Source organism: Paenibacillus sp. JT31N7, assembly GCF_059692095.1.
In genome coordinates this window covers 803,382-861,052 of sequence record NZ_JCAUAT010000002.1, presented here as the reverse complement: position 1 = coordinate 861,052, position 57,671 = coordinate 803,382, and the positions used below count along the sequence as shown (strand labels likewise).

Sequence of the window (57,671 nt, the reverse complement as noted above, 5' to 3'; positions counted from 1 at the left end):
TTCCGTCCGGTATGTGCTGGATGTCGGGCTGGCCGAAGGCAAAGAAGGGCGGACCCCGGAAGGCTTCGGCAAAGACGACACGCTTAGCCGGGCCGAGGCCGTTACTTTCGTGCAGCGGCTGAAGGGGAGCCAGAGCCGTCTGCGGCCCAGCCCCGGCAGTTTGGAGGTGTATGATTTGAGCAAGCTAAATACGGTGGCTTATGCCAACAAGACGTACGGATTTTCGCTCCATCTTCCGGCGGAGTGGGAAGGCAAAATCGACATCGAAGAGGACGGGGAATCCGTCCGGTTCATTCATCGCGCGAGCAGAGACGCCGGCGGTCTTCTTTTTTCGGTGAGCGTAGGTTCCAAGGAAGATTACGAACAAACTAGTGAACTGATCCGCACTGTATATCTGGGCGTCAAAGGGGACCGTCATGTATACATCTGCTATCCTTCCGATGTGCAGTACAGCCTGGGAGACGCCAAGTCGGGTGCGGAATTTCATGATCTGTCCGACGGGATCAAGAGCCTGAAGCCGACCTTCCAATGGAAGTAGGGCGGGGGCAGGGCTCTGATGCAGTCATACAACGGCAGGTGTGAGTAAGATGGAATAGAAACCGTACGGAGCTGTCCGGCTAGGCCATGCCTTTCGGCCGGAAAGTGATAGGTCTGTACGGAATTCCGTACTTTGGGCCGCCGGCGAAGTCTGGCTGGCTTTAGGCGGACAGCTTTCAGCTCGATAAACAAACAAAAGGACATTTCCCCGTCTTTAGACGGGGGAATGTCCTTTGCCGTTGTTTTAACATGGATAAAGAAGTTCAAATGATATAAATCCGGCCGGTTCCGAGCCATCATGGTTCAGCATAAACCCGGAATCACTGTTCGATATGGCTCACATTGATTTTGTAAGCCGGCACGGAGCGGTCTCCCTGGAGAATTTTCGTCTCCCCGGCATAGGTGCCCGTAACGACCGCATTGCCGGGCTTCCAGGAGAACTTGCCGGTCAGCAGGACATACAGGCCGTCCATCTCCGACACGGCCATTCCGCTGCCGGTCCGGGTAATCGCGAGAGGCAGGCGGACAACCGTTTCCGCCTGCTGCTGCGGGAGCTCGGACAGCTGGATGTCCTTCGCTTCGAGGGAAGGGTCCGGCACCTGCTGCGGAACTTCGGCCAGTGCGTACTGCCTTCCCTGAAGCTTGTAGACCGCTTCCTGTCCGCTGCCCGCTCCGGCGGGATTGCTCACGAGGAGCGCGCCCGCACTCTGCAGCTTATAGCCGTCGGCCTCCACGTCGAGCAGCACGTTCAGGCTGGAGGCGTCCACTTCGTAAGCGGTGTACCGGGCCTTGCGGGTGCGGGACTGGCTCTCCAGCATCACGACCGGGAGCTTGCCCGCGCTCAGACCCTCCGCGAAGGAGACCGCCTTGACGGCCAGCCCGCCGCCGATCTCGCCTTCCGTCGAGACGACCGAGCCGTCGGCCTGCAGGCGCGCGGTCACCAGCGTCCCGCGGTCGGTTACGCCGGCGGCGATCGCCTCGGCCCCCCAGAGCCCCTTGGCTCCGGCGGTCTGCACGAACCGGACGTTCTCCTTCGCCTTCGCCAGAAGGACGCCGGGCTCGGCCGCCATCCACCGGATCTCGGTCTGGCGGATTTCTTTGCCCGTATCCTTGTAGTCCCCGAGCGCTTTGTACAGCGCGATCGCGTCCGCAAACTTGCCTGCGGAAGCAAGCTGCTCCGCATTGGCCGTTTGCTTCCGCACGGACGATTGAATAAAGGCATTTACTTTGGAGGAAGAACCGGAGAGCTCCTTCCGATTCTGGAACGCTTTCGCATGAGTCAGAAAGCCGGGTACGTCATTCGCGTCCAGCAGCCGGGTCAGCGTGCTCTGCACATAGGTTTCCGCTTTAGGAAGCACCCAGGCGGCCTCGACTTTGCGTTCCGAGTAAAATTGGCGGATCCGGACGATTTCCCCGAGCGCTTCTTCGAAAGATTTCTGATTTAAAATCGTCTGGAGCCGGGCCGTATCATATTTTTGGAAAAGGGCGTTCAAATCTTTTCGTTTGGTTTTCTCGTCTTTATAGACGGAAGCCGGGAGCTGAAGCAGCAGAGACATGGCGGATTCGCCGTCCTGCGCCGAGGCGCCGGTTCCCTGCTGAAGCCCGGCCGTAAGCGACTTCCTCGCTCCCGCCAAGGCGGCGGCAAACTGCTCGTCCAACTTGTAAGCGTCCGTCAGCTCGCTGAAGCGTTTTTTGGCGGATTCGTCGGCGGTGCCTGCTTCCGTTTTCTTGGCCTGATAGGTTTCGTAAGCCTGCAGCAGCCGGGCATGCTCCTGCGTGCCCCCGCTTGTAACGCCGATTTCGGAAGCCAGCGTTGCGAACAGCCGCTTCAGCTCGGTAACGGGACGCAGGGCATGCAGGGCGGCTCCGATTTCGTCGTTTTTATAATCGAAAGAAGAGATTCCCAAGGCTTTCATGTAGAGGTCCTCCGCCTCGATATCGCGGCCTGCCGCTTGTTCGGCGGCGGCTCTGGCGTACAGGTCGGTCTTGTGCCAGACGCTGTACCCTTTGTATCCCGCGAGGCCAAGCATGAGGGTCAGCAGAAGAATGGCTCCGTTTCTGTAACGGATGGACCGGTGGTACGTAGAACCTAGCATGACGTGCAGTCCTTTCATATGCAGCCCTCAAACTCGGGATCGGCCCCGTATTTGCGGGCGGCCGTTTCCAGTGCTTTCTGCCGCAGCTCGGGAGCCCGGTCCGGGTTCTCCTTCATCAGGCGGCACAGCCGCAGCAGCCGCTCGCGGGGCAGCTCGTCCACGAAGTCGTAAAGGAGGGAAGCGTACTCGAATGCGTATTCCTTCACGCGCAGCGCGGCGGCGGCAACCAGGGCGAGCGTCGCCCGCCCTTCCAGCATCCCGCCGATCTGGACGCGGTGTTTCTGCACATAATCGAGGGTGTCGCGCTGCACCAGGCCCGGATTGACCTTGGCCGCTTCGTACAGATAAGTAATGAAGCCGGGCTCGAACTCATCGGGAATGAGCGTGCCCAGTTCCAGCTCCATATCGCTGCGCAGAATAAACCGGTTCAGGCAGTACACCTTGAGGTTGCGGATATGGCTGCCGGTAATGAGGGCTCCGATTTCCCTCAGCTTCTCGTAAGCGGACTTGAAATCCCCGTCCTCCATATCGGAAGCGGCGTCATCGACGTCCAGCAGGATGCCTTTGCGGATCGCCCGGTTTTCGCCGAGCAGCAGCTTGCGCAGAGTGGCGTTCATAAGCGCCTCGGCGTATCTTCTGCGCAGGAGCGCGTAGACCGCGATGAGCAGAACTCCCGCTCCGGCCGCCAAGGCCATCTCCTCGAAAGAGCGGGCGAAATAGAAGGCGGCGCAGGCGATCGCGGCCAGAATGAGGGCATCCCGCTGGATATTGCGTCTGAGCACGGAGGAGACGATGTCCCCGATGGACAGGAATTTCCGCCCGGCTCCGCATGAAAGGCAGTTATCGTGCCAGAGCACGGAATAAGTGCCGCAACGCGTGCACTGTTTTAATCGTTCATAAGTATGTACGGTTTGACGGGCTTTGCGGAGCTCTACCGGAATTTTGCCGCTCATGAGGGATCACCTTCGTTCAGTTCGGTCATAAATTCCCGGTCGGTGCTCTCTGTAGTCAAGGCCGCGCGGTTCGCGGAGATCCACGTCAGCCAGCGGATTAGGACGAAGAGGACCAGGAGGGCAAGAACAATCATCGTCAGCATAACATTCTCCTATCGGACAATTTCATAAATTTGCCGGATTTTTAGGATCCGGACCCCCGTAAAAGTGGAATTAGCTTCTTGAAAAAGTTAAGATGTGAATGAGATGTTCAAACATTCTACCACCTTTTACATTTTACTACAAAAGAAGCGCGGCCGGCGCTGAACCCCTGCCGCCGTGCGTAAACTTAAAGCTTTGGAGGAAACCATCCCGTGATGAAATTACAACGATACGCTCATATGGCTCTGGCATTGCTGCTGCTTGTCATGGCGGTGCCGGGCGGAGTCTTCGCGGCGGATGCCGCTACCGATACGAAGATCGACGCCGTTCTCGCTGCGGACGTCAGCACTTCTATGAACGAAAGCGACGTCAATAAAGTCAGCTACGAAGCGATGAAAATGTTTGTGGACATGGCTTCCGTACAGGGAGACAAGATCGGCGTGGTCGCTTATACGGACCAGATTTTGAGAGAGAAGGCGCTGCTCAAGATCAACAATGCCGACGACAAGAAAGATTTGAAGACCTTTATCGACCAGCTGTCGCGCGGGCCGTATACGGACATCGCGGTGGGGCTGAGCGAAGCGGTGAAGGTGTTGGAATCCGGCGCGGAACAGGGCCATGTGCCCCTGATTGTGCTGCTGACGGACGGCAACAATTCCCTGAATCCCGGCAAAACGCAGGCGGATTCGGACAAAGTGCTCGGCGCGGCCGTGCAGAAAGCCAAAGACAAGGGCATCCCGGTTTACACCATCGGGCTGAACGCCGACGGCAAGCTGAACAAGGACAAGCTGGAGTCGGTTTCCAAGGAAACGGGCGGCAAGCTGTTCGTCACCAGCTCGGCGGAAGATCTGCCGAAAATTTTGAGCGAAATTTACGCCAGCCATTTGAAGCTGAAAGTCGTTCCGCTCAAGGGCTTTACGGCAAACGGCCAGTTTCAGGACGTGAAAGTGACGATCCCCAACGGAAGCGTCCTCGAAGCGAACATCTCTATTATGTCCGGCAAGCCGGTGGAGGCCAAGCTGCTCGATCCCAAAGGCAAGGAGCAAAACATTCCGTCCGACAAAATCGTCTATACTTCGTCAAACGCCTATTCGCTGATCAAAATATTGAATCCCGCGCAGGGCGACTGGACGCTTAAGATAAAAGGGGTTCCGCAGGAAAAAATCGACATCAACCTCGTGTACAACTACGATGTGCAGGTCGTGCTGGACGCGCAGCTCCCCAAAACGGCCAAAGCCGGCGACAGTATCGCCATCAAGGCTCACCTGGAATCGGGAGGCCAGAAGGCGGCCGACGCCGAGCTGTACAAGAATGCCAAGGCTTCGCTGGTCGTCACCGACCTGGACACGAAGCAGATGTCCGAAGCGCCTTTGACGCTTACGGACAAAGGCATCGAAGGCAGCTGGAAGGTCGCCGACTCCCACGCTTACGAGGTGAAGGTGAAGGTGGAAAGCGCCAACTTCACGCGCGAATCCGCACCTGCCTCCGTTTCCGCCAAGAGCGGCGGCGCCTCCTCTTCGGGAGAGGCATCCGGCGATAAAGGCGTCAATTGGGTGAAAACCGGCTCGTGGATCGCCGGACTGGTTGTTCTGCTGGCGGCCGCCCTGTTCGGACTCGCTTTCTGGAAGAAAGCGAACAAGGGCTTTTTCGGTCAGCTGGTCGTGGAGATCAAGGACGAAGAGACAGGCGAGCGGACAAGTCCGCAGTACAAGAAGCTCAGCGGCTTCAAAGGCAAGGTTCAGCTGCATCAGCTGCTCTCCCTTGCGCCGGAATTTGCGGAAACCAAAGGCATCGTCTTCAAGCCGGGTCCGAACGACACGCTTCTTCTGTTTAACGAGTCCGCTTGCACCATCGAGAAAGGCGGCCGGGTCTTCGATGCCTCGAAAGGCAAAGAGGTTAAGAAAAACGACCGCATCCGCGTGACGGTTCCGAACATCCAGAAGTCCGTATCGCTGGAATATCTGAAATAAAAATCCCGCAATCAACCATGCTTAAAACCAATAAAAACATGCACTCATGGGGGGCCTTTTGATATGAAAGCAACAGTCAGGGAACATATCCAGCAGCTCGACGTCTCTCTCGGCGGCGGAATTATCAGCGATAAAATCCGCGTCGATACGATCGACAACCCGATGCTCGTCATCGGTCTTGGCGGTACGGGCATCGATGCGCTGCTGCGCCTGAAATACCAGATCAACCGGCGATTCAAGCTGCCGGAAGATCCTTTTACGAAGAAAAAGAAAGAAAAGCCGAACAACGTCGAATTTCTCGCGATTGAAACGAACGAGCACGACCGCAACAAGAAATACAAGGGTATCGGACTCGATCCGCTGACGGAATTCGTGCTCCTGTCCAATGCCGAGATCGGCAGCGTGCTGCAGAACCGCAGCATCCTGGAGCCGTACATCAAGGAATGGCTGTCGCCGGAGCTGACGATCACCGACGGCATCAACGGCGCTTCGGGCGTCCGCCAGGCGGGACGTCTGCTTCTGTTCACGAAGATCGTGCAGGTTGTGCAGACGCTGGAGCGCAAGATCAAAACTTTGTCCATCGGCACGAACAAGAAGCTGATGGTGTTCGTTCTGACCGGGCTGTCCGGCGGTACGGGAAGCGGCTGCTTCCTCGACATTTCGTACATTGTCCGTGGCATTCTGGAGCGCGATTACGGCTCAGCGGGTGTGGACAAGATCAGTCTGCTCGGGTATCTGTTCACGCCGGACGTGAACTTGGCGAACAAGAGCCTGACCGAGCATTCGCGCGAGTATATCAAGAAGAACGGCTACGCGGCGCTCAAGGAGCTCGACTACTGGATGAACGTCGACGAGCGTACGGAACGCTTCAAGCAGCAGTACGCGAATATCCTGACGGTCAATTCGCCGATGCCCCCTTTCAACCTGGCGCACCTCATTTCGGCGACCAATCTGGAAGGCAAGCTGCTGGAAAACGCGTATGACTACTGCATGAACGTAACGGCGGAGAATATCACCAACTTTATGGCAAGCGAGGACAAGCAGTCCGGCGAAGAATTTGCCATTCACGATTATATCAGCAACATCCGCACGAACATCAACCAGATGCCGAAGGCATATGCCGCCAACTACCAGTACAACATTCTGGGAGCTTCTTCGGCGGTGCTGCCGATCGAGGAAATGACCACTTACTTGGCGTACGAAGTATTCAAGCGGATGGAAAAAATGTTCGACGCCGGCCCGTCGCAGGAAGAAGTCGAGAAGCTCGCGCACAAGCTGGGCCTCGATCCCGATTCGCTGCACCGCGAGTTCGACAAACGGGTGCCGGAGCCGATCCCGGGCTACCAGAACAGCGAGCGGCTCAGCTATTCGAACGTGATCAAGCAGCAGGTCGTCAACATCGATACCGAGCTGGAGCAGAGCTTCTTGTCCCGGGCGCGAGAGGAATACATTAAATCCCGCAAGCAGCTGCCGGGACAGGTGAAGGAAGCCTTCTCCGAGCAGGTGACGAAAATATTCCGTAATCCGGAGCAGGGGCCGTTCTACGTGTCCCGGATTATTTTGCAGGACAAAGGCTTCTGCCTGCTGAAGCTCATTTCTTCCTATATCGAGTCGCTGAAGGAAAGCCTGTACCGCATTCCGCGGGATATCCAGGCGGCCGAGGAAAATTCCGAGCAGAAAATGACCGAAGCGCGGAGCGCATTCATTTCCAAGGACCGGAAGAAAGACGCTTATATCGAAGCGAAAATTCAGGAATACCTCCTGCACGCCGACCGCGAGCGGATGGAACAGATGATCGAGTTTTACGAAGATCTGTACAACCTGATCAACCAGGAAAACTCCCGCATTTATCTCGTGTTTACCGAGCTTCTTTCCGAACTTAACAAAATTTTCGAGAAAAACGGCGATATCCTCACAAGAGGCGACGAGGAAATCGACCACAAGGGCAACCGCACGTACTACTGGAACGTAGTCAGCGTTCCCGATATTGCGAAGCTGATCGGTCAGGTGACGGAAGACCGCAACGCGGACGAACTGATCCGCGATTTCACGAACGAGCTGCTTGAGAAATCCAATCAGTGGATCAAGGAGCAGGAAGTCGATGTCATCGGCTCCGTTTCCGAGTTCCTGACGGATCACTTCGGAGAGCTGATTACGAAATCGATGGAAGAGTATCTCGTCATCAAGTACGGCCACGAAGATTCCATCGAAAAGCTGGTGGAAGGCCGCATCGCAAGCCGTTTGTACGAGGAAGCGAAGCCGGTGTTCCATCTGACGAACAGCTCGGGCCATTTCAACTTCCCGTCCTGGGGATTCGTCTCGGTTCCGGTCCAGGCCCCGAACATTTTCAAGGGCATCCGCAACTTCCAGGATAACGCGATTGCGAACTCGCGCTTTACGATTAAGGAGAGCGAAGTGAAGAACCGGATTTTCTGGCTCAATACCCAGAACGGAATTCCGCTTTTCCTGTATACGCCGCTTAAAGTATATGAAGAAAGCTACGAGAGAACCATTCTCGAGCCGGAAGGCATCGGCCGCCACCTCGTGCAGACGGACCGCGTGAACTGGACGTATCTGCCGTCTCCGATTCCCGAGAAATCCTGGGGCGAGACATATGAGAACGGACGCGTCAAGTCCTACAACGCGAGCGTCCGCAGCTTGTTCGACCGTGCCGTGGAGTACCGCTCCGTCCGCCTGAAAGGCGAAGACAGCGGAACGATCAACCGCTACGAATGCGTGCTGACGAAGCCGTTCGATGCCGAAGCGTTCATCTCGGCTTACAATCTCCAGCTGAATTCGCAGCGTCCGAACTTCGGCGAACTTCAGCGCTGCGTCAACGATCTGAAGGCCCTTCTTCAGACCGGTTTGGAGGCGGACCGAAGCAAAGATATCTTCGGCAGTGTCAACGAAGAGCTTGCGAAGGAAAATCTCATCCGCTCTCCTGAACTGCTCAAGCAGGTAAGGGAAGAGGTGCGCAAGTACGACAGCATTGTCCGCAAAATCGGTGAGCTGGAGCAGGCCCTCAGCGCCTACCAGGACGAGGAAAAATTCGTCGCGCAGTATATCGAAGCGATGTACACGTCCACGATCGCCAAGAAGGGCGCCCTGTACGTCTACGACCACGATGCGGATGAAGATCCTTGGGAGCCGTTCGTGAATCTCATGCAGACGAACAAGTTCGTCGAATACGAGATCTACAGCAAGATGCGCGGCCTCGACGCCAAGCGGCTCGGCCTGCTGCAGCGCAAATCGTCCAGACGCAGCCAGGAGATGATCGCTTCCGAAGATATCTCGGGACTGGTGGAAACGCTGCGCGGCATGGCGGCCTCTTACCAGGAAGCCAAGTCGGCGCTTGACTACGACCGTGCCGAATATGCGGCCGGGGAAGACATGTACCAGTTCTATAAGCTGGTGGCCGGCAAAGTAAACGACATGGTGAAGAGTTTGAAGTAACGCAGTGAAGCTTAGAATCAAGCAGAGACAAAGCTGCGGAAATTCAACCGAAATCATCACGTAAAAAGCAGCAGACAACTTAGCGGGAAATACGCGGTTATTCCGTGGAAAAAAGGATGCAGACGGGACGGCGTGTTCACACGGACCGTCCTTCTCTGCCATAACGCCTAAGGATAGGAGTGAGGAAACCATGCGGGAGAAATTGGTGGCGTTCGCAAACGAATATGCCGCGGAAACGGACAGCACGGGTTTGGACGGAGATGAGCAGCGCAGCATTCACCATCCGCTCGTTTTTCTGTTCCTGGGCGATACATCGGCGGAAGCCCTGCAAACCATGGCGGAAATCAACAACCGCAGGTGGAACAACAGCACGGGGGTCGTTTATCTCCATGTCGGAACGGAACGATCCGGTGAAGAATCCGGCAAGCAGCATGCCGAGCATGAGAGCGGGGCGCCGCAGGATTGGCGGCAGGCTGATGCGGCGGGTGCGGCGGAGCGTTCCGGACATGCCGTCTCTGACTATAGGGAGCGTTCCGGGCATGCCGCCCCTGACTACAGGGAGCAGTCCGGCAGCGAGAGAAGCCGTCCGGAGCGGAGTGATCCCGGCGGCCCCGAAGCCGGCAATATCTACACCTGGACACTGCCTGTCCCAGGAAATAACCCGCGCAAGGCAAGGCCGGACCTCCACGACAGCTTCCGGTCCAACCGGGAAAAGCTGCTGGAGCTGAACGTTCTGCTGCGCAGAATGAACAGCCGGATTTCCGAATTCGGCAGACTGTATTCGAATCTCCAAAGGCTGAACATCGCGGTCGTCACCAGGCTCGACGACCCCTGCAACGTGCTGCTGCCGGAGCTGACCGCGCTGATGGAGACGATCTTCGGCGAGCATTTCCGCTCCGTCATCGTGGACCTGTACGGACTGCTTGAAGAGAAGCAGGTCGGGGAGGAATTCGCTCTCCGCGCTTCCATGAGCTTCAGCTTCCTCAGGGAGCTGGACGTGCTGCAGAGCAGAGACTATACCTTCTCAAGCCCGCTTCAAGTGACGGGCGAAGGCATTACCCTTCCCGCCCAGCACGGCCCTTCCCCGCTTTTCGACACCGTCTATCTCTTGAGCGACAAGGATGAGCGGGGCATTTTTACCGAGAGCGGAATGAAAGGCAGCTACGAAACGATCAGCTCGCTGAATTTGCTGAAATACCGGCATATCAAAGCCGAGAACGAAGGCGATTCTTCCAAGCAGGGCACATACAACCATCAGCATTTTAAGCAAAATATAGCGCCGCCCGGAGAAGAAGGCGTCGGCTACGTATCGGCCGGGTATTCCAGAGTCAGCCGTCCGAATTCGGCGATTGCCCTGACTGTCCTTTATCACCTTTACCGCCATGTGCGGGAGAAGATGGAGGATAACGTCCAGGGAGGCGCTCGCCTCCTGCCCGATCTGATCTCGATGGAGCCCCAGCTGTGGAACCGCGAGATCGAATCGGTCGTGCCGGGACGCGAGCAGGCCGTAGAGGAGATGTACGGGCTCATGCACGACCCGGTTTCTTACGGGGAGCTGAAGTCCATGTCCTTAAAAGAGGCGGAGCTTGCGTTGTTTCAGGACAGCGCCCGCCGGTTTTTCGACATGAACGTCCGGCAGAGAGCGGAGACGGCCTTCGCGGAACGCGGCTTCGCCAAGAGGCTGGAGCGCACCCTGAAGGAGCGCGTCGTAGACGATCCCGCTTACGGGTACTACGCTCTGTACGGCTGGCTAGCGGAGGAAGGCGGCGCCGGAAACCGGAGCCTGCCGGGCGAGCTGAGGCAGCAGCTGAGGGACGCGGGAAACCGGGCCGAGCAGCTCCGGGGCGAGCTGGAGACCTTTTACGGCGAGCGCGTGGACCGGCAGCCGATAGGCAAAGGCTCGCTGTTCGGCTGGAAGTCCGACAAGGCCTCGGTCAAGAATCTGATCCGCCACCTGCTGGATGAGGCCTACGGCCTAAGACGCGACCTGCTCGTTCTGGAACTGAAGCAGAAGCTGATGTCGGCTTACCTCGACAAGCTCGAGGAGCTGAGGGAGCGGGCTGGAGCGGCCGTCCGGCAGATGGACAGCCTGGAGAAGCTTCTGCGCGATACGAGCCGCAGCGGAATTACGGCGGCAAGCGACTATCTGGGCCGTAATATCAACGAGTATTACGAGCACGTGGTGAAGCAGATTTTGACGGAGATGGAAGGACGGAGAGAGAGCCGGTTTTATTTCGATGAACGCTTCCTGGGGAACGTTTCCGTGGAAATCGACCGGGATGCCGGGCAGTGGCTCCGGAAGCTGATGGGCACGGCCCGCCGGGACGTACTCGTTCATCCCCTTTTTCATCAGACGTTTGAAGCCGAGCTGCTGGAGCGGGCCAATGTCGCCGCCAGTTACGACAACCGGGATGTGCTTTCGAAGGAAGACCTTTTCCGTGATCTTTATACGACACTTGAAAACGAAGCCTCGATCCGGATCGATGTGTATCATTCCACCCACCGCAACCGTCATGAAGAAAAGTACTTTTTCGGCGATTCGCGGAGTGAATTTATCCAATATGTGTTTGCGGTTGACGGCGGCAGTCGGACGTACAAGCTCGGCTGCGTGCACGAGAAGAAACCGGGCGGGATCGAAAAGCTCCGGCTTATGGGCGGATTCAGGCTGGAGGATCTGATGGTGTACCGGAACGGCAGGCGCTATTACGAGACGTATACGGAGAACGGCTATCGTTTTCACAGCATGGAATTGCCCGAAACAGGAACGGACACAGCATGAAGTTTTCATAAGGACCGGTTAGTGACAACACTCTGCTCGTAGGGCAATAAAGAAAAGAGGGGGAGACCTGTGAAACAGAGAAAATGGAATCCGCTGCTGACCTTATTCAGCGTAATCGGAGGATTTGCCGGGTTTATTGTCGGCGAATTTATTTTGAGCCGCTGGGAAGGAATTTGGCATGAAACGGTGCTGATGGGGGTCTATTTCGGGCAGCTTGCCTTGTTTGTGGGCCTGTTCTGCCTTGTGGCGGAAATGATCTCGCCGCAGCTGAACGGAAGAAACTGGCGACTGCGCTACGCGGGCGACGGATGGAAGTTTCTCGTACCGGCCACGCTCGTGATGCTGTTTATAGCGGGGGCGCTGTTTCAGGTCCTGTACGGCTTTCAGGTGCTCGGCACGAAGAAGGCGCCGCAAAATTATGTACTGGTCATCGACAAATCGGACAGCATGTCGCAGAACGATCCGCAGAAACAGAGCCTTCAGGCGGCCAAGTCTCTCATCGGACGGATGGATGGCAAAAACAGCGCGGCGGTATTTACGTTTAATGAGGAAACGCAGCTTATCGCGCCGCTGACGAAGCTTGCCGGCTCCGGCCGGGAAGAGATCCGCGGCAGGCTGGACAAGATCGGCGAGCCGACGGGCCAGACGGATATCGGCCGGGCTTTAACGACGGTCATGGATCAGCTGAAGAAGGATGGGGCGGCGGACAGCTCCTCTTCCGTTATCCTGATCTCGGACGGGTACAGCGATGTGAATACGACCGAGGTGCTGTCTCCGTTCGTTAAGGCGGGGATCAGCGTTCATACGGTCGGCATCGACGACTCCCAGGTGGAAGGCATCCAACTGCTCCAGCGCATCGCCGAGCAGACGAGCGGCTCCTTCCACGACGTGAAGAGCGCGGACCGCATCACGGATGCGTTCGAGCAGATCTACACGGCCCAGCAGCCTTGGCATCTTGCGGGCGAACGCCTTGGGGCCGCCGCTTCGGACGGGTTCCACGCATTCCTGCGGGTGGCGTTTATTCTGCTGATCGGAACGCTGATCGGCCTTTCGCTGGGCATCATTTTCGACAACCGGCATCTTGCGCTCAGCTTCGCCATCGGCGGTACGCTCGCGGGCCTTCTGGCCGGACTTGTGCTGGAAACCGGAATGCCCGGAACGAACATTCCGTTCTTTTACCGGGCGGTGGCGGACATCGTGCTTGCCTTCGTCTTATCGCTGGGGGCACTGATCATCCCGGTCAGCACGAACGATTCCCATTCGGGTCTGCGCAAAAATTATCAGCGGGCCCGGCTCGAAGAGGGAAGCTACGGCAGAAAAGACAGCGCGCCGGTCGGCAAGAAGTTCCGCTGAACGGGGCTTCCTGCAGGCAGGGTGAGGCGAAAATCAGCGCTTCAGGGCCCGTGAGCAGGGGAAGGCCGCAGCGTCGGCGCACGGCATTTAACAAGTAGGCTAGTGATCAAGTGAGGCGATTGGCATGCAATGGGAAGAAATCAACGAAGAGAACCGGATTACGAAGCTGGCTTCGCAGCCGGCGCGTGATGGGGAGTGCCTGCTGACATGGCAGTGGCCCAAAGAAATCGGCGCGGTCTATGTGTACGGCTTCGAGAGCGGAAGCGAACAGCCGCCCGAGCAGCTGGCTCCGCATCAGCTCAAGCTGTACACGCGGGAAGAGTACAAGGCGGCAGGCGGGTATCGCGAGCGCATGGAGTATATCGGAATGCGGGGGTACCGCATTTTCCCGTGCGGGATGAAGGAGGGCCGCGTGACGCCTTACCGCCAGACCGGCACGGACAACGCCATTCGCGTCAGCGCAGGCAAAGCCCGGATCCGGTATTCGATTAAATACGGAGGCCGGTTGTTCGGCAAATACAAGTCCGCAAAAATTCAATTGTTTTGCGAAATTCCGGTGCCGCAGGAAGCGCTCTGTTACGTGAAGAAGGAAGGCGGCCATCCGGCGGGACGGCAGGACGGCACCGCTTATCCTTTCCGCCGGGATTTCGAGGCGGGCACGCAGATTCTTCCGGAGATCGAAATCGGCAAGCACGATTTTCTGCGGCTTTTTTTCACCGATTCCCGTTATGGGGATGTTTATGAACTAATCCAGGAATGAGGAGAGGCGCACATGCTAGGGTATCTGAAAAGTCTTTTCGAAAAAAAGCCGCCCGAGAAAGAGCGGCCGCCTTATTACAGCATCGTCTGCCCGTATTGTTTTAATAAATTCGAACCGGATGATGTCGTGTTCCGGGCCAGTCATATCAAAGACAACGACGATGATTTCATGCTCCAGGAGGATGAGCGTCTGAACAGCTGGAGGCGCAAGTTCAATTTGTCCGAGGTGGACATGGAGGCCGTTATTCTGCCTTCGACGATTCCCGACTCGTACAAGACGTATGTACAGAATGTGCTCGTCGCCGTAACCGACCGTTACGGGGAAACGACCAGACGGCGCCTGTGCCCGTACTGTCACAACGAGCTGCCGATTTCGGCCGGTAAAGTGCCGAGCAATATTATTTCGATCGTGGGCGCTTCGCAGGTCGGCAAGTCCGTCTATATGACCTCGCTGATCCATACGCTCCAGCATACGACGGCTTCGAATTTTAACGCCGCCTGTATGCCGCTGAGCGCGGAAATTTCCCGCAAATTCCGGCAGCACTACCACGAGCCGATCTTCGAACGGGGAAGCATGCTGCAATCGACCAACCCGAACGAACAGCAGGAGCCGTTTATTTTCCAGTTTGTTTTCAAGGATGAGCGCGAGGCACCGCTGACGATCGTCTTTTTCGACGTGGCGGGCGAGGGCATGGTTCAGAGGGAATATCTCGATATTTATGCGTCTCATATCAAAAATTCGTCAGGCATTCTGTTTCTCGTCGACCCTCTGCAAATCCGGAGCATCCGGGACAAGATCCAGATCAATGTCGGCGGGGAGCAGGGCGAATTCGCCAACCGGTACGACGAGCCGCGCGAAGTGGTTATTTCGCTGTTCGAGAATTTTATCGCCCACCAGAGCAACTCCAAGACAGATATTCCAACGGCGATCGTTCTCACAAAGAGCGATATGCTCCAGTATTTGAAAGAAGAAGACAGTGAGTACATCCAGCCGAACAGCAACGTATTCCGCAATGTCGTCCACCAGGGGTATCTCGATGCATCCGAGTTTGAGAACATTAACGGCGAAATCGGCCGTTTTATAGAAAAGGTAGACCGTCCGTTCAAAGACGCGGTCGATGTGTATTTTGCGAATACGGCTTACTTCGCGGTTTCCGCGCTGGGCACCAATCCCGTGAACAAGCAGATCTCCGGCGTCATTAATCCGACCCGGGTCGACGAGCCGTTTATCTGGCTGCTGCACAAGCTGGGCTATATCGCGAGGAGAGATGCGACGTGATGCAGAAAAACATTCAACAGCAGCTGTTTACCAGGGACCGCGAGGGGGTCTTCCGTACAAGCGAAGGGTTCGATACGGTGGCCAAGTCACCCGGGCTGGACCATTCCTTTATCAAATCCGCGCTGCATCCTTACTGCGTCTATAAGGCGCCGCAGGAACTCCTGGAGCGCGGGGAAGAAAACTCCGGGCTGTATCCGGAGTCGGTCGTCGCTTACCATGCGGAGAACGGGGATTTCGTGATCGGTCGCAGCGTCTACGTGGCGACGGACTTCACGGGACAGCGCAGCGCTTCCTTCACGCACCAGTATGTGATTCCGAAGGAGCGCAAAGAGGCGTTCATCCGCGAACCACGCCGGATTTTCGGCATCCGCGGCTTCCAAAGCCGCTACGACATCCGGTCCGGCAAGGAAATCCCCGAGCTGGAGGATATTCCGTTCGAGGGGGAAGTCCGCACCGGCGAAGGAGACAAACTGCTGGAGACGCTCGGGATCGACCGGGAGCTGTTTCGCCAGCTCGTCTTCGCGGTGCTTGCCTCGGTGGCGAACAAGAAGAAAGTGTTCATCTCCCTGAACACGGACATATCCGAGAGCGCCATCTACGCCAAGCGCCTGCTGGAAATCGTGTACCGAAGTCTTCCTTACGCGGTACGACGGCAGCTCGGCTTTATGACCTTCAACAGCGAGCCGGAAGCGAAGCAGCATCTGCACGTCGTGTTCACGGAAAAGGGGAGCATCCGCCTGCCTGACCGCAAAATCGAAAAAGATTACATTTTCGATTTCGCCGGCGGCCGGTTCCTGAACACGGAACTGCCCGCCCAGGACCACGCGTATCTGGATTACGTGTGGACTCACCGCAACGATCCGGCTGAGCTCCGGAGGTACTTCGACTTCTGCGACGAAGCGGTTGCCGGGCTGGATACCCAGACCGTGCTGAGCGCCGCAGCCTATTCCCGGCTGTGCGTCCTGTATGAGATCGAACGCGGCCGCACGGAGCTGTACGAGCAGGACCGGGCCGCCGCCATGAACGGGATTCTCTCGTTCCTTACGACCGAATCATCCCCCCGCAAGCCGCGGCTGAAGGAGCTGTTCGTCGGTCTTCTCACCCGTGAGGCGTCGGACCGGGAACGTATAGCGGGGGCGGATTACGTGGAAGCCGTGATGGGTTACGAGAAGTTTGCCGATCCGCAGGTGAAAGCCCTGATCGTCCGCTGCCTCGGCATCTTCGTCTCGCGTACCGCGGATTCCGGCGCGGGTGATAGTATCGAGAGCGCCGCCCCGCTGCTGGACCTGCTGGCCGCCCGCCCGGCTGTCTTCGCCGCCGTGTTCGGCGGGCTGATGAAGAGTCGCCCTGCCTTAGGCGAAGGCTACATCCGCTATCGGATGAAGCGGGTCAAGTCGGTTCAGGCTTTTACCGGTGAGATCGGATTCTGGCAGTCGCACAGCGAGGAACTGATGGGAGAAGAGATGTTCTCCCGGGAAGCTTACGATCCGCTGCGCAAACTTATGCGGACGGATCTCAGGAAGAAAGTCGCTCTGGCCCGGACGTTAACCGATTATTTTGAACAATTGAGACAAAATTCGGCCGGAGAGAAGCGGCACGGCGTGAGGCAATTCAGCCGGTGGATGAAACTTGCCGTGCATTTGGAGCTGGTGGATGACTTGAAGCCGAGCGGCCTCGGCATCGAAGATATCCAGAGCCTCGGGTTCCTGCTCGATCCGTTCAATCCGGACCTGAAAGGCCAGGCGTCGCGCGATCAGGAGGGAGTTCTCCGCGTCTTACAAGCGGCTTACAAAGTGCTGACGCTGGACGGGAAGAAACAGTCCGAAGCGGAAGATGTAATGGCCCGTCTGGACCCCGTCGATTTGGACCGGGCGCAGCTCCTTCTGCAGAAGCTGATGCAAAACGAGGTCACACCCGCCCGTTTCGGGCAGCTTGTGACGGCTTTCCATAAACCGGGAAGCGGCGGAAGTCCGGATCAGCAGCCCGGCTACGATTACGAACGGCTGCTGAATTTTGTGGCCTCGGCCGGGCAAGGAACGGACACGTTTACGGATTTCGCCGCCTGGTCCGCGGAGGATATCCGTTTCCAGGACGGGAAGGGCGCCATTCATCCGTATTACAAAGCGGCGCTCAGCCGTGCGTTCGATGTACATGCTCCGCAGGCTTTCCGCAATAAGGCGGTGTCCCGGAAGCTGCTTGAGACCGGGAATCCTTCGTTCGCGGCTTTGTTCGACACCGTCAGACTGCGGCAGTCCGGCAAATGGGCCCGGATCTGGGCCAAGAATAAGCGGAAAATCGTGCTCAGAGGCTCCATTTTTCTGGTGCTGTTCATCGCCATAATCGCCGTGCTCTGGAAGCCGGTATCGGGGTGGATGGCTCCGACTCCGGTCGTTATCGTGGCAGACCTCGAGGAGAAAACCGGCAAAGAAACGGTAACGGTCAAAGCCTCGCTGAAAGAGCCCGATAAAAATACAAAGCTGTATGTCAACGACAAGGTGATCGAGAACGGGAGCATCGACATGAAACTGAACGAAGGGGAGAATCCCCTTGTTTTCAAGGCAGTGAGCAAGTCGGGCAAAACTTCCGAAACCGTGAGCAAAAAGGTGACCCTGGTCCCGCGGCCCCTGCTGAAAGCGGAGCAGCCGCCACTAACGGTGAAAGCCGCCAAGGTCACCGTGACGGCTAAAGCGGAGGACGGCAACGATCCGAGCCCGGAGATTTATATCAACGGGCAGCTTGCCGGCACCGGCAGCGTTTCCCAGCAGGTTCAGCTCATCCCGGGCGATAATCCGATCGAGATTACGGCGAAAAACAAGCTGGGCCGCATGAGCGAGCCCGTCCGCTATACCGTGAAATCGAACCCTGTGCCCGTGGGGCCCCTGCCGGGTCAAGGTAAAAGCTTGAGAACGAGTAAGCTATTTTAACCCTACGAATAAAAAATCGAGCACGCGCTTAGCGGCAAAAAGGCGGCCTCATCCGGTTTTGGAGAGGCCGCTTTTTTTGTTTTGGCTGAGTTGATCCGTAAAGGAGTTCGAATGAACGCCAAACTAATCATTTAGTCCCTTTCCACCCAGAATTTGCTGCTTATATTTTTCGATCCTCGATACGCGGGTTTTGGATTGTTTGGGTTCGGAAAAATAAAACATGTAGGCTCTTTGCCGTCCCGGCGTCAATGCTTCAAAAGCAGTTTTCAAGGCAGGCATTTCATCGAATTTAGTTTGAAGTTCTTCAGGAATGACGTAGTCGGTATTCTTTTTAAAATTCACTTCCAAACCGGCTTTTTCAACTTCAATGGCTTCATGAATATAGGCTTTCAAGATGGTTTCCATCTCAACGATTTCTTGAACGTTGGTGAACCGAATCTGGCGCCCCGCCTGTACATTCACCGTTTGTTGGATTAGGATACCATCGGCATCTTTTAACAAGGAACCTTTGTGAAACAGAAGCGCACAGTATTCTTTAAATCCATGGATTAAAACGATGTTTTTATTCTGAAACGTGTAACAAGGATGCATCCACTTAAAATCTTCGGTCAGCTCACAGTCAAGAACGATAGTTCTCAGCTTCTCGTATTCTTCTTTCCACTTTTTAGCCTTGCTTAAAAATTCATTAACCTTAGGATGTAGTGCGCTATCTGTCATGAAGGAACACCTCTGTTCAATTTTGATTTCTTTTTATTCGACGTTCTGTTCTCGTACTCCTTGCTATCAAGGCAGCGAAACGATGCCGGGTCATGTTCCAAGCTGCAATCCCATTAAACCGTCATGTGACGCCGAGCACTGCGCGCTGGGAGCTTCGCACGGTACGGAAAAGCGGCTCATGCGTCTCTTCAGTCGACTAGGGTCGACTAGGGTAGCTATTCCCGTTCTGGATAGGGTGAATACCAGATGCGGATAAGCCCCTAACGAACACGCACTGTGGCCGAAAAAATTACACGCAAAAAACACCACTGCCCCGGAGGACAGTGGTGTTCGGATTACGCGCCTATTTCGCGGACAGTTCCAGGATCGCCTGCACGATCGCTTCCGCATCCCAGCCGACGATCCGGTCGGCATTCTGCTTCACGATCAGGGAAGGCTCTCCCGGTTCCGGGGTCCGGACGGCGATAAGCGGCTTGTTCATTTCGCTTGTGCTTGCGATGATTTCTTTGTTGACCCACCTGCTGTAGGCGGGGCGTGCATCGGCCGGAATCAGCACGGCGTGACAGTATTTCATTTTGCCGCGCACAGCCTCGTATAGGGAACGCTCGTTTCCCGCAATGGCGGACGGGTGATCTTCCGGCAGCAGAAAGGTTTCGAAGCGGAAGCCCCGTTCCCGGTAGGTTTGCAGCAGTGCAACCAGCTCGCGGAAGGCTGCCTTGTAATTCCAGGCATAGCTCAGATACAAGCTGGTTTTATAAGATTTTGCCGGGGGCAGCACATAGTTCGCCTCCTTGGAACCAGGGTTTTATTCGATGCCCTTGATCCAGGCGTTCACTTTGTCGGCATTCGCATCGGCCCATTCCTTGGCCGCATCTTCCGGCGACTTGCCTTCCTGGATAGCGACCATCACCTTAGCCATATCGTCCGGGGTCCATTCGAACTGGTCCAGGAACTTGTAGGCGTTCGGCTGGTCTTCTTTCAATCCTTTGCGGGCAAGGGTGCGAATTTCTTCTTCGCCGCCGTAAACGCCTTTGGGATCGGCCAGATATTTCAGCTCCATTTTGGCGAACATCCAGTGCGGCGTCCAGCCGGTTACGACGATCGGCTTTTGCTCTTTATACGCCTTTTGCAGCTCCTGCGCCATGGCGGCCGAAGAGCTTTCGACCAGCTTGTAGCCGGAGAGGCCGTAGTCGGCGACCGCTTTTTCCGAGGACATCATAATGCCCGCTCCGGGTTCGATTCCGATGATCTGGTTGTTCAGCGACGCGGCGACATCGGCTTTCTTGAGATCCTCGATCGAGTCGATCTTCATGTAAGCGGGAACGGCAAGTCCCGTCTTCGTGCCTTTCAGGTTGGCGCCTAGATCGTCTACGCTGGATTTATACTTCTCCAGATAGGAGGCGTGAGTGCCGGGAAGCCAGGCGGCAACCATGGCATCCGCGCTTCCGTCGGCGATACCGGCCCACATCGGCCCGGCGTCAACCTGGAGCATTTCGACTTTGTAGCCCAGTTTGCTCTCCAGTACGTATTTGGCGACGTTCGTGCTGGCAATCTCCGAATCCCAAGCTACGTACGCCAGCTTGACGGATTTGCCTTTGGCGCCCCCGGTGGAACAACCGGCGACCAGTGCAACGGCGAGAACGACGGACAACAACAAACTCCATTTTTTAAAAATAACGATGACACCCCTTATTTCGATTTTTTCTTTTTAAACACATTCTGGGTCAAACGATCCAGCAGGATAGCCATGATGACGATGGCGATACCGGCTTCGAAGCCGACGCCAGTCTTGGCCTGCGTGACGGCCCGGTACACGTAAGCGCCGACCCCCTGCGCCCCGATCATCGAGGAGATGACGACCATGGACAAGGACAGCATGATGGTCTGGTTCACGCCGGCCATGATCGTCGGCATCGCGAGGGGCAGCTGCAGCTTGACCAGTTTCTGGGCCGGTGTCGAGCCGAAGGCGTCGGCCGCCTCTACCAGCTCTTCCGGCACTTGCCGGATACCGAGGTTGGTCAGGCGGATCGTAGGCGGAATCGCGAAAATAATCGAAGCGATTACGCCCGGCACGACGCCGAGGGAGAAGAACGACACGGCGGGAAGCAGGTAGACGAAGGCGGGCATCGTCTGCATGAAGTCGAGCACGGGCGTCACGATATTTTGCAGCAGCGTATGCCGTGCGCAGAGAATACCGATCGGCACCCCGATCACGATGGACAGGATGGACGCCGTCAGGACCAGCGCAAGCGACTGCATGGACAGCTCCCAGAAGCCCAGGTTGTCGATCAGCAGCAGGCCGATAAACGCGAAAATCGCGATCCGCCAGCGGCCGATCCAGTAGGCAAGCGCCGTGATCAGGACGATCAGAACGAGCGCGGGAAGCGCGGTCAGAGCGGTCTCGATGGAGCCGACCATAGCGGCGATGACCGCTTTGATGGCGCCGAAAAGCGGCCCGAAGTGATCGGTGAGCCAGCTTTCAAGGAATTCGACCCAGCTGCCGAGCGGAAGTTTAGGGAGGTTCATCGCACGCCACCCGCTTCCGGTTCCGCATTTCCGGCCAGGGCCGAAAGTACCGCTCCTTTAATGACGATGCCTTTCAGCCGGTCTTCCTCGTCGACGACGGCAACGGGAAGCCGGGTTTCGGACATCATTTCGAACAAGTCGTTTAGAAGTGTTCCGGGTGAAACAGTCGGAATAGAGCGCTGCATGACCTGCTCCAGCGACTTGCCTTCTTTGAGAGCCTGAAGGGCATCTTCCGCGGTCACGATACCGAGCAGCTTCATCCCTTTGCTCGTCAGATACAAGCTGGACACGCCGCTGTCGCGCATAAGCTGAAGGGCTACCCGCGGCCCCCTTTCGAGGGAGATCGTTTCCGGCTTTTTCATAACATGGGCCGCCGTAAGGACTTTGGACAAATCCACGTCTTCGACGAAACGTTCCACGTATTTGTTGGCCGGCTGAATCAGAATTTCCTCAGGCGTGCCGATCTGGACGATGGTGCCGTCTTTCATAAGGGCGATCCGGTCTCCGATGCGCAGCGCTTCATCCAAATCATGTGTAATGAAGACGATCGTTTTCTTCAATCTGGATTGGAGCTCCAACAGTTCGAGCTGCATATCCTTGCGGATGAGCGGGTCCAATGCGCTGAACGCTTCATCCATAAGCAGGATTTCAGGGTCGTTGGCCAGTACGCGGGCAAGGCCCACGCGCTGCTGCATACCGCCGCTGAGCTGGTCCGGACGGCTGTCTTCCCAGCCTTCGAGTCCGACAGCCTTCAGAGCGGTGCGTGCCATGTCAGTTCTTTTTTTACGTTCGACACCCTGAATTTCAAGTCCGTATTCCGCATTTTCAAGTACGGTCCTGTGCGGGAAAAGAGCGAATTTCTGAAAAACCATCCCGATATTTTTCCGCCTGAATTGGCGGAGCTGCTCGGGGTTCATTTTAAGCACATCGGTTCCGTTAAAAAGAACCTGGCCTCCCGTCGGCTCGATGAGCCGGTTTAACAGACGGACGAGCGTCGATTTGCCGCTTCCCGACAGTCCCATAATGACGAAGATTTCTCCTTGTTCAATCGAAAACTCCGCTTTATTGACCCCCACGGTCAGTCTGTGTTCTTTCAAAATCTGTTCTTTGGTGCGGCCTTGATCCAGCAGGGTCAAAGCTCTCTTGGGGTCCGATCCGAATACTTTGGTAAGTTGTTTTACCTCAATGATAGGCATGTGGACCTCCTTTCCTGGGTCTTTTGACTGGCTTGCTGACTTGTTTCAGTGTAACGGCATTCTTTTTTGACCGTCAAAGTCCATATAAGCTTATAAATGTTTGTACAGTTTTAACTTTACGTACAATACGTTAAGTATGCTCCGTATAACGCCGTATTCCTTCTTTCGTGTTTTCTTTACTTATCGAGGGGACTTTGATTACAATACAATTTAGAGGTTTAGAAGCAGCAGCTTGTTCCTCAGGAGGGAAATCATGAACGATCTCAGCGGCTTTACGACAGAGCAGAGCCAGAAAATTCAAAAAAACCGTGAACGGGTTATTGATTCCATTGGCAAAAATATGGATTTATACGGCATTACCTTGTCTATCGGGCACTTATATGGTTATATGTATTTCAATAACGGCCCCGTCACACTGGATGAACTCAGCAAAACGATGGGGATGAGCAAGACTTCCATGAGTACCGGCGTCCGGACGCTGATGGATTTGAAGATGATCGATAAGGTATGGGGAAAAGGCACACGCAAAGACCTGTACGAAGTGGAACCGGACTGGTACCAGAATTTCAGCGATTTTTTCTCCATTAAATGGCGTAAAGCGGTGGAGGGGAATATGAATGCCCTCAACAAATCGCTCGTCGAACTGCGGCATATGAAGAAGGAATATGAAGAGAGTCCGGAGCTCCAGGCCGTGCTGGAAGCGGACGAAGCGAAAATCGCGCACGCCATAGACTATTACAAGTGGCTGCTGAGGCTGATCGAGGCGATGGAAACCGGCAAGATCTTCGAGCTGATTCCGAAAAAACCCCGGGAACCCGCTTCAGACGAAGCCGGTCGGCCGGAGCGCGACGGGAAAGAATAAGAAAAAGGACAAGCCCGGGCTTGTCCTTTTTTATTTGGAGAGAATGCCGCAGCCCGGGGGACAGCGGAATAACCCCGAGGAGACCGGCACTGCGGGCCGGGGTTTGAACCTGCGCCTAAATAGCTTATTATAGAAGGAGTATAAGCTTTGTATTTCGCCCGTTAGGAGTGGGACCGGATGACCTTAAATGAAAAGATTGCCGCCTATGTCGAATTGATGAATGAAGCACGGGAAATTTCGAACAGGGCAAACGGCTGGGCCTACGAACTCCGGCAAACGGCGGTTCGGATAGGTTTCGAAGCTACCGCCGCGGCGGAACATGCCGCTCTTATGGCGGAAATCGTGAGGGAAAACACGGAATCGGGCTCCTTATCCAAGCTGATTCATGCCAGCCGCGAAGCCGCATCGAGAGCGGCGGAAGCTACGCTGAAGGCTTTGGAAGCCATCAAAGCAGCCAATGTGGCAGATCATGAAGCGACCGAAGCTTTCGAACGCACGCGTGAAGCGGCGGAAAAATTGACGGAAGCCCTCCAAATTGAAGGATATTGACGTAAGCGAACGCAAGCCGCGAACGCAAATGCAAACGCATACGCAAGTCACGAACGAAACGTATCGCATACGCAAAAAGCGCCCATGAGGGGCGCTTTTTTTATTCGGCGGCCGTCAGTTTGGCGGCTCTGCGGTATTCGCCCGGCGTCTGCCCCGTCCACTTTTTGAACATGCGGTTGAATGAGGTGATGTTCCGGTAGCCGATGCGCAGACCGACTTCCACAATGTTGAGCTGAGTTCCTGTCAGCAGCTCCTGCGCTTTGGAAACCCGGATGGCGTTCAGATGATCGCTGAAATTCGCTCCCGTTTTTTCCTTGATGTAGACCGATAAATAGGCGCTCGACATCTGGAGGCGGTCCGCAAGATTTTCGAGGGAGAGCTCATCCCCGTAGCCGTCCCGGAGAGCGTCCATGACGAACCGGATCACGGGATCTTCCGTATCTTTCTTCTCGTAGATAAGCGCGGCCGTGGAGAAGAACAGCTCCCGGTAGCCTTCGACATAGTCCTCGAAGGTGCAGCACTCCTTGATCCGCCGGATCAGCGGTTTGACGGGCCAGGCGGCATCCTGCCCGATTTTGTAGATGTCCATGAGCTTCCATATCTTGGCCGCGATGGAATCCGCAAGCTGCCTGAACTGGACGACGCCCGCCCCCGACTCGCGCATTTCGGCAAGCTGCCGGCCGATCAGCTCCAGGGCGCCCTTGTCGTCCCCCGCCTGAAGGCAGGCGTTCAGCTCCTGCTCCCGGGCGGGGCCAAGCGCGCAAGCCTGAAGGCCGGACCGCGTTTCAAGGATGAACTGCGTCTCCTCCGCCAGGGTGGCCTGTCCCGCTCTTTCCAGCGCCTGCCGGTAGGCATCGTTGAACTGGGAAGCGTGCTCGAACCGCGAACTGATCGCCACGGCCGCCAGGCACTGCTCCTTGTCGGAATCGAACAGCTGCCGGATATCCCCGAGCATGGCCTGAAGCGTGTCCGGAGCCAATGCGCCGCTGATGACCGTTAAAATCTGGTTCTTCTCCATCTGGAACGTATGCGAACCGGGACTGTGTTCTCTCAGAAGCACGTCGAGATGCTCACGGTAATAGGAGGCAAGCCGCTCGTGCGGGGCGGGTCCCTCGCCCGGTTTCGCCTGCCGGAACCGGAGTTCATAGACGATAATCTGGAAGCTTTCGTCGCTCGCGATAAAATCCTGCCATTCGTGAATATCCGTATGAATGCTTCTCAGCTTGTTAATGTAGCTGTACTTCGTAAGAAGCGACTGCCGGCTGTGGAGCTCGCTGCGGATTTCGGCCTTTTCCTTGAGCAGATCGGCGATCTTCTCCTGGATGAACGCGAACTCCCGGATCGCGCTGGGCTCGCCGCCGCCGCCGCTTCCGCTCATAAACGCGGAAACCAGCTGTTTGACGGGCCGGTTGATCCGGCGGCTGCTCAGCAGGGAGACGGCAAGGGCGATGCCGAGCGACAGAAGGAAAATCGCCAGCAGCGTCCAGTTCAGCTTCCGGAGCTGGGAGGCCACGCTGGCATTGGGAACGCCGGTGATATACGTCAGCCCGTCGTCGCCTGTATAGCGGAAATAAACCATTCCGTCCGCAACGGCGGTTCCGCTATTTTCTTCGAATGCGGGAAGCCCCGCCGGATCTCCGCTTTCCCCCGTCCCGAAAAGAACGCTTCCATCGCCATTCAGCACGTAAAAGAGACGCCCGTCTCCACCCTCGCCAAGAAAATCTTGCCGCGTCTTATTCACGTCGAGATAAGCCGTAACGAGGTAGCTGCTGCCGCTCAGATGAAAACTGACGGGCAGCAGGTTCTTCTCGGCAGGCGAATTCCAGACCGTCTTGAAATCCGCTGCGGGCAGCAGGGAGAACGCATCCGCCGATTTCAGGCGGTTTTCCCAGAAGCCGAGCGGGTAAGCGGCGCTTTTGTACAGCCGGTCGTACTGGTCTTCCGCACTGCTGCTGCCGTCCTTATCGAGCGTGACGCCGTGCGGCAGGAAATACACCACGAGGTTGTCGAGAAACAGATGCGGGTTTGCGGTATCCGTACGGAGCCGGGTAACGATGCTTTTCGCCTCCAGATAACGGAGCTCTTCATCCGTGGCGCCCTGCAGATGCCGGTTGAAAGCGATCACGCCGGGGTCGTTATACGTATTGAAAAGAAGCGTTTTGATCCGGGACAAATGCGTGCTGTATTTTTCGGCCGTATTTTTGAGCATGGACTGGTTGTGAGCGATAATTTCGCCGTGATATTTGGTCTTGAAATAAGCGAAGGCCGCCAGGTCGAACGCGGCAAACAATCCTATAATGACGAGAAAACTGATCAGCGTCGTTAGGAACAGGGAGGTCGGTCTCGTTTTGTTGAAAGGCATCGTAGGAACTCCTTATTCGTTTGGTGGAAAAAGCGGCTGGTCTGCTTCTATTGTACGAGCCGAATGTTAGGGGAGTGTATACGAACAGAAGAATTTGCCGCACCCTTGCACGGCCCCTATCCGGAGTCATAAGGGGAACATCCGCAAAAAAAAGGGCGGTACACGGTCGCCGCCGTATACTGCCCTTTGCTTATTCCTGCTCTTTAACGGCAGAAAGCTTGCGCCGCCGTACGCTGATTTCATCCAATGAAATTTCGTTCGGATCGATCATGCCGGTAAATTGGTCGTCGTAAGTTAGATCCGCCGTTACGGCATGCCGTTCTCCCCGTTCGTAGAAAACAATGTCGGCGGGCGTGTTCGTTCCGTAAAAGCGGGAGAGCGCCTTTACAAAATCGTAATACGTCGGAACCGGCATTCCTCCGAGGGTCGTCACGATAATCCCGCTGCGCAAACCGGCCCGGTGGGCCGGACTGTTCGGGTACACGGTTCCGATGAAGTTCCCCCGTACGCCGGACGCGGCAAGCCCTTGCTCTTCCAGCTGTGCGGCGGTTGCCGTATAATTCATGACCCCCAGGCGGGGATAATTAAAAATCGAGTTGCGCAGGTCCAGGCCAAGCTCGATAGTATTTTTCAGATGAAATAGAGATTGTCTCCATCCCGTTTCCCCGCATTCCCTGACCCATTGCATCCTTTCATCCTCCGTGTAGCCTTCAACGGTTACGGTCACCTTGGTACAAATGCCCCCGTCGATCGGCTCGAAAGCGAAGGAGGTTCTTAAGTTGTATTCCCAGAGGGAGCCGTCCGGCAAAATGGACGTGTAGCGCTCGTCGAACCGGATAAGCTCCGGTTTAACGCATTCGGTGCAGACGGCGCGATTCGTTAATTCTCCGATTACGAGGGTGAGCTCGTCCCCTTGGGCGATATCAGGCTGTGCCCCCGAATAAGTCGCGATGTCGCTCAAAAAATGTTTCCAGCCCTCCGCTGTCGCCACATACCACCAGATCTCGTCCGCAGAAGCGTCGATATAAACCGAATTGACGGTTTTTCCTCTGTCCGCATTCATCCTGAAAGCAGTCCTCCTCCGCATGATACTGATACCCTGATCCTACCTTATTTTGCGAACAAATGATCGGTTTTTATCGGCATTCTGCCGGAATAAAAAGCCGAGCGGCCGAGAAGAAAAGCGTTCTATAATGCGGCAAGCGCACGTTTTATTTCGGCCGACAGGTCCGGAGGTGGTGTTTGGATGACAAAAATGAATGTGGTTATCCCGGTTTACAATCAAGCCTACGCCTTATCTTTGACTTTGCACGGGTTAACCAGGCAGGCGCCCCCTTATAACCGGTGTCCGGTTATCGTCGTAGACGACGGGTCCGAAGAGCCGGTCCATGCCGTTGCGGAAGCTTACAGGGGGCAACTGAATCTCACTTACGTGCGCATCCCCCGCAGCGGCAGGGCGGCTGCCCGTAATGCCGGAGCGAAGCTTCTGGACGAAGGATGCGTCCTGTTCTGCGATGCCGACCGGATACCGAGGCCGGGATTCATCGAAGCGCATGAACAAGCCCGCCGGAAGCACGGGAACCACTTCGTGGTGGGGCAGGTCCGGGAGCTCTACGTCCCGGATGCGGAGCATAACCGGGATCTGGTGCTGGCCCGCTATTGGGAGCAGAAATATGACCGCATTCCGCAGTACTGCCGGCTCGTTTACCGGCTGTTTACCGGCAGCGGGTCGACGGCTTCGCCCGTTCCGTGGATAGCCGCCTTGAGCGGGAATATGTCCCTTCCTCTGGAGCTGTTCCGGGATCTGGGGGGCTTCGACGACTCGTTCCGCGAGTGGGGCTTCGAGCATCTGGAACTGGGCTACCGGGCCCACCGCCGGCAGATTCCCTTCGCGTACTGCAAGGAAGCGGTAAATGTGCATCTGGCGCATCCGCGGCGGGGCGCCTCTTATGCGGACTTTATCCGGCAGAGCCACGACACGTTTTTCCGCAAGCATCCTCACCCGGTCGTAGGGGCTTTCTATGATTTTATGATGGGCAGAATCAGCCGGATCCAGCTTGAGAACCTGGCCTCAACGGGTATGCTCGGCAGCGCGGGAAAAAACACTTCCGACGAATACGTCCGGATTCTCAATTTCAAGGCATGAACCAAACCGAAACGGGGGAAGGACGATTGTCACAACAACGTTTGCAGACTGACGCCGACTCTTTTTTGAGAAAAGCGAACCGCGAGCTGGCCGGTTTATACGTCCCGATGATGAATTCGCTCTGGAAAGTGATCACGACGGGCGAATTCCGCTACGTCAAGCAGTGCGAACAAGATGAGAAGGCTTATCAGGAGGCGCTTGCCTCTCCGGCCCTGCGCGAGCGGGCCGAATATTGGCTGAACCGTCCGGGCCTGTCCGCAGACCAGGAGCGCCAGCTGCATGTATTGAAGGCTGAAATGGCGGAGTACCGGATGGAGGCGGACGAAAGGCAGACCGCCGCTTCGCTGTGGAACGACCTGCATTACACAATCGGCACGTTCCGCGCGGAAGCGGGCGGCGCTCTGCTGTCGGAGCATGCGGTACTGGTCCTGATGCGCAGGCTCAAGGACGGCCGGCAGCGCAAGCAGATCTGGCAGGCGGGAATGCGGCTGGGCGAGCTCACCGCGCCCAAGCTTCTGGAGCTGGTCAAGCTCCGCAACCGGGCTGCCCGGCGGCTCGGCTACGACGATTACTTCGCGATGAAGCTAGAGACCGCCGGGATCGGGCTCGACAAGCTGACGGAGCTGATCGGGCAAATCCGCGGCGGTTTGGATTTAGCCTACCGGGAGGTGAAATGCGGGATCGACCTGGAATTGGCCGACCGGTTTCACATCGCGCGAGGCGAGGTCCGCTCCTGGCATTATACGCATCCGTTTTTCCAGACGCATTTTGCGGTGGAGGAGCCGCTTGCGGCGGGCACGGATGAAATGGCGGACAAGGTGTCCGGGTGGCTGCTGGAACGCGGCTTCGATCTGAGCGCCGTCATCCGCAGGGCGGATCTGGCGGAGCGTCCGGGCAAAGGCCAGGCGAACTGCTGCCTGAACCTGGACCGGAGCCGGGATATCCGCATGTGCTGCAACCTGTCCCCGGACACGAAGGGGCTTGCGGTGCTGCTCCATGAAACGGGGCATGCCCTTTTCGAGAAGGAGCTCGATCCTTCGCTTCCGTTTCTGCTGCGTCAGCCGGCCCATCCCTTCCTGAGCGAGGGCGCCGCCCTGCTGATGGAAAGACTGGCGTGGGATGCGGAGTGGAGGCAGGGGCTGTTCGGCGGGCAGCCTGAGGCCGATGTCCGGTCCGGTCAAGAACGGCTGCGGAAAGAAACGCTGGTCAGGCTGTATTGGACACTGACTCTGGTGGAATTCGAGAAGCAATTATACGCAAATCCCGATCGGCCGTTAAACGGCCTATGGTGGGATCTCGTGGAAGACGTGCAGGGCATTCCCCGGCCGGCCGAGTGGGATTATCCGTACTGGGCGGCCAAGGCGCATCTGTCGACGCTCCCGGTCTATTACTACAATTACCTGCTCGGCGAGGCGGCCGCCTCCCAGTTTCAGCACACGCTTCAGGCCCGCTTCAAGGAATGGCACGGGCAAGAAGCGCTGCAGCATCTGCGGAAGGAAGTGTTCCGTCCGGGAGCCTCTGCAAGCTGGCGGGAGTTGCTGGCCGGGGCCACCTTCCACGAGCTGAACCCGTTTTTTCTGATCCGTCAGCTGCAAGGCTAATTTTCGTATCTTAAGGAGGATGCCGGTATGGCAACGATTCATATCCAGAAGAGGACGGTCGTTTCCCGTATGGAACGGGATTCGTCCGAACCGGTTAACAGCCAGGTCAAGACGTATACGCTCACGCCCGAGGAGCTGGACTATTACCGCAGGCTGCCCCTGTCCGCTGCGGACAAGGCGTTCAAGCCCGGACTTAAAGTGATGGCCATGGAACGGAGGGACGGAAATGGGGACGGCAGCCGAGAACCTGATCCGGCAGTTGGATCGCTTGTCGGAGGAACTAAAGGGGACGCTCACGCCGGAGAAGCTGGAGGGGCTTGACGAATGGTTCCGTCTGGAGGCGCCGGAGGCGTGCAGAAACGCCTCTCGTTTGCCGTTTCCGTATAACCAGCGGATACTCCGCCACTTCCGCCGCATGGGGGAGGAAGAACGGCCTTTGCCGGCTATCGCCGGCTTTCTTCGTCACGGGCTGGATGCGATATACGATATTTTGCGCGATTATCAATCCGCTTAAAAGAAATATTTTTCATATAAATCTAGAATAGTCAAAAAAATCCTAATGTCCTGCAAGAGAACCTGATCTTTCTTTCTTGCGGTTTGATACCATGACGGCACCGAAACCATTACGTGTAGGGGGAATGGGTGCCAGTGGACGTGCTACTTATTATCAGCCATCAGCTTAAGGAAGACGAGTTCGAACGAGTACAGAGGTTGTTTTCCCATATGTCTATCATTGCCGAATCGGATTTTAAAGCAGTCGCAAGCTCGCTTCGTCGGCAGGAAAAAGCGCACAAGCTATTCGTTTTCTTGTCTTTCGACGAATCGCTCCCGGAGGAATGGAAAATCGAGGAGCTTCAGCTGCAAAGCCCGATTATGGTGCTGCTTAAAGTGAACAAACGCGATCTTTTCGTGTTTTATTCTTTTCTCGATTCGGTGGGGCTTTTATCCAAGCCGTCCGCCGCTTTGCCGGGCAAGCCGGAAATTTCGCCGCTTCTATATCAGTCTCTTGAATATATCGAACAAAATTTATGCGAAAACGACCTGTCTTTGGAGAAAGTGGCATCGAGTATTTTCGTCAGCCGGTGTCATTACTCCAGGATGTTTAAAGAATATTTCGGCTTCGGCTTCAAGGAATACGTGATGAACAAACGGATTCAGAAGGCGAAGGCCATGCTGCAAAAAGGAGTGCCGGTCACGGATGTATGCTATGCCGTCGGCTATGGAGATTTAACGCATTTCGGCCGGGTCTTCAAAAGGCTGGTCGGGATAAACCCTTCGGTTTACCGGGGACAAAGGCGGGAAGCGCCGTCCTGCGGATAACGGGAAAGGGGGAGGATTTATGGAAACGGAGCCGATTCGCTCCCGTTATTTCAACCGGCTCACGATCGGGCCGGGCGGGCGGTCCGTCCGCAAAACGAGCCGCCACGACAAGAAACTCCGCGACGAGATCAACTGGTACCTGAATCTGCCGGAGGCATTACAAACGTATATCCCCGGTATTCTGGGCTACTCGCTGCAAGATCGTGTGTATCTGCATTTGGAGTACATCCAGGCTCCGACTTTATCGGAGCTGTACATGAGCGGGCGGCTGGATCAAGAAGGGTGGGCGGGCGTCTTTGCCCGGCTGGACCAGCTCTTCGGCCGGTTTGCCGCCTTCCCCGCCGAGCTGGACCCAGCCTGTTTGCACGAGATGTACATCGGCAAGACTCAAACCCGCATGGCGGCCTTTTTGAACGGCAACGAGCGGGCCAGACGGTTTTACAACCAGGGCTATTACCGGTTGAACGGAACGATGGTGCTCTGCCCCTTCCGGATTTTCGAAAGCCATCTCGAAGATTTCCGGTCCCTGCTCGGTAATCCGGCTATCGCCGTTCTGCACGGTGACCTCTGCTTCTCCAATGTGCTCTATGCGCCGGACAAACAGGCCGTCAAACTGGTAGATCCCCGGGGCAGCTTCGGCATTCCGGGGATCTACGGCGACCGGCGGTACGACCTGGCGAAAATCAGACACAGCTTGAACGGGTACGAGCATATTGTTCACGGGCGTTATTCTCTGCAAACGGCGGGCAATGACATCCGGCTGGAAATCCCGTTTACGGACGGACAGCTCCGGCTTCTCCGCGACTGGGACCGGTATTTGGGCGGTCGTCTCCGGGATGTCGCCAAGATCGAGGCGCTGCTGTTCCTTTCGATGCTGCCTCTTCACAGGGAGAGCCCGGAGCGCCAGCTGGCTTTGTACGCTGTGGCAACCCGCCTGCTGTATGAAATTTTTGCCGATTAGAAACCCCTTGTTAAGCCGAGGATTCGGGCGCTCATTCTTCTATACTGAAAAGGAACCCACAGAAAAAGGAGAGTGACAAGAATGAATCAGACGGCAGCAAAATTTGTGATAGCAACTGCGATTCTCGTTTCGCCTGCGGCAGGAACAGCCCTGCAGGCAAGCGCTCAAACCGCTGCGGTTCAGGCCCAGCCGGCGGTTCAACCGGCCGGCCAGGCTGCGCAGGCTGTACAGGCGGCGCCATCGGGCACATTGTCCCAAGCCGGAGTTTCCGACGCGAAGACGGAGTTCCGGGAAACTTTGCGGGAGTTTGGCGGAGGCGGCAATTTCTCCCCGTCAGTTGTGACGAAAACTCCGGCGTAAATCCCAGAAGAGATAAGCGTCCGACGCTTATCTCTTCTGCATTTCAGGCAGGCCGGGGCCGGGAAGGCTCGCGGTTTACGAAACTTCCGCAGGTTGAAGTCACCCGGTAAAGCCGAGAGAGCGGGGCGCAATTTTTCTATACTGAAGAAGTAGTCCATCCGAGCAAAGGAGGTGAATCGAATGAAAGAGATGACGTCTAAATTTATCATCGCCACCGCTATTCTGGCGGCTCCTGCGGCGGCCACCGCCCTGAACGTAAGCGCCCAGACCGTGGCTGTCCAGAGTCAGCCTCCGGTGATTTCCGAAGGTAGCCCTGTCACTGTGGCGGCTTCTCCGCAATTCAGCCCTGCCGCGGCGGAAACAACGGCTGAGACTCAGCCGCACGCTTCCGCCGGTATCGTTGAATTAGCCGAGGCGGAACCTTCTTTTACGATCAATGTGTTTAAGAAGACATTGGCTTAAGCGAGCCGGACAAAGAGAGATAAGCGGGGAAAAGGCTTATCTCTCTTTTCTCTTTTGCACCTGATGCGGATATGGAGGGAGTACATGAATCAACGGATGTTTACCTGTCTGGATCTGAGGTCCTGCTTGAATAACTGCGGAACGACAGGCAGCCATAACTATCACGAGGGCTATTTAAGCTCGGCAAGGGCTTCCTTTCCGGAGGATGCCTTTCAGTTTAACGCTCCTTTCGAATTTAAAGAAATACCGTTCGTTCTCTTTAAGCGGCAATCTTTCGATAATATCGTAACGGAAGGACAGTCCATCCAGTTCCCCCGGCAGCGGGTGACCAACATTCATCTTCTCGGCACCTCGAGCGATGCCAATATGGCGGACTATGTGTATTTGATGCTGGACGGGCAGGAGGTCTCGAAGCAGAAGATCCTGTTGTCCCATTTTATTTCGGAGGTTCCTTTCCCTCGTAACGAGTGTGTAATCGAAACGTCCTGCCTACATACGATGGATGGCCCTCTTACGCACAGATCCGCCAGGCTCTGGTATGACAGGGTTGAACTAGACCGTCCGGCCGAGATCAATCGGATTACGTTTGAAGACAATCCTTGCATGCATGTGTTCGGCCTGACGCTCGAAAGCGAATCAACACCGGGGGACAGGTGATATTTTCCTAATAAAAGGGAGGGATACAGCCGAGGACCCGGCCGGGATAACTCTTATACTGAAAGAGAGCCGGCATTCTTAGAAGAAAGGAGGGTGGATGGAATGAAGGAAACGACGACTAAGTTTCTTATTGCGACTGCTGTACTGGTGTCTCCCGTCATGGGCACGGCCCTGGACGTCAGCGCCGGGCAGCCCGCGATTGTCCAGGCGCACACGGCGTCTGCAGACGTTCAGCAGAACCGGGCGATATCCGCGTCCGAAGACACTTATTCAAGCTTGCAGACAGCGAAGAAGGCGTCCGACCTGCGCTTGCAGGAACCGGGAGAATATACGGTTTCGGGCGTATCGCCACTGTGCGCCAAATGTGTAGCCTAGGTACCTGAACAAATTTCGGTGAGACGAGCCCGCAAGGGCAGTCTCCGATGACCGGAAGAGATAAGCTGTAACCCGGCTTATCTCTTTCTCTCATTTACGAGGCCGGTACGAGGCCAAGGAAAAACCCCGATTTACAGCTTAACGGAGGAGGATGGACCGACGGATGACTTTTACGTTATACAAAGAAACCCGGTTGAATTGTTTCTACGTCAATATTGCCGCTCTGCTGAAGCGGCTTCCCGTTGAAGATGCCCGTCTGATTTATTTGTTCAACCAGGCCGGATTGTTTTATCACGATACGGAGGATGAGGATGAGTTTCAAATCAGCCCCTATTACCGGCTGCTGGACGATTTTGTGTACGGGCTATTCGGGGCACGGCTCCATAAGACGGGATCCTCTGCGGGAAACGATTATATGCGGACTTTGAAAGAGACTCTTGCCAGCGGGAAGAGTGCGATCATCGAATCCGATATTTTTTATTTGCCGTACAGCGGGTTTTATAGAAGGACCCATTTTCCGCACGCCTTGGAGGTTACCGGTTACCGGGAGGGCGCATTCGAAATCTGCGATCATTATTATGAATATCACGGCTTTCTCGAAGAGTCCGAACTGCAGGCCGTATTCGACGCTTCTCTGGACAGCGTGTTTTATAAACGGTTGTATGTATGGTTTCTGAAAAAAACGGACGAGCCCGCGCCCGGGGAGCCTACGCCGGCATTCTGCAAAAGCGTGATCCAAGACAACCTGACGAATATGCAGGGAGCCGCAACCTACGATTGTCCGTCCGGCAGTTATTCGGGTCTCGCCGCTTTCGTGCCCATTTGCGGGAAAATAAAAAGCCTGAAGACAATCGAAGAAGACTCCGTCAAGTTTAAGGCGGCCAGTTATTTATATGAAGGATTCAGGGAGATCGCCAACTCCCGGTATCACCATCACCATTTTCTTAAAGCTATTGGGGAGCACGCGCTCGCCGAATCTTATCTGGAAGCCGATCAAAGCTGGATGGTGGCGGCTAATTTGCTTATGCGGGCGGCGACGGGCAATCAATTCGAGGCCTTCGAAGAACGGGTATTGGCCCGAATGGAGCGGGTGAAGCAGAAGGAAGCCGACAATACGGCCCTTCTGCAGCAGTGGCTCGACCGGCGGAAGGCCGAACCGTCCGATCGCGTCCGCAAGGATGAATCAACAACCGCCTAATATCCCGCAACGGAATCTGATTCTTGTCCGGCCCGCTCTGGTACGATTGCCGTAGGCAAAGAATGGAGGAATACTATGCGGATCGTATTGGATTTGGACGGAACTATTTGCACATTGAAAAAAGAAGGCGAGTCGTATGCCGATGTTACGCCTTTACCGGGTTCCGTCGATGCTTTGCGCAGGCTGAAAGATGAAGGGCACCGGATCATTATCCACACGGCCCGTCATATGAAAACATGCCAGGGCAATGTCGGGGAGGTTCTTGCCCGGGTCGGCAGCCTGACGCTGGACTGGCTGGAACGCTACGAAATTCCCTACGACGAAATTGTTTTCGGCAAGCCTTACGGCGACGTGTATGTGGATGATCTGGCCCTGGCTTACCGCAGCTGGGACGAGGTTCTGGAACGGCTGAACATCGGATGAGGCCCGTCCAAATCGTGATTCCGATGGCGGGCCGGGGACAGCGCTTCCGGGATGCGGGCATATCCGTTCCGAAGATGCTCATACCCGTTGCGGGAAAGCCGATGCTGCAATGGGCGCTGGAAAGTTTAACGCCGCATTTTCCCCGGAATAAAATCTTGTTCGTCTGTCTGCGGGATCATCTGGAGCAGGGAGAATTGGAAGCAGTCATTAAAAGCTGCTGCGGGAATCCCGTTATCCGTTCTCTGCCGGAAGCTACGGGGGGACAGGCGGAGACTGTACTAAGCGCGGAAGCGTGCCTCGATCCGGAGCTGCCCCTTCTCATTTACAATTGCGATACGTATACGGAATCCTCCATAGGCAGAACGATCTCCACGATCGGAAACGAGGCCGACGGGATTATTTCCGTGTTTGCCTCCACGAGTCCCGCATACAGTTATGTGCGGACAGACGGGCGGGACCGGGTTGCGGAGGTCAGGGAGAAGCAGGTGATTTCAAACCGGGCGACGACGGGGCTGTACTATTTCCGGCAAGCCGGCCTGTTTCTGGAGTCGGCGGAAGAAGCCGTGCGCCTGGGAACGGCGGAAGGCGAAACCTACGTGGCTCCGCTGTACAACCGGCTGATCGCGCGGGGATTTACCGTCGTGGCGGACCAGGCGGCGAAATGCTTTCCGCTGGGAACGCCGGACGAGGTTGCTTATTTTACAAAAAACTACGGAAAGCGGGAGAGTGATGGGGCATGACGAAACGGATCTTTTTCGGTTTAAGCGGCGGACTTGGCCCCGTGCTCCGGTGTTTGCCGGTAGCCGAGCACTTCCGGCGTTCCGGACACACGGCGGCTTTCAGTATTTACGGGGAAGGCAGCGCGGCTTTTATTGAAAGCAGAGGCTTCAAGCATCTGCCTGACGACGATCCGACCGTTCCTTCCGCCGAGAGAATGATAGCCGGGGGGGCGGTTTTCTATAACCTGGACCATTACTATGCGGGAGCGGGCCTGCTCGACCCGGATTTCGTCCAGGCTTGGATTCAGCACCGGATCCGCATGCTGGAGAAATTCAACGCCGATCTGGTTATAGCGGACATGAGTCCCCACACGGCAATCGCCGCCCGCTATCTGGGCATCCCGGTTGCCTCGGTCACTCAGTCCTGCTTCCATCCGGACGGTCAGCCTATGCACTACTGGGGACGCCCTCCCCGTAATTTGCCGAGAGTAACGCCTGTCGTCAACCGGGTACTGAACAGGCTGGGCCTGCCGGACATCCGCGGCATGGAACAGCTCAATGCGGGGACGCTCAACTTTATTCCGGGGATTCCGGAGATGGACCCCGTCTATACGAACGGCGTTCGTTATGTGGGGCCTATCGAATACCCGGCGGCCGGACCCGCCGGCGCCCGTCTTCCGGAAGAGCCGTTTGTCCTCGTCTATCCGGGCAGACTGCAGGATACCGCGGGCGCTACGGGTTTGCAGCTGCTGAACCATGTCGTGGCGGCATTCGGGGGGAGAAAGGAACCGGTCGTTATAGCCAGCGGCGACGGGCTGCCGGACCGTCTGAAGGCCGGGCTTCCCCGGAACATCGGGATCATCCCGTATTTCAATTCTCACATGCTGAAGAACTGCCGGTTGTTTATCCACCACGGGGGGCACGGAAGCTGCCTGTCCGCCATCATGAGGGGGATTCCGTCGCTTATCCTGCCGACGCATACCGAGCGTGAGTTCAATGCCCGCAAGGTGCAGGAAATGGGAGCGGGGGAGTATATGGTGCCGGGAACGTTTACGGCCGATCATTTGTATAAGCTTTCCATGTATGTAGCCGAAGACGGGTATAAAGAACGGGCCGGGGAACTCGCTTCGCTGATCCGCAGCCGCAATTACGGGGGAGCGAGGGAAATCTACAAGCGGTGCATGTCGCTTATGAACCGGAGGGCGCTGGCCCTGGAGGAGCTATGATTTACGGAATCGGCGTGGATTTGCAGAACATTGCCCAGCTTGAAGAGACGGTGAAGAGGCAGGGGGAGAGCTTCCTTCAGAAAGTGTTCACGGACCGCGAGCGGGCTTACAGCAGCCGGTATAGCTGCCCCGTCCAGCATCTGGCGGCAAGGTGGGCCGTCAAAGAAGCGTTCCTGAAAGCGATGGGTTCCGGATTGGGCGGGAAGTACTTATTTAAAGATCTGGAAGTGGTCAACAAACCCTCCGGCCAGCCTGAGCTTACCCTGCACGGGAAGGCGGAGGAAGACCGCAAACGGCTGGGACTTCACGTATACATAAGCATCTCCCATTCGGGGGAGTATGCGGTCGGTCAGGTAGTTCTCTGCAAGGCATAAACCCTATTCCGCAGTCTGTTGAAGTGTCTCCGCCGGAGGCAGCCGACAGGCTTTTTTGCTGTGGAGCGCGCGCTCATTATTTCTTGACGCTCGGACAGCCGGAAAGGTAAGATGTAAATATGTTTATCCAATTATGGAAGCGTGTTCCTAAAATCGTCGAGGAGCTGATCCCGTGACCCAAACTTTGACCGGAATAGATCATGTTCAACTGCCTGTCTCTAACCTGGAGCAATCCATTGAGTGGTATGGGAGAATGTTCGGCTGCACACTGCTTGATAATTACGGGGAATGTGCGATGCTGAAACTGGAGAACGGACCCAATTTAATGCTGTGGCAGTCTAACGAGTATTCCTCCGCCCATTTTGACAAAGACGGAGAGACCATGCCGGTCATATTCTTCAAAAGCAATGAAATCGATCTCCTTGCCCGCAGGCTGGAAGAAGAGCAGGTCAGAATCGTCAGCTTCAATGACGGCGGCTTCGCCAAGTTTCTGAAATTTTACGACATTAACCATAATTTTATCGGCGTTTTACAATTGGCGGAAGCTTAAAAAACGCGCGTCAAGCAACCGGTACCCGGAAGGGGCCGGTTTTTTTTGCGTTTTCTGGCCGCTGTACAGTTTAATCCCGCAGCATAACGCATGGAAACCCGAGAAGACGGGGCGGCGGAAACCTACAATAAACCTATACGGCGAACCCGGATGGCAAATCTATCCGGCGGAAACTCACAAAGACAATGAAGGTGCGGAAAGATGACACAGGTTTTTCAACGTTCGAAAGTTTCATGCCAGCTCACTCCGTGGGGAGAGGCCTATCGGACCGCTCTGAAGGAGCTGGCCGCGCTGGATGTGGCCTATATAGAAATCGGCAGCCGCCTGCTTCTGCCTTTTGAGCGGGAAATCAACCGATGGCGGGAGCTGCTGAACGAAACGGGCCACAGCGTGTCCGGTGTTTTCGAATTCGGGCATTTCGCGGGCTGGAACCGGCGCCGGGAAATCTACCTGCACCATGACCGGCTGGCGAGAATGCTGGCGACGGCCGGAATCGGCCGGGTGATTCTGGGCCCGGGCATCCGGCTGAAACGGAGCTGGACTGAGGAAGACCGGCTCCGCATGGTCGCCATGGTGGCCGAAATTCACAAGCGGTACAGCTTTTACGGGGTAGCCGCGGCCATTCATCCGCACATTTCCCACTGCATTTATACGCGGGAGGAAATCGATTACGTCATGGAGCGGGCACCGGGCGATCTCGGGCTGGTTCCGGATGTGGGGCATCTCCATGAAGCCGGTATCGCGATGCGGGACCTGCTTGAGCGGTACGGCCCGAGAATAACGGCTCTGCATGTGAAGGATGCCCGTCCTGCAGAGGGCGCTCCGGGGAGATCCCGGCCGGGCAGCCGGAAAACCGTTTTTACGGAGCTGGGGGGCGGGATGCTTGATCTTCCTTCTCTCTTGCAGGACCTGGCCGGGTATGACTTCTCGGGTTTTCTGACCTTGGAAATGGATGAAGTCTCCTGTCCACCGGGTGAAGCCGTACGTCTGTCTCTGGATGTTCTGGAGAGAGAAACGCGAAATTCAGTCAAGAAAGGAAGAAAATAGACGGACATGTGGACAAAGCTACCGATTCTCCCTTATTTTCGCCTGGTCGGCCCTTATCTGAAACAGCACAAGAGCCGCTTCGCGCTGTTAACGCTGCTGTTGGCCGCCAATATCGCCGTACAGCTTACGATTCCCTGGCTGTTAATGAAGTACTTTGATTCCCTGAATTCTCCGGAACCCGCGGAAAGATTCATTTTCCTTTTCATCCTGCTGGGCGTGTGTTATCAGATTCTTTCACTGGCTTCGGACTATGTGGGAGAGCATGTCGGCTGGTCGGCCGCCAACAAACTCCGCTGCGGGCTGATGAGGCACTGTCTGGGGCAGGACATCGCTTTCTTCCACCGTTACAGCCCCGGTGAACTGCTGGACCGTGTAGACGGAGCGGTCAACGGGCTGGCTGAGTTTTTTTATAAATTTGTGGTCCGGTTCACGAACAATCTGGTGCTTTTAGGCGTCACCCTGATCATTCTTTACAACATCCACTGGAGTGTCGGAGCCGTTATGACCTTGTTTGTGGCCGGCGCGGCACTTGTGTATTACCTCCTTCGCGATTATGCGCTTCCGCATTGGGTCCGTGTCGGCGAAACGTCCTCCGCCTTCTTCGGTTTTATCGGCGAACAGCTGACGAATACGGAAGATACCCGCTCGAGCGGAGCTTCGGGGTACGTGATGCGGAAGTTTAAAACCCTTCTGCAGCAATGGCTTCCCGTTCATATGGAGGCCGGCCGCGCCTTCACCGTCATGTGGATGAGTTCCATGCTGCTGCTGGGTTTAAGCACCATCCTCACATTCGGCGTCAGCTCTTGGCTGTGGCATGCCGGTGCGGCAAGTCCCGGAACCGTCTACATGATCATGATGTACACGGTTATGCTGGTCGGGCCTATCGATACCATCCGGCTGGAGCTGGGGGCTCTGCAGCGGGCTTCGGCCAACATCGAACGGATCCGGCAGCTGTTCGAAATCCGGCCGACGGTTGGCGACCCCGCGGAAGGAGGAGAGACCCTGCAGGGAGGCGCGCTTTCCGTCGAATTCAGCAGCGTCGAATTCGGCTATACTCCCGGAGAGCCTGTGCTGCGCGGGATCGGGTTCAAGCTGGAAGCTGGCGAATCGCTCGGCATAGTGGGCCGCACGGGGAGCGGCAAAACCTCGATAGCGAGGCTGCTTTTGCGCCTTTACGACCCGCAGTCGGGCACAGTCTCTCTGGGCGGAACCGACATAAGCCGCGTAAAGCTGGCCGGGCTGAGGGAGCGTGTGGGCATCGTCACGCAGGATGTGCAGATCTTTAAAGGCACGGTCCGGGATAATTTGACCTTCTTTGATCACGGCATCCCGGACGGGAAAATTGTCGGCCTGCTTACCGAATTAAGCCTGGACAGCTGGTTTCAGGCGCTTCCGCAAGGCTTGGATACGCAGCTCGAAGCCGGAGGAGGCGGACTGTCCGCAGGCGAGGCGCAGCTGCTGGCGTTCGCGCGCGTTTTTCTCAAGGACCCCGGGCTGATTATCCTGGATGAAGCTTCTTCCCGTCTCGACCCGGCAACGGAGGAAAAACTCGACCGCGCCGTAAGGAAGCTGCTCCGGGGAAGAACGGCTATCCTTATCGCCCACAGACTGAGTACGCTCCGGCATGTGGACCGGATTTTGGTGATGGACAGCGGGCGGATTGCGGAGAACGGTCCGCAGGGGGCCCTGCTGGAAGATCCCGATTCGCGCTATTCGCGGCTGCTGCGTCAAAGCCTGCGTAACCGGACTGTATGAGCCCGCTTCGACTGATGTGGGGATTGTCCGTCTGCCATCCCCGGCTTTTCTGGAAGGGGGCCGCGATCTGGCTGCCGTTCAATCTGTCGCCCGTAATCGCGGGGCTGCTGGTCAAGCTGGTTTTCGACAAACTGGCAGGCACCGGGGAGGAGCCCGGCGGGGTGTGGTTTGTCATCGCGCTGCTGGCCGTGAACGCGCTGGCTTCGGCGGGGTCCATCGTGTGGGGGACCCGGACGGAGACGGAGCTGAACTTCCGCGTCAAGGGACTGATCCGGCAAAATCTGCTGGAGCATATCCTTAAGCGGCCCGGGGCCCGGTCTATTCCTTATACGACGGGCGAAGCCGTCTCGACGTTCCGGGACGATGTGGAGGAGCTGGCCGACCTGCTGCGCTTATACAACCTGCTGCCCGTCAAAGCTCTGTTTGCGGTGACGGCCGGCGTAATTTTATGGTCGGCTTCCCCCGGCATAACGCTGCTTGTTTTTTTACCGCTTGTGTTTATTTTGAGTCTCGGCCAATTCGCGGCGGCTTCTCTGCAAAAAAGACGGGAAGCTTCCCGGAAAGCGGAAAGCGGGATATCGGGCTTTATCGGGGAGGTTTGCGGCGCGGCCCAGGCGATCCGGCTGCAGAATGCGGAAACTTTCGTAAGCCGCCGCTTCCGGTCACTCGGAGAGACGCGCATGAGGGCCGTTCTGAAAGAAAGGCTGCTGGACCAGACTGTCTCGGCCTTTTTTACGAACACGATGCAGACCGGAACGGGTTTTATTCTGCTGGCGGCCGCTTTTTTTTCGGGGAAAGGGGAGCTGACCGTGGGGAACTTCGCCCTGTTTGTGGCCTATATCGGAGTTTTGACAGGGTTTGTCCAGTACGCCGGTTCTCTCTTGAAAACGTACAGGCAGGCGCGCGTGTCCGTAAACAGGCTTCTCCATCTTCTGCAGGGAGCACCGCCCGATACGCTGCTCGCGCGAAGGACGCTGTATCTGAAGGAAGAAGTTCCGCCGCCGTCTCCCGGGCTCCCGGCTTCCCCAAGCCCGCTGCTGCTGCTGGAGACCAGAGGGCTGACTTACCTTTACGGCGGCACGGGTAAGGGAATCCGGAATATAGACCTCCATATTCCCGGGGGATCGTTCGTGGTCGTTACGGGGCGCAACGGCTCGGGAAAAACGACGCTGCTGCGGACCCTGCTCGGCTTGCTGCCTGCGGACGCGGGTGAAATACGCTGGAACCTGGAGAAAGTGGAGGAGCCGGACCGGTTTTTCACGCCGCCGCGGGCCGCTTATACCCCGCAGGTGCCGGGCCTTTTTAACGGTTCCCTGAAGGAAAACATTCTGCTCGGCTTGGCCGAAGAACGGCTCGGGGAAGCGGTCTATCAAGCTGTGCTGGACAAGGACGTCAGTCAGTTGGAAAAAGGCCTCCGGACGATTGTCGGCGTGAAGGGAGTCAAGCTGTCCGGGGGACAGATTCAGCGGACGGCGGCGGCCCGGATGTTTGCCCGGAAGAGCAGCCTCCTTGTCCTGGATGACTTGTCCAGCTCCCTGGACGCCCGGACGGAAAGCGAGCTGTGGAAGCGGCTGGATCAGCTCCGGGACACGACCTTTCTGGTCGTGTCCCACCGCAGGGCCGCTTTCGAGAGAGCGGATCATATCGTCGTTCTGAAAGACGGCGCTATCGGGGAGCAGGGCACCCTGGATGAACTTCTGCGATCCTCCGAAGAAATGCGGCGCTTATGGGAGCGGCCGTAAAACCCGCGGTGAAATCTCATACTTCCAAGGAGGAAAAGCCGAGTGGCCTTTTTATCGTTACCCAAGGTTCCGGTACTTCGCTATTACAGGCTGCTGAGAACCTATCTGGCCGCGCTGCGCCGGCCCGTCCTGATCCTTTGCGCACTGGTCGTCCTGAATATCGGCCTGCAGCTCATCAATCCTCAAGTGCTGCGCATGCTGATCGACACGGGACCGTCCTCTTCCGCTTCGGGCATGGCAGGTCTGGCCGTATTGTTTGCCGGGCTGGCTTTGGTCCAGCTGCTCGCCACGATCGGTGCCGACTATGCGGGAGAATGGATCGGCTGGACGGCGGCGAACCGGCTTAGGGCGGACCTGCTGGAGCATTGTTTGAGGCAGGACGGTTCTTTTTTTCAGACGCACCCCGCCGGCGAGCTGATCGAACGAATAGACGGCGACGTGAGAGGGTTGTCCGGTTTTTTCTCTATGCTGACGGTTTCTTTGTGCGGCAATATCGGTCTTATCGTTGGCGTGCTGGCCGTCCTTTTTTACGAAAACAGCTGGATGGGGTCCGCTATGACGTTATTTGTCGCGGCCGCTTTGCTTACGTTCGGCCGGATCAGGGAATGGACGCTTCCGTTCTGGGTGCGGGTGGGGGAAGCGGGCGCGGATTTCTACGCCTGCCTAGGGGACCAGCTGGCCCATACCGAAGATACGCGCTCCAGCGGAGCCGAACCGTATGCCGTTTACAAGTTCAGGCAGGTGCTCCGGCAGTGGTTCCCGAGGCATATGCAGGCCGGATTCGGTTTTTCCCTGATGTGGGCGGCTTCCACCGTGATTCTGGGTCTGGGAACCGTACTTGTCCTGGCCCTGGGCACTTATTTATGGACCGGCGGCCTGATTACCGTGGGGGCCTTGTACATGATGCTGTTTTATATGGGCCTTCTTGCGGGTCCGATCGATCAGATCCGGGATCTTATCGGCAATTTACAGCGGGCCGAGGCCCATCTGGAAAGGATCGGCGGGCTGCTGGCCGAGGCTCCGGTTATCCGGGACCCTGAGCCGGAGGAGGAAGCGCCGCTTCGGGAAGGTCCGCTCTCCGTGGACTTCCGGGGAGTGAGTTTCGGCTATGGAGGCGAATCCGGCAGCGTCCTTTCGGACCTTACGTTCAGCCTCCAAGCGGGTCAGTCGCTCGGCATCGTCGGCAGGACGGGCAGCGGTAAAACTTCCGTAATCCGCCTGCTCCTGCGGCTGTATGATCCCGCGGAGGGGACCGTTCTGCTCGGGGGAACGGATATACGCCGTATCCGGCTGGCGCAGCTGCGCGAGCGCGTCGGCCTCGTGACGCAGGAGGTGCGGATTTTAAGCGGAAGCGTCCGGGATAACGTCACTTTCTTCGCCCCGGACATCCCGGACGAACGAATTGTGGAAGTATTGGATCAGCTGGGGCTCGGGAGCTGGTATCGTGCGCTGCCTTCGGGACTGGATACGGTGATCCTGGCGCAGGGAGAAGGGTTATCCGCAGGCGAGGCCCAACTGCTCGCACTTGCCCGCATTTTTCTGCGGAATCCTTCGCTGGTCATTCTGGACGAAGCTTCTTCCAGGCTGGACCCCTCTACCGAGGAAAAAGTGCAGCAGGCCACAAACCGGCTCCTGCAAGGCAGAACGGCCATCGTCATCGCGCACCGGCTGAACACGCTGCGCGGCATGGACCGCATTCTCGTGATGGACGGAGGCCGGATCGTGGAGCAGGGGAGCCGTCAAGCTTTGACGGAACAGCCGGGCTCCCGCTATTCCCGGCTATTAAGACAAGCATCCGGAAAGGAGACTATATGAACACGAGGCAGTTTTTATGGAGGATGGCCGCTTACCATCCCGGATTGTTTTGGAAGGGCATCTTTCAATGGCTTCCCTTTAACCTGGCTCCGGTTGCCGCGGGCCTCCTGATGAAAATGTTTTTCGATCAGCTTACGGGTCATTCGGCATCGTCCGACGTTACTTGGTTCGTCGTGGTCCTACTGGCTGTCAATGCGGCCGCAACGCTGGGATCGATCCGGTTTGCGTCCCGCACCGAAACCGCGCTTAATTTCCGTATCAAAGGCCTTATCCGCCAAAATCTGCTGAATCACATACTCGGCAAGCCGGGAGCAAGAGCTATTCCGGGGTCGCCGGGCGAAGCCGTCAGCCAGTTCCGGGACGATGTGGATCAACTGGCCGATACGATACGGAACGTGAACCTTCTTGTTGTCAAAACGGTCTTCTTCCTTACGGCGCTGGCCGTGTTATTCGCGGTAAACGTTCCGGTAACGCTGGGCGTCATTCTTCCGCTGATTGCCGTATTTGCTCTCGTGCAGATCAGCATCATCCGGATGAACATCCGGCTCCGGCCGAAGGGCGGCGGACGGCGGGAACTGTCCGGCTTTATGAGCGAGGTATTCCAATCGGTGCTGGCGGTCAAAGTAGCCGGAGCCGAGGACAGTGTAGTGGAAGAATTCTCACGTCTTTCCGATGACCGGCGGAAGCAGGTTTCCCGCGATAGAGTCATGAGCCAGCTTATGTACGCGCTGCTGCCGAATCTGGTCCAGATCGGATCGGGCGTCCTTCTGTTGGCCGGAGCGCGCCTGCTTGGGCCGGGAGAGTTTACCGTCGGAGATTACGCTTTGTTCGTTCATCTGCTGCTGCATATGAGCAAATTTATTGAGTACAGCGGAACCAGCATCACCCAGATTAAACAGGTAAAAGGGTATTTAAGGCGGCTGAACTGGCTGCTGCAGGGCTCGCCCCTGGACAGGATGATCGACTTTAAACCCCTGGATCTGGCGGAAACGCCCCCGGCTGCCCCGCCGCCGGCCGTTTCGGAATCCAGACAGTTCAAACAGCTTCAGACGAAATCCCTGACGTATTTCTATCCCGGCACATCCAAAGGAATCAAGCGGATCGATCTTCAGATCTCCCGCGGCTCTTTTGTCGTCATCGTAGGACGGGTCGGCTCGGGTAAAACGACGCTGCTCAGAACGATACTGGGCCTGCTGCCGGCTGCTGCCGGAGAGATCCGCTGGAATAACCGGCGGATAGCGAACCCGGGTGAATTTTTTATCCCTCCGCGCACCGCTTATACCCCTCAAGTGCCGAAGCTGTACAACGGGACGCTGAAGGAGAATATTTTGCTCGGCCTGCCTGAAGAGGGATTGGAACAGGCCGTTTATGACGCCGTGCTGGAAGAAGATGTGCGCCTGCTGGAAAACGGGCTTCATACCGCGGTCGGAGTCCGCGGCGTGAAATTGTCGAACGGTCAAATCCAGCGTTCCGCCGCCGCCCGGATGTTTGTCCGCCGCAGCGAGGTTCTTGTTGTCGACGACATGTCGAGCGCTTTGGACGCCGAGACGGAAAGCAGGCTATGGGAGCGTCTGAACGCCCGCGAGGAAGCGACCTGCCTTGTCGTTTCTCACCGGAGAGAGGCACTGCGGCGGGCCGACCATATTATCGTTATGAAGGATGGGGAAATTGAAGCCCAGGGCACCTTCCGGGAGCTGACCCTCGCTTCGGAGGAATTCAGAGCGCTGTTGGATGAAACCGGCGGCACTTTCCCGGTGAATCGTCCTTAAAAAGCCGAGTGCTCCGCCTCCGTGCTTCTTACACTGGACGTATAGAAGAACACCGGTTGGGCTTCGGCTGCAAGAAGCGGGTTTTTCCGAACAGAAAAGAAGGTGATGGATTGGAACCGAGCTGCAAAGAGAAGCTGCTGAACCGCCTGGGACGCAAGCCGCCCGGGATTACGATTGTTCTCGGCGATATCCTGCTCGATGAATACACGGCCTGTGCCCGGGATTATTCTCCCAATGAACACTGCGTCGTCCTGCGTAAAGGACCCGGCCTATATTTTCCGGGAAATGCCCTGAACGTCGCCTTGAACATCGCCGCATTGGGCGGGAAAGCGGCTGTTCTCGGCGCGCTGGGCACGGACACGGAAGCGGACAGGCTGCGCAGCCTGGCGGGGGACCGGATTGATACCGGCGGTCTGATCGCCGAGCACGGCAGACTAACGACGCTGAAAACCCGGCTGTCGGACGGAAAAGGGCTGCATTTCCGTGTGGACAGGGAGGACAATACGCCGTTGTCCGTCTCCGTTGCGGGGCTTCTGCTGAAGCATGCGGACAGCTTGCCCGCCGTCAACTGCGCCGTGCTGTCGGACCTGGGCAAAGGCGTACTGCCGGATTCCCTGATCGCCGGTTATATCCGCCGGGCGGCGGACAAAGGCGTCCCGGTTCTCGTCGATCCGGCGGGGGAAAACATAGCACGCTACGCGCACGCCTCCGTGCTGTTCCCGAACCTCGCCGAGTTCAACAAGCTGACCTCGTGCAGCTATGAAAATCCGGCGGAGGCGGCGCGGTACGCCCAAGGAAAGCTGGCCGAATGGGAGATCGGCGCCCTGGTTCTGAAGGCGGCGGAGGAGGGCAGCTTTCTGGTTACCCCAGAAGAAATCCGCCATGCTCCTGCCTATTGCAAAGAACCGGTTTGCGAGGTGGGCGCGGGAGACTCTTTTCTGGCGGCTTTTGCGGCAGGGATTGCCCGCGGGCTGTCGCTGGAGGAAAGCTTTATGTTGAGCAATGCGTCCGCCGCCGTTTCGGTTGCCAAGGCGTACACTTCGACGGTGAGCACCCGGGAATTGACCGCATTTATCGGGCAAATGAAACAACGGGACGGCCAGCGCCCGTGAGGAGGTGGAGTTATGGCGGACGAAGCTTTTCGGCAGCAGGTGAAAAATAGAAGGGACTACCTCCGGGCGTCCCGCAGCAAAATTCTCGTATGGACAGCCGCCGAACGGGAGGAAGACGTAATGAGGCTCCTGTCGGAGAAAACGCCCGATCTGACTGTCATCCGTCTGCGTATGGCGGATCTCCCCTTGTTCCGGGCGGGAGGATTTACAGTACGGGCCGTGAGTAACCGGAACGGGCTGGAGGCTCTTGTGCGGTATTTGCAAGGAGAGCGCGGCGGCGCAGAGAACGAGTCCGATTCCGGCGCAAATCTTTCCGCAGCAGCGGACTCCGGCCGGATCGTGACGGCTTTCGCCTTTCATGCGCCCAAGACCGGAACCGGAACCGGAATGGGAGCCGCAGCGGAGGCCGCAGCGGATTACGCCCACCTGATCGGGGACATTCCCAAGCAGTATGAGCCTGCGGAGCTGTACGTCTACAGAGACCGGTTCTGTTTCCCGTTCTACTTCCGGGCGGCCGAACCGGCCGAGAAGCTGGACGTCGGCACTGCGGTTCGCGGCAAGCCCAAACCGAAGGCCGTTATAGCCGACTGGTTTCTCGGATACGGCGACGGCGTCATCCTGCTTCCCCTGCTGCGGAAGTTTATAGACAGGGAAGCCCGTCTCGGGCATGAGGTCCATCTCATAGCCAAGGAGAAGCTGGCGTCGTTCTTCGGGACTTTCCTGCAGGGCTGCCGCATTTACCGGAGTCCGGAAAGCCCGGCCGTGTACGAAGCGGTGCTGCGGTCCTCCCTGTACCGCAAAGCCATTCTTCTGCCGGTTTCCGTTTCTGCGCCGCCATTGCGGCACATAAGCGGGCTGTTCGGCGCGGCGCTCGGCTTTAACCGGCCCTATGCGCTTGCGGAACCGGTTCCCGTCTTCTATCCGCCTCTGCCTGCCGAACAGGCTGAAGAGCTGGCGGGGCTGCGGGCGGCGGGATGCAAGGTCGTGGGCATCCAGTTCCACACCGGGGATGCGAAGCGCTCCTGGCCCGCAGCCAGAGCCGGGCGGTTTATCGCCCTGTGCCGGGAGCGGGGACTCGCGCTGGTCAATTTGACGCCGCTTCCTTATCCGGCGGAAGGGTGCAGCGATTGGAGCGGGCTGCCGGTGGAGCGGTTGTTTGCCGCAATTGCGGGACTCGACGCGGTAGTCGGAATCGACAGTGTCTGCGGGCACATGGCGGGCTTTCTCGGCGTGCCTCATATCACGCTCTGGGGCAGAAGCTTTCCCCATCTGCAGTTTCCTTTCACGCCTGACGAGTCCCACGTCAGCTTCCGGACGCTGAGAGCCAATTACAGCCTCGTCCCCCGGAGCGCGGATATCGCGGATATCCCGGCGGAGCTGGCATTTGCCAGGCTCACGGATATTTTGGATGGAAGACTTTCGCTCGGCAAGGAGCTTCATACGGCGGAGGACACGCTGGAAGGACAAGGGATAGAGTGGGTGATCGGGGTGATCGGGCGATGAGTAGAATCGTATATATCTGGGACCGGACGAGGGAGGGGATGGACCTCGAAAGTCTGCGTCTGGAACTGGCCCGGACGATCCGGGAGTACGGCTATTCCGTTTCAACAGCTTCCGCTAACGAAGGGCTTGCCGATTTTCTGCTGCTGACCGAGACGGAGACGACAGAAGGGAACGCGGAGAATAAATCCGTCCTGATCGTCACCGACGATGAGGAGGTTTTGTCCGATTCGGTTTGTTACCGGAGCGCGGAGGAGGTATGGAAGACGCCTTTCGATGTCGGAGGGGTCGTGCTGCTTGGAGAGCTTCGTCGGTTTGCCTACCGGTTTACGGGCTTTTCCTATTGTCCGATGTGTCCGGTTCACGTCCCGTCCCGCTCTTTGTCCTATCACCGGCTCGTTTCGTATTGGATACATAAATCCGGCAGAAGGGTCCGATAAACGATGAGGAACAAGCTGACAGATTTGCCGGAATTGAAAACGGAGCTTGCACGGGCACGGGCGGTAAAAAGCGGAGAGAAGACTAAGACCGTCGTCATGGCCGGAGGCTGCTTTGATATTTTTCATATCGGGCACCTGGATTATTTGCAGGCCGCGCGCGGCATGGGGGATATTCTCGTCGTAGCCGTGAATTCGGACGCTTCCGTCCGCAGAATCAAAAGCCGTCCGCCGGTTTTCGAAGCGGGGCAGAGGGCCGGCATCCTAGCCGCTCTTGAGGTCGTGGACTATGTGTTTATTTTCGGGGAGGACGACTGCTGCGAATCGCTGAGAGCCATCCGTCCCGATTTCTTTGTCAAAGGCTGGGATTATAAAGACAAAACGTTTCCCGAAATGGCGGCCGCCCGTGAAATCGGCTGTGAAATCAAGATTGCCGGCGAGGATAAGAAAGCTTCCTCCTCCAGGCTGCGCTCTATTTTGCGGGACGAAAGGAGGTTTTCATGAACATACTGGGCTTGGGCGGCTCTATTCACGATTATTCGGCCTGTCTGGTCCGCGATGGCGAAGTCCGCTGCATGATGGAAGAAGAAAGGCTTGCGCGGGTCAAGCATTGTCTGGGTCTCGGGGGAAAAGTGTTCCGGTGCAGAGCCGCCGATTATTGTCTGCAGGCGGAGGGGCTGGATGCCGGATCGCTCGATCTGATTGTAGGGAACGATCTGATCGACCCCGTCTACTATATGAAGTACGCGGATAACATTCAATTGATCAATCATCATCTTGCCCATGCGGCAAGCGGATTTTATCCGTCTTCGTACCAAAGCGCGGCCGTGCTGGTGGCGGACGGAAGAGGCAGCTTCACGGGTTTTCCGGCCGAGCGGGAGACAGTCAGCTACTATTTTGGAAGCGGCGCGGAGCTTAACGAAATCAAGAAAGTGTCGGGAACGGACACGCTGGATTTTCATGCCGTCCACGATTCCGAAACCGGTCTGACGGATGCGGACATGTCCAACTCGATCGGGGGGTTCTATGAACGGGTCACGACGGAGATCGGCTTCGGGCTGCTGCAGGAAGGCAAAACGATGGGGCTGTCGCCCTACGGCACCGCACGGCATACCGGCGCTTTCGGCAGCTTCTATTCGATGGATGACGAAGGGAATTTCCGCCAGACTCTGGATCAGGTAAAAGAGCTCCGGACGTATATCCGCCTCACCCTGGAAGGCGCGGAAGGCCCGGAGAAGTTTCAGGCCAAGGCGGATTTGGCTTATGCGGTCCAGCATCATATGGAACGCATCCTTGTGAAGGCCAGCCGGTATCTGTACAACGTAACGGGCAGCCGGAATCTGTGTCTGGCCGGAGGGGTATTCCTCAACAGCGTCGCCAACTACGAAATATTGCGTCAGACGCCGTTCGAGCATATTTTCGTCCAGCCGGCGGCAGGGGACGCGGGTACCGCAATCGGGAGCGCGCTGTACGGCTTCCACGTACTCGGCGGCCGGCCGCGCACGGCAGTGAACATTCCTTTCTCGCCTTATCAGGGCAAAAGCTACGGCCCGGACGAGTGCGCGAAGGCGGCCGGGGCCTTTGCGGACCGCATCGAACGAGTGGAGGCCGCCGATGTCTCTATGAAAACCGCCGAGCTGCTCGCCGAAGGCCACATTGTCGGCTGGTTTCAGGGCCGTTCGGAAATCGGTCCGAGAGCGCTCGGCAACCGCAGCATTTTGGCGGACCCCCGGCAGGCGGACATAAAGGATACGATCAATGCCCGCATCAAGCACCGGGAGCATTTCCGTCCGTTCGCGCCCGCCGTTCTGGAGGAGAGACAGGCCGATTTTTTTGACCTCGGCTGCCCTTCTTACTATATGCTGCTGGTTCCGCCTTTCCTGCCGGGCAAAGGGGAGGAGACGGCGGCGGTGTGTCATGAAGACCGGACCGGCAGGGTCCAAACCGTTTCGCGCAGGCTGAATCCCCGCTTCCATGAGCTGCTCGTTCATTTTGAGAACGTGACCGGCACACCCGTGCTGTTAAACACTTCGTTCAACGACAACGGAGAGCCGATAGTCGAGACGCCGCACGACGCCATCTCCTGTTTCCTGCGGATTGATCTGGATTACCTGGTCCTGAACGGGACGATCTATAGGAAGCGTAAGGAAGGAGGTGACGGCCGTGAAAAAAGCGGTAAAACGCCATCTGGACACGCTGGTCCGGAAGCAGGGCCGTCTTGAAGGCAGCCGCCCTGCGCTGGAGCAGGCATTTGCCGTGATGAAGGGCTGCTTCCGGAGCGGAGGCAAGCTTCTCGTATGCGGGAACGGCGGCAGCGCTTCGGATGCCGAGCACATTGTCGGCGAGCTGATGAAGGGCTTCCGCTTGAAGCGTCCTCCGGAAGCCGCGGCCCTGAGACGGCTGAAAGGGCGGCTGCCGGATACGGCGGGCCTTCCGGGTCAGCCGGTGCCGGCCTGTCTGGACCGGCTTCAGCTCGGGCTGCCCGCCATCTCGCTTGTCAGCCAGACCGCCCTCGTCACGGCCGTTCTGAATGATATGGCGGCGGATGCCGTTTTCGCCCAGCAGGTTCTGGGCTACGGGAATCCGGGCGATGTGCTCCTGGGCATCAGCACTTCCGGGCAGGCGGCCAACGTGGCGCGGGCCATGGAAGTCGCCCGGACGCTGGGGCTCGCGACCGTTGCGCTGACGGGAGCGGGCGAGGGCCGGATACGCGTCTGCAGCGATGTGGTGCTCGCCTCCCCGTCCTCCGTAACGGATGAAATCCAGGAGGACCACGTGAAGATGTACCATACCCTCTGCCTTATGCTGGAGGAGGAGTTTTTCGGACCGGAATCGGAAACGGAGGGATAGCATGCGGGACGGCTATTATTTGTCCGCTTATTTGCACATTGATCCCCTGGATCATTTGCTGGGAACGATCATCCGTCACGACCAGAACGCGGCCTTGTTTCAGAAGAGCGGCAGGACGGTGAAGCTGATCCGGCTGTGGGAGCTGGAGCGGGTGACGGGAATTAAGGAACATTACGTCTCCTTCTATAGTGCGGAGCAGGCGAGGCATGTTCTGAGCGAGCTTTTGCGGCCGCTCGGCCTGTCCCTCCGGGACATGGTGGAAATATGGGGAACTCCCGGCTTGCAGACGACGGATGATTATCACAGTGTTCAGGAATACCGGGATCTTTCTTATCACAGTATTTCCCATCTGTTCTCTGCGGTTATGGCGGATTCGGAGCTGTTTTACAACAAGCGCATTCTCGGTTTTGCCGTTGACGGCGGTCCCGACGGGGTCGTGGACACGAGGGAACGGACGGAGAAATATTTCTTCACCGGAGGCTATATAAACGAAGGCCGGGTTAACCTGTTTCCGGCAGAATCGCCGGGAATGCTCTGGGGCTGGGCCAAGTTTTATTTCCGGATGCGGGAGGGCACGCTCATGGCGCTCGCTTCGGCAAGCACGAGCGAAATTTACCGGGAGAGGACGGACGGCTTTCCCGTGCTCGACGGGCGGCACGACATGTGGGAATCGACCTGCATCCGTGACCTCGTCAACCGGGTCGAGCAGTTGACCGACGAGGATGCCGGCCGGTTGTTCAACGGATTCGATCCCCGTTTCTCCCGGCGGGAGAACAAAATCAGCATGATCATGAAAATCATCCAGCAGGTTTCGATGGAGGTCATGGATGCCAATATCGACCGCAGCCTGCAGGCGTACTCCATCGATCCGTCGGAAACTTATCTGGCGCTGGCGGGCGGCTTCGCTCTGAACTGTCCGACGAACAGACACCTGATGAATAAATACGGGTTTGCCGGATTTATCGCGCCTCCTTGCGTCGGGGATTCGGGGCTTTCGCTCGGGATGGGGCTTTATGCTTTCCACAAAAAGCTCCGGGGAGAAGCCTTCGATTTTCAGCTGGCTCACGCCTATTTCGGGGAATCCGACTTTTCCCTTCCGGACATTCTGGCGAGCGAAGCTTATGCCCCGTTTATCGAGCGGGCCGGGCCGATGACCGACCAACAGGCGGCGCAAGATATTCAGCGGGGCCTCATTCTGTGGTTCGACGGCGAGTCGGAGATCGGCCCCCGCGCGCTGGGGCACCGCTCTCTTCTGGGAGATCCGCGGACGGAAGTATCTAAGCGCATGGTGAACGAGGTCAAGCAGCGGGAGTGGTGGAGGCCGGTAGCGCCGATCATTCTGGAGGAGGAGACGGCCGAATGGTTCGAGACGGATTATCCGTCGCGGTTTATGCTGCATACGTTCAAGGCGAGGCCGGACAAGGCCCCTCTCATTCCGGGGGTGCTGCATCTGGACGGCAGCGCCCGTGTGCAGAGCATCGGCCGTCTGGAGAATCCCCGGCTGTACGGGGTCATCGGCGAATTCCGCAAGCAGACCGGCGTCCCCGTTGTTTGCAACACGTCGCTGAACGACCGGGGCGAGCCGATCGTCAACACGATCCATGAGGCGCTCAATTTCGCCCTCCGCAAAGGCATACCGGTGGCTTATATCAACGGGATGCGCATCCGGCTGCGGAATCATGCCGGCTATGCCCAAGCCCATGAAGGCCCGTATCCCCGCCGGATCCCGATGGACGCCCTGAGCGACCGGGAAAAGGAGGCGGCGTGGAAGGAGCTGAACCCGTGGGACGTTCCCCGCGACGTGCTTTACCATTACCGGGACCCCAACGAGCAGGAACCGGCAGGTATTTACGACATCCGCAGCCGGGAAGATGCCGAGCGGCTGTGCAGGGAGGTCCGGCTGGTGCAGCGGCATAAGAAATTGTTCCGCACGATCTAAACTGGCGTAAAGGCGTGAATAACGATGCTCATACTGGGATTGGGAGGCTCCATCCACGATTTTTCCGCTTGTCTGCTGCATAACGGGAAAGTCGTTTGCGCGATCGAGGAAGAGCGGCTGTCCCGCTCCAAACAGGCTTTCGTCGATGCTTCGACCTTCCGCTGCAAAGCGGCCCGGTACTGTCTGGATTATGCGGGCGTGACCGAAAAAGAAGTCGATCTGATCATTGGCGCGGACAATATCGAAAGCCGGTATTACGCCCGGTATGTTCCGGGAATCCGGCTGATGAATCATCATCTCGCTCATGCGGCGAGCGCGTTCTATCCGTCTCCCTACGCCGATGCGGCGGTACTGGTGGCCGATGGCCGGGGCAGTTACCTGGACCGGGAGAACAAGATTGTGGAGACCGTTACTTACTATGCGGCCGAAGGTACGGAAATCCGGGAAATCCGTAAGGTGACGGGCCGGGAAAGCGACGATTTCCGCAACGTGTCCAACTCCGCCGGCCTCTTTTATTTGGCCGTGACGGAAGAGATCGGATTCGGGCCGATGTACGACGATAAGACGCTGGCCGTCTCCGCGTATGGAACCGACCGGCTGGTGGAGACGTTCCAAGCCTTCTACTCCCTGGATGACGAGGGCGGTTTCAGCCAGACTCTCGGACAGCTGGGCGAGCTCCGGAGTCTTATCCGTGCGGAGCTCGGCCGGGCGGAAACCGGCAGCGCGCTGTTCCGGGCGAAGGCGGATGCGGCTTATGCCGTGCAGGTTCATCTGGAGCGGATATTGATCCATGCGTGCCGGTATTTGCATAAGCGGACGGGCTCGGACAACCTGTGCCTGGCCGGCAGCGTATTTCTGAATCATGCGGCCGTAAACAGGCTGCTGCGGGAGACTCCCTTCAAGCGGCTGTATCTGCCGCCGGCTGCAGGCGATGCCGGAGCGGCTGCGGGCAGCGCGCTGTACGGGCATCATGTGCTGGGCGGACACCGGAGAGAGGCGCTTGTCCCGGCATCCCCTTACCTGGGGAAGCCGTATCCGGCGGAAGCTATGGAAGCCGCCGTGCGCAAGGCCGAGGATTTCCTGGAGGAAGTGAAGGCCGAAAATGTCAACGGACAGGCGGCCCGGCTGCTTTCCGAAGGGAATCTGGTCGCCGTCTTCCGGGGAGGCGCGGAGTTCGGACCCACGGCGCTGGGAAACAGGAGCATCCTTGCGGATACCCGGTTTCCCGGGAACATTTCGCGGCTGAACTCGGCCAAAAAGCGGGAAGCTTTCCGCCCCTTCGGCTGCATTCGGCTGGAAGAGGATGCCGACAAGGCGGTCCCGCCGGAGGGAGAAGGCCGATTTCAAGCGTATGCATCCGGGGCGGCCGCATCCGGCAAGCTTTGCGATCCGGGGAGTGTCCGGGCAGACCCGGCAGACCCGGCAGACCCGGCAAGCCCGACAAACCCGACAAACCCGGCAAACCCGTCAGACCTTGCGGACAAGGCAAACCGGGCGGGCCTGACGGTGGAAGGAACGGCGCAGCTGCATGCCATCTCTCCCGGATTAAATGCGGAAATGGCCGCACTTCTGGCGGAATACAAGCGCATAACCGGCTGCTCCCTGCTCCTTAACACCTCGTTCAATCTCGATGGAGAGCCGGTGGTGGAGACTCCGGCGGAGGCCGTCCGCTGCTTCCTGAAAGCGGAGTTGGATGTTCTCCTGATGGGGAACAAGCTGTATAAGCGGAAAAGAACGGAAGGGGAGGTAAAGCCGTGAAGCATTTGGACGACAAGCTGCTGCAAGAGTTCCGCCGTTTTTACGAAAGCATTCCCGACAAGAACGGCGTGTATTATCTGTTCTTCACGACAGGACTTCTTCACTGGGCGGTCAAATCGCTTGAATTCGTTCCGGCCTCGGTTCCGGTCGTCTTAATCGGGGCGGGGCTTACCGAAGAAGAGCAAATATGGGTCCGGCAAGAGATCCGGCGCCCTTTCTTTTATTTCGGGGAAAAAGTGGACGAGGGGATCGTCTGGCATTACCTGGCGGCCGTAAACAGGGAGGACTTCGGATGGCTGGATATCGACTGCTTCGTTTTGAATGACCGGCTGTTTGACGAGATGGCCCGCGTACCGCGTTCGGCCTCGATGAACTGCGTGTGGTCGTATGAGTACGGAAAAAGAGCGGTTCCCCCGGCACGTTTTGATTTTCGAATTCTTCGGACGTTCTTCCTGTTTCTTAACCGGAAGGTTATCCGGGAACTGGACGGCGGGAGTTTGCCGTGGTCGCCGCGTCCGTTTCTGCTCGATGCGCCGCCCGTCTCTTCCTCTTTTAAAAGGTACGATACGTTCCACGTGCTGGACGAAGCGCATAAAAGTGCACTGGCCCGAATCCTTCCGGAAAACGGGGACGGGACGCCGGTATTTCCCGCCCAAATCATGAAGAAGGACGGATTCGTCAGCCGCCATCTGGACACCCTGGTTCTGTACCAGCTCCTGGCACATTCCCGAGGCTATCCCATTCATCGCGTAAGGGGTCTGGATGAAGACGAGACCGCTTTGTCGGACGAAATCGTGCATATCGGCTCCGTTTCTTACTACCGTTCTTTTGCGGACCCCGGCTATGAAGTGGTCAACGGAGAAGAACGGGCCCGGTACAACGAAATCTATGAAAGAGTTCTGCTGCTGGACCATACCATAGTCAGCCAATTCGAACGGCGTCTGCCCAAATCTTACTCCGTTTACCGCAGAATGCTGGAACGGGATATCAAACGGCTGGGCATATCTCCGGAACATGTGAAGGAAGAGGCTTTAAAAAAGCTGACCGGTCAGGGAATGAGCCGGAAAGCGGCCGAACGCATCTGTGGGAGCTCTCTATGAGGACATCCGTGCGCAAAGT

Annotated in this window: 51 protein-coding genes (2 of these 51 cut by a window edge); 41 read left to right on the top strand and 10 right to left on the bottom strand. The window is 57.1% G+C overall.

Translation table 11 applies throughout. The annotated features are described in order from the left end of the window. Positions 1 to 538, top strand: the 3' portion of a protein-coding gene (locus AC58P5_RS14190; RefSeq protein WP_497387465.1) for an S-layer homology domain-containing protein. The gene continues 440 nt to the left of window position 1, outside the view; 538 of the gene's 978 nt are visible here — the last part of the coding sequence; its start codon lies off the left edge, out of view; its stop codon occupies positions 536 to 538. A gap of 319 nt (positions 539 to 857) precedes the next feature. On the opposite strand, the gene AC58P5_RS14185 is transcribed toward AC58P5_RS14190, so the two are convergent. The 3 genes from AC58P5_RS14185 to AC58P5_RS14175 are packed head-to-tail and all read right to left on the bottom strand — an operon-like array spanning position 858 to position 3,729. Continuing rightward, positions 858 to 2,651 carry a hypothetical protein gene (locus AC58P5_RS14185; protein ID WP_497387463.1) on the bottom strand — a complete coding sequence of 598 codons (1,794 nt, stop codon included), beginning with the start codon at positions 2,649 to 2,651 and terminating at the stop codon, positions 858 to 860. Further along, on the bottom strand, positions 2,648 to 3,586 hold the full coding sequence (locus AC58P5_RS14180; protein WP_497387461.1) for a hypothetical protein: 939 nt from the start codon (positions 3,584 to 3,586) through the stop codon (positions 2,648 to 2,650). Before AC58P5_RS14180 ends, AC58P5_RS14185 begins: the two co-directional genes overlap by 4 nt. Further along, positions 3,583 to 3,729, bottom strand: a complete 147-nt coding sequence (locus AC58P5_RS14175) for a hypothetical protein (RefSeq protein ID WP_497387459.1) — start codon at positions 3,727 to 3,729, stop codon at positions 3,583 to 3,585. Before AC58P5_RS14175 ends, AC58P5_RS14180 begins: the two co-directional genes overlap by 4 nt. A gap of 213 nt (positions 3,730 to 3,942) precedes the next feature. On the opposite strand from AC58P5_RS14175, the gene AC58P5_RS14170 reads away from it, so the two are divergent. From AC58P5_RS14170 to AC58P5_RS14140, 7 genes are all read left to right on the top strand, one after another. Continuing rightward, positions 3,943 to 5,697 carry a vWA domain-containing protein gene (locus tag AC58P5_RS14170; RefSeq protein WP_497387457.1) on the top strand — a complete coding sequence of 585 codons (1,755 nt, stop codon included), beginning with the start codon at positions 3,943 to 3,945 and terminating at the stop codon, positions 5,695 to 5,697. Between the two features lie 63 nt (positions 5,698 to 5,760). Beyond that, positions 5,761 to 9,150 carry a tubulin-like doman-containing protein gene (locus AC58P5_RS14165; protein ID WP_497387455.1) on the top strand — a complete coding sequence of 1,130 codons (3,390 nt, stop codon included), beginning with the start codon at positions 5,761 to 5,763 and terminating at the stop codon, positions 9,148 to 9,150. A gap of 190 nt (positions 9,151 to 9,340) precedes the next feature. Continuing rightward, entirely contained in the window at positions 9,341 to 11,929 is a 2,589-nt protein-coding gene (locus tag AC58P5_RS14160; RefSeq protein WP_497387453.1) for a hypothetical protein, read from the top strand. A gap of 69 nt (positions 11,930 to 11,998) precedes the next feature. Then, a complete protein-coding gene (locus tag AC58P5_RS14155; RefSeq protein ID WP_497387451.1) occupies positions 11,999 to 13,282 on the top strand; it encodes a vWA domain-containing protein in 1,284 nt (427 codons plus the stop codon). 124 nt (positions 13,283 to 13,406) lie between these two features. Further along, entirely contained in the window at positions 13,407 to 14,042 is a 636-nt protein-coding gene (locus AC58P5_RS14150; protein WP_497387449.1) for a hypothetical protein, read from the top strand. A gap of 12 nt (positions 14,043 to 14,054) precedes the next feature. After that, positions 14,055 to 15,320 carry a TRAFAC clade GTPase domain-containing protein gene (locus tag AC58P5_RS14145; protein ID WP_497387447.1) on the top strand — a complete coding sequence of 422 codons (1,266 nt, stop codon included), beginning with the start codon at positions 14,055 to 14,057 and terminating at the stop codon, positions 15,318 to 15,320. After that, positions 15,320 to 18,244, top strand: a complete 2,925-nt coding sequence (locus tag AC58P5_RS14140; protein WP_497387586.1) for a GAP1-N2 domain-containing protein — start codon at positions 15,320 to 15,322, stop codon at positions 18,242 to 18,244. The genes AC58P5_RS14145 and AC58P5_RS14140 overlap by 1 nt, the downstream gene beginning before the upstream one ends. A gap of 123 nt (positions 18,245 to 18,367) precedes the next feature. Here AC58P5_RS14140 and AC58P5_RS14135 read toward each other — a convergent pair whose 3' ends face one another. From AC58P5_RS14135 to AC58P5_RS14115, 5 genes are all read right to left on the bottom strand, one after another. Then, complete coding sequence (locus AC58P5_RS14135) at positions 18,368 to 18,961, bottom strand: YdeI/OmpD-associated family protein (protein WP_497387445.1); 594 nt, start codon at positions 18,959 to 18,961, stop codon at positions 18,368 to 18,370. Positions 18,962 to 19,304: 343 nt separating this feature from the next. Then, positions 19,305 to 19,739, bottom strand: coding sequence for a TIR domain-containing protein (locus AC58P5_RS14130; protein ID WP_497387443.1), 435 nt, complete (start codon positions 19,737 to 19,739; stop codon positions 19,305 to 19,307). A gap of 27 nt (positions 19,740 to 19,766) precedes the next feature. After that, a complete protein-coding gene (locus AC58P5_RS14125; RefSeq protein WP_497387441.1) occupies positions 19,767 to 20,612 on the bottom strand; it encodes a glycine betaine ABC transporter substrate-binding protein in 846 nt (281 codons plus the stop codon). A 38-nt stretch (positions 20,613 to 20,650) separates the two neighbouring features. Beyond that, the gene (locus AC58P5_RS14120; protein ID WP_497387439.1) at positions 20,651 to 21,487 is read right to left on the bottom strand and encodes an ABC transporter permease; all 837 of its coding nucleotides are present in this window, start codon (positions 21,485 to 21,487) and stop codon (positions 20,651 to 20,653) included. Then, entirely contained in the window at positions 21,484 to 22,683 is a 1,200-nt protein-coding gene (locus tag AC58P5_RS14115; protein ID WP_497387437.1) for a quaternary amine ABC transporter ATP-binding protein, read from the bottom strand. Before AC58P5_RS14115 ends, AC58P5_RS14120 begins: the two co-directional genes overlap by 4 nt. 253 nt (positions 22,684 to 22,936) lie before the next feature. Here AC58P5_RS14115 and AC58P5_RS14110 point away from each other — a divergent pair, with 253 nt between their 5' ends. Further along, positions 22,937 to 23,545, top strand: a complete 609-nt coding sequence (locus AC58P5_RS14110) for a GbsR/MarR family transcriptional regulator (RefSeq protein WP_497387435.1) — start codon at positions 22,937 to 22,939, stop codon at positions 23,543 to 23,545. Between the two features lie 177 nt (positions 23,546 to 23,722). Beyond that, the gene (locus tag AC58P5_RS14105) at positions 23,723 to 24,094 is read left to right on the top strand and encodes a hypothetical protein (protein ID WP_497387433.1); all 372 of its coding nucleotides are present in this window, start codon (positions 23,723 to 23,725) and stop codon (positions 24,092 to 24,094) included. Between the two features lie 100 nt (positions 24,095 to 24,194). Here the strand turns inward: AC58P5_RS14105 and AC58P5_RS14100 are convergent, their stop codons facing one another. Next, entirely contained in the window at positions 24,195 to 26,456 is a 2,262-nt protein-coding gene (locus tag AC58P5_RS14100; RefSeq protein ID WP_497387431.1) for an AraC family transcriptional regulator, read from the bottom strand. Between the two features lie 190 nt (positions 26,457 to 26,646). Then, entirely contained in the window at positions 26,647 to 27,519 is an 873-nt protein-coding gene (locus tag AC58P5_RS14095; protein ID WP_497387429.1) for an SRPBCC family protein, read from the bottom strand. A 183-nt stretch (positions 27,520 to 27,702) separates the two neighbouring features. Between AC58P5_RS14095 and AC58P5_RS14090 the strand changes: the two genes are divergently transcribed. From AC58P5_RS14090 to AC58P5_RS13940, 31 genes are all read left to right on the top strand, one after another. After that, entirely contained in the window at positions 27,703 to 28,602 is a 900-nt protein-coding gene (locus AC58P5_RS14090; protein WP_497387427.1) for a glycosyltransferase family 2 protein, read from the top strand. A 26-nt stretch (positions 28,603 to 28,628) separates the two neighbouring features. Next, positions 28,629 to 30,203, top strand: a complete 1,575-nt coding sequence (locus tag AC58P5_RS14085) for a M2 family metallopeptidase (RefSeq protein ID WP_497387425.1) — start codon at positions 28,629 to 28,631, stop codon at positions 30,201 to 30,203. Between the two features lie 27 nt (positions 30,204 to 30,230). Continuing rightward, on the top strand, positions 30,231 to 30,524 hold the full coding sequence (locus AC58P5_RS14080) for a hypothetical protein (protein WP_497387423.1): 294 nt from the start codon (positions 30,231 to 30,233) through the stop codon (positions 30,522 to 30,524). Beyond that, positions 30,472 to 30,717 (top strand): hypothetical protein, encoded by a 246-nt coding sequence (locus AC58P5_RS14075; RefSeq protein WP_497387421.1) that lies wholly within the window; start codon positions 30,472 to 30,474, stop codon positions 30,715 to 30,717. The genes AC58P5_RS14080 and AC58P5_RS14075 overlap by 53 nt, the downstream gene beginning before the upstream one ends. Positions 30,718 to 30,851: 134 nt before the next feature. Then, positions 30,852 to 31,523: a helix-turn-helix transcriptional regulator gene (locus AC58P5_RS14070; protein WP_497387419.1), complete on the top strand. Its 672-nt coding sequence runs from the start codon at positions 30,852 to 30,854 to the stop codon at positions 31,521 to 31,523. Positions 31,524 to 31,542: 19 nt separating this feature from the next. Continuing rightward, positions 31,543 to 32,484, top strand: a complete 942-nt coding sequence (locus AC58P5_RS14065) for a hypothetical protein (protein WP_497387417.1) — start codon at positions 31,543 to 31,545, stop codon at positions 32,482 to 32,484. A gap of 81 nt (positions 32,485 to 32,565) precedes the next feature. Further along, positions 32,566 to 32,844 carry a hypothetical protein gene (locus AC58P5_RS14060; protein ID WP_497387415.1) on the top strand — a complete coding sequence of 93 codons (279 nt, stop codon included), beginning with the start codon at positions 32,566 to 32,568 and terminating at the stop codon, positions 32,842 to 32,844. 180 nt (positions 32,845 to 33,024) lie between these two features. Further along, complete coding sequence (locus AC58P5_RS14055) at positions 33,025 to 33,306, top strand: hypothetical protein (protein WP_497387413.1); 282 nt, start codon at positions 33,025 to 33,027, stop codon at positions 33,304 to 33,306. Between the two features lie 84 nt (positions 33,307 to 33,390). After that, the gene (locus tag AC58P5_RS14050; protein ID WP_497387411.1) at positions 33,391 to 33,963 is read left to right on the top strand and encodes a beta-sandwich domain-containing protein; all 573 of its coding nucleotides are present in this window, start codon (positions 33,391 to 33,393) and stop codon (positions 33,961 to 33,963) included. A 102-nt stretch (positions 33,964 to 34,065) separates the two neighbouring features. Continuing rightward, entirely contained in the window at positions 34,066 to 34,338 is a 273-nt protein-coding gene (locus AC58P5_RS14045; protein WP_497387409.1) for a hypothetical protein, read from the top strand. 163 nt (positions 34,339 to 34,501) lie between these two features. After that, positions 34,502 to 35,536, top strand: a complete 1,035-nt coding sequence (locus tag AC58P5_RS14040) for a BtrH N-terminal domain-containing protein (RefSeq protein ID WP_497387407.1) — start codon at positions 34,502 to 34,504, stop codon at positions 35,534 to 35,536. A gap of 75 nt (positions 35,537 to 35,611) precedes the next feature. Further along, positions 35,612 to 35,959, top strand: coding sequence for a 5' nucleotidase, NT5C type (locus tag AC58P5_RS14035; RefSeq protein ID WP_497387405.1), 348 nt, complete (start codon positions 35,612 to 35,614; stop codon positions 35,957 to 35,959). Positions 35,960 to 35,982: 23 nt separating this feature from the next. Beyond that, a complete protein-coding gene (locus AC58P5_RS14030) occupies positions 35,983 to 36,699 on the top strand; it encodes a sugar phosphate nucleotidyltransferase (protein ID WP_497387584.1) in 717 nt (238 codons plus the stop codon). Then, on the top strand, positions 36,696 to 37,904 hold the full coding sequence (locus AC58P5_RS14025) for a glycosyltransferase (RefSeq protein WP_497387403.1): 1,209 nt from the start codon (positions 36,696 to 36,698) through the stop codon (positions 37,902 to 37,904). Before AC58P5_RS14030 ends, AC58P5_RS14025 begins: the two co-directional genes overlap by 4 nt. Continuing rightward, a complete protein-coding gene (gene acpS / locus AC58P5_RS14020; protein ID WP_497387401.1) occupies positions 37,901 to 38,278 on the top strand; it encodes a holo-ACP synthase in 378 nt (125 codons plus the stop codon). Before AC58P5_RS14025 ends, acpS begins: the two co-directional genes overlap by 4 nt. A 172-nt stretch (positions 38,279 to 38,450) precedes the next feature. Further along, entirely contained in the window at positions 38,451 to 38,828 is a 378-nt protein-coding gene (locus AC58P5_RS14015) for a VOC family protein (protein WP_497387399.1), read from the top strand. 201 nt (positions 38,829 to 39,029) lie between these two features. Continuing rightward, positions 39,030 to 39,875: a sugar phosphate isomerase/epimerase family protein gene (locus AC58P5_RS14010; protein ID WP_497387397.1), complete on the top strand. Its 846-nt coding sequence runs from the start codon at positions 39,030 to 39,032 to the stop codon at positions 39,873 to 39,875. A 6-nt stretch (positions 39,876 to 39,881) separates the two neighbouring features. Further along, the gene (locus AC58P5_RS14005; RefSeq protein WP_497387395.1) at positions 39,882 to 41,630 is read left to right on the top strand and encodes an ABC transporter ATP-binding protein; all 1,749 of its coding nucleotides are present in this window, start codon (positions 39,882 to 39,884) and stop codon (positions 41,628 to 41,630) included. Further along, entirely contained in the window at positions 41,627 to 43,372 is a 1,746-nt protein-coding gene (locus tag AC58P5_RS14000; RefSeq protein WP_497387393.1) for an ABC transporter ATP-binding protein, read from the top strand. Before AC58P5_RS14005 ends, AC58P5_RS14000 begins: the two co-directional genes overlap by 4 nt. A 42-nt stretch (positions 43,373 to 43,414) precedes the next feature. Beyond that, complete coding sequence (locus AC58P5_RS13995) at positions 43,415 to 45,187, top strand: ABC transporter ATP-binding protein (RefSeq protein ID WP_497387391.1); 1,773 nt, start codon at positions 43,415 to 43,417, stop codon at positions 45,185 to 45,187. Beyond that, positions 45,184 to 46,956, top strand: coding sequence for an ABC transporter ATP-binding protein (locus AC58P5_RS13990; RefSeq protein WP_497387389.1), 1,773 nt, complete (start codon positions 45,184 to 45,186; stop codon positions 46,954 to 46,956). The genes AC58P5_RS13995 and AC58P5_RS13990 overlap by 4 nt, the downstream gene beginning before the upstream one ends. 110 nt (positions 46,957 to 47,066) lie before the next feature. Then, entirely contained in the window at positions 47,067 to 48,068 is a 1,002-nt protein-coding gene (locus AC58P5_RS13985; RefSeq protein ID WP_497387387.1) for a bifunctional heptose 7-phosphate kinase/heptose 1-phosphate adenyltransferase, read from the top strand. 12 nt (positions 48,069 to 48,080) lie between these two features. Next, entirely contained in the window at positions 48,081 to 49,571 is a 1,491-nt protein-coding gene (locus AC58P5_RS13980) for a glycosyltransferase family 9 protein (protein ID WP_497387385.1), read from the top strand. Continuing rightward, positions 49,568 to 50,008, top strand: a complete 441-nt coding sequence (locus AC58P5_RS13975) for a hypothetical protein (RefSeq protein ID WP_497387383.1) — start codon at positions 49,568 to 49,570, stop codon at positions 50,006 to 50,008. The genes AC58P5_RS13980 and AC58P5_RS13975 overlap by 4 nt, the downstream gene beginning before the upstream one ends. A gap of 3 nt (positions 50,009 to 50,011) precedes the next feature. Continuing rightward, a complete protein-coding gene (locus AC58P5_RS13970; protein ID WP_497387381.1) occupies positions 50,012 to 50,509 on the top strand; it encodes an adenylyltransferase/cytidyltransferase family protein in 498 nt (165 codons plus the stop codon). Further along, complete coding sequence (locus tag AC58P5_RS13965; RefSeq protein ID WP_497387379.1) at positions 50,506 to 52,227, top strand: carbamoyltransferase family protein; 1,722 nt, start codon at positions 50,506 to 50,508, stop codon at positions 52,225 to 52,227. The genes AC58P5_RS13970 and AC58P5_RS13965 overlap by 4 nt, the downstream gene beginning before the upstream one ends. Beyond that, positions 52,169 to 52,855 (top strand): D-sedoheptulose-7-phosphate isomerase, encoded by a 687-nt coding sequence (locus tag AC58P5_RS13960; RefSeq protein ID WP_497387377.1) that lies wholly within the window; start codon positions 52,169 to 52,171, stop codon positions 52,853 to 52,855. Before AC58P5_RS13965 ends, AC58P5_RS13960 begins: the two co-directional genes overlap by 59 nt. 1 nt (position 52,856) lies before the next feature. Further along, positions 52,857 to 54,794 carry a carbamoyltransferase C-terminal domain-containing protein gene (locus tag AC58P5_RS13955; RefSeq protein ID WP_497387375.1) on the top strand — a complete coding sequence of 646 codons (1,938 nt, stop codon included), beginning with the start codon at positions 52,857 to 52,859 and terminating at the stop codon, positions 54,792 to 54,794. Between the two features lie 24 nt (positions 54,795 to 54,818). After that, positions 54,819 to 56,552, top strand: coding sequence for a carbamoyltransferase C-terminal domain-containing protein (locus tag AC58P5_RS13950; RefSeq protein WP_497387373.1), 1,734 nt, complete (start codon positions 54,819 to 54,821; stop codon positions 56,550 to 56,552). Then, entirely contained in the window at positions 56,549 to 57,652 is a 1,104-nt protein-coding gene (locus AC58P5_RS13945) for a hypothetical protein (protein ID WP_497387371.1), read from the top strand. The genes AC58P5_RS13950 and AC58P5_RS13945 overlap by 4 nt, the downstream gene beginning before the upstream one ends. Next, positions 57,649 to 57,671, top strand: partial view of an NAD-dependent epimerase/dehydratase family protein gene (locus AC58P5_RS13940; protein WP_497387369.1) — the start only. 913 nt of this gene lie beyond the right edge of the window; 23 of the gene's 936 nt are visible here — the first part of the coding sequence; its start codon is at positions 57,649 to 57,651; its stop codon lies beyond the right edge, outside the window. The genes AC58P5_RS13945 and AC58P5_RS13940 overlap by 4 nt, the downstream gene beginning before the upstream one ends.

Excerpts from the sequence above, each read along its gene's own strand:
- AC58P5_RS14185 (WP_497387463.1), bottom strand. The coding sequence starts at position 2,651 with ATGAAAGGACTGCACGTCATGCTAGGTTCTACGTACCACCGGTCCATC.
- AC58P5_RS14180 (WP_497387461.1), bottom strand. The coding sequence starts at position 3,586 with ATGAGCGGCAAAATTCCGGTAGAGCTCCGCAAAGCCCGTCAAACCGTA.
- AC58P5_RS14175 (WP_497387459.1), bottom strand. The coding sequence starts at position 3,729 with ATGCTGACGATGATTGTTCTTGCCCTCCTGGTCCTCTTCGTCCTAATC.
- AC58P5_RS14170 (WP_497387457.1), top strand. The coding sequence starts at position 3,943 with ATGAAATTACAACGATACGCTCATATGGCTCTGGCATTGCTGCTGCTT.
- AC58P5_RS14165 (WP_497387455.1), top strand. The coding sequence starts at position 5,761 with ATGAAAGCAACAGTCAGGGAACATATCCAGCAGCTCGACGTCTCTCTC.
- AC58P5_RS14160 (WP_497387453.1), top strand. The coding sequence starts at position 9,341 with ATGCGGGAGAAATTGGTGGCGTTCGCAAACGAATATGCCGCGGAAACG.
- AC58P5_RS14150 (WP_497387449.1), top strand. The coding sequence starts at position 13,407 with ATGCAATGGGAAGAAATCAACGAAGAGAACCGGATTACGAAGCTGGCT.
- AC58P5_RS14145 (WP_497387447.1), top strand. The coding sequence starts at position 14,055 with ATGCTAGGGTATCTGAAAAGTCTTTTCGAAAAAAAGCCGCCCGAGAAA.
- AC58P5_RS14140 (WP_497387586.1), top strand. The coding sequence starts at position 15,320 with ATGCAGAAAAACATTCAACAGCAGCTGTTTACCAGGGACCGCGAGGGG.
- AC58P5_RS14135 (WP_497387445.1), bottom strand. The coding sequence starts at position 18,961 with ATGACAGATAGCGCACTACATCCTAAGGTTAATGAATTTTTAAGCAAG.
- AC58P5_RS14120 (WP_497387439.1), bottom strand. The coding sequence starts at position 21,487 with ATGAACCTCCCTAAACTTCCGCTCGGCAGCTGGGTCGAATTCCTTGAA.
- AC58P5_RS14115 (WP_497387437.1), bottom strand. The coding sequence starts at position 22,683 with ATGCCTATCATTGAGGTAAAACAACTTACCAAAGTATTCGGATCGGAC.
- AC58P5_RS14110 (WP_497387435.1), top strand. The coding sequence starts at position 22,937 with ATGAACGATCTCAGCGGCTTTACGACAGAGCAGAGCCAGAAAATTCAA.
- AC58P5_RS14105 (WP_497387433.1), top strand. The coding sequence starts at position 23,723 with ATGACCTTAAATGAAAAGATTGCCGCCTATGTCGAATTGATGAATGAA.
- AC58P5_RS14100 (WP_497387431.1), bottom strand. The coding sequence starts at position 26,456 with ATGCCTTTCAACAAAACGAGACCGACCTCCCTGTTCCTAACGACGCTG.
- AC58P5_RS14095 (WP_497387429.1), bottom strand. The coding sequence starts at position 27,519 with ATGAATGCGGACAGAGGAAAAACCGTCAATTCGGTTTATATCGACGCT.
- AC58P5_RS14090 (WP_497387427.1), top strand. The coding sequence starts at position 27,703 with ATGACAAAAATGAATGTGGTTATCCCGGTTTACAATCAAGCCTACGCC.
- AC58P5_RS14080 (WP_497387423.1), top strand. The coding sequence starts at position 30,231 with ATGGCAACGATTCATATCCAGAAGAGGACGGTCGTTTCCCGTATGGAA.
- AC58P5_RS14065 (WP_497387417.1), top strand. The coding sequence starts at position 31,543 with ATGGAAACGGAGCCGATTCGCTCCCGTTATTTCAACCGGCTCACGATC.
- AC58P5_RS14060 (WP_497387415.1), top strand. The coding sequence starts at position 32,566 with ATGAATCAGACGGCAGCAAAATTTGTGATAGCAACTGCGATTCTCGTT.
- AC58P5_RS14055 (WP_497387413.1), top strand. The coding sequence starts at position 33,025 with ATGAAAGAGATGACGTCTAAATTTATCATCGCCACCGCTATTCTGGCG.
- AC58P5_RS14050 (WP_497387411.1), top strand. The coding sequence starts at position 33,391 with ATGAATCAACGGATGTTTACCTGTCTGGATCTGAGGTCCTGCTTGAAT.
- AC58P5_RS14045 (WP_497387409.1), top strand. The coding sequence starts at position 34,066 with ATGAAGGAAACGACGACTAAGTTTCTTATTGCGACTGCTGTACTGGTG.
- AC58P5_RS14040 (WP_497387407.1), top strand. The coding sequence starts at position 34,502 with ATGACTTTTACGTTATACAAAGAAACCCGGTTGAATTGTTTCTACGTC.
- AC58P5_RS14035 (WP_497387405.1), top strand. The coding sequence starts at position 35,612 with ATGCGGATCGTATTGGATTTGGACGGAACTATTTGCACATTGAAAAAA.
- AC58P5_RS14030 (WP_497387584.1), top strand. The coding sequence starts at position 35,983 with ATGGCGGGCCGGGGACAGCGCTTCCGGGATGCGGGCATATCCGTTCCG.
- AC58P5_RS14025 (WP_497387403.1), top strand. The coding sequence starts at position 36,696 with ATGACGAAACGGATCTTTTTCGGTTTAAGCGGCGGACTTGGCCCCGTG.
- acpS (WP_497387401.1), top strand. The coding sequence starts at position 37,901 with ATGATTTACGGAATCGGCGTGGATTTGCAGAACATTGCCCAGCTTGAA.
- AC58P5_RS14010 (WP_497387397.1), top strand. The coding sequence starts at position 39,030 with ATGACACAGGTTTTTCAACGTTCGAAAGTTTCATGCCAGCTCACTCCG.
- AC58P5_RS14005 (WP_497387395.1), top strand. The coding sequence starts at position 39,882 with ATGTGGACAAAGCTACCGATTCTCCCTTATTTTCGCCTGGTCGGCCCT.
- AC58P5_RS14000 (WP_497387393.1), top strand. The coding sequence starts at position 41,627 with ATGAGCCCGCTTCGACTGATGTGGGGATTGTCCGTCTGCCATCCCCGG.
- AC58P5_RS13990 (WP_497387389.1), top strand. The coding sequence starts at position 45,184 with ATGAACACGAGGCAGTTTTTATGGAGGATGGCCGCTTACCATCCCGGA.
- AC58P5_RS13980 (WP_497387385.1), top strand. The coding sequence starts at position 48,081 with ATGGCGGACGAAGCTTTTCGGCAGCAGGTGAAAAATAGAAGGGACTAC.
- AC58P5_RS13975 (WP_497387383.1), top strand. The coding sequence starts at position 49,568 with ATGAGTAGAATCGTATATATCTGGGACCGGACGAGGGAGGGGATGGAC.
- AC58P5_RS13970 (WP_497387381.1), top strand. The coding sequence starts at position 50,012 with ATGAGGAACAAGCTGACAGATTTGCCGGAATTGAAAACGGAGCTTGCA.
- AC58P5_RS13965 (WP_497387379.1), top strand. The coding sequence starts at position 50,506 with ATGAACATACTGGGCTTGGGCGGCTCTATTCACGATTATTCGGCCTGT.
- AC58P5_RS13955 (WP_497387375.1), top strand. The coding sequence starts at position 52,857 with ATGCGGGACGGCTATTATTTGTCCGCTTATTTGCACATTGATCCCCTG.
- AC58P5_RS13950 (WP_497387373.1), top strand. The coding sequence starts at position 54,819 with ATGCTCATACTGGGATTGGGAGGCTCCATCCACGATTTTTCCGCTTGT.